This window comes from Pseudomonas sp. Cab53 (assembly GCF_018325965.1).
Classification (GTDB): Bacteria; Pseudomonadota; Gammaproteobacteria; order Pseudomonadales; family Pseudomonadaceae; genus Aquipseudomonas; species Aquipseudomonas chlororaphis_E.
Genome location: NZ_AP021902.1, coordinates 4847329 through 4904999, shown reverse-complemented (window position 1 = coordinate 4904999; position 57671 = coordinate 4847329). Strand labels below are relative to the sequence as shown.

The window sequence follows — 57671 nt, the reverse complement described above, 5'->3', positions numbered from 1 at the left end:
GCGCCACCAGCACGCAGCCGAACAGCCCGCCAAACAATGAAACAGCGCTCACGGCCAGCATCCATTCCATGCGCTGGCTGAGGTTCTGGAACAGCGCGTAGAACAGGATGCCCACCAGGGCGCAGAGAAAGAACAGCAGGTCGCTCAACTGGTCCATGGCGAATACGGCGCTGCTGTGGGCCGGCCGTACGCCATTGCGCGCCAGCAGGGCCATCAAGGTCAGTGGCCCGCCACTGCCGCCGGGTGTCGCGCACATGGCGAACTCGGTGGACATCACCACCCCCAGGCTCTTGAACCGGCCCAGGCGCCCCCGGTGCTCACCCAGCAACAGGCGCAGGCGCAGCGAGTTCAGGGCCCAGCACAGTATGATCATGCCGAGCATGATCAGCAGCAAGGACAAGGGAAAGCGCTGTACCCGTGCCCACATGTCCGTGCCGCCCACCAACAGCGGGACCAGCAAGGCCATGAGCAGCGCGGCGGCCAGCCAGAGCAGCCGCTTCATGCCGCGCTGCTGACCCGCAGGCCCTGGGTGGCCAGCCAGTCGACCTTGGTCATTGGCACGCGGCCTTCATTGAGCAGGCGTTCGAGGGTCTGCAGCCAGTAGTCTCGGGAAAACCGATGGCGCATGTCCACTGGGTGCAGGCCCAGGCGAATCACCGGTGCCTGGCGCCAGCGTTGTTCACACTGGTCGCTGAGGACTTTCGACAGCCCCCGGCGCCAGGCGCTGCGGGCGCTCCACACCAGCCCGGGAGCGTCGAGCGGAGTAAAGTCGGGCAGGCGATACAGGTGCTGGGTGTCGCTGGTGTAGCTCAGCGGTAACTGACGCAAGGCCCGGCGCGTGCCTTCGCTCATCAGCCAGGCCGGGGCGACGAAGCCTTCCAGCGGCCATTGGTAGCGTTCGAAGGTTTCGATGCCGGCGCGCAGGCGGGCGAGGGCGGCTTCTTCGCCCAGGCTGTAGAACTCGCCTTCATGGGTGTAGACCCGGCGCATGAACCAGTCCTTGGGGTGGCGAGCCGCCGGCCCATCATCGCAATGGTAATAGCCGTGCAACACCAGTTCGTCGCCGCGCTCCACGCGTCGGTCGAGCAGGCGTCGGAAGTCGGGGTGGTCCTGCAATGCATTGGTGTGGTGGAAATCCGGCACCACCAGCCAGGTCATCGGCACATCGCCCAGGGCGTCGACGGCTTCGACGAAGGGTTGGTAGTCGGGCCAGGTTTGCGGCGCTACGTCGTGCAGCACCAAAAGCACGCTGGGCGAGGTATTCATCGGCACGGTCCTCGCTTCAACCATTGGCCAGCAGTGGCATCTGCTCGCCGAGCACCGCGTAGTAATGCCCCAGCAGGTTGTTGACCACTGAATCCCAGGCGTAATAACGCTCCACGTGCCGGCGCGCCAGCACGCCACGGCGCTGGCAGCCCTCGGCGAACAGTTGCCGCACGGCGTTGGCCATGGCTTGTGGATTGTTCGGTGTGCACAGCAGGCCGCAGTTTTCATGGACGATTTCGGTGAAGGCGCCGGCTGCCACGGCCACCACGGGGATGCCGCTGGCCATCGCCTCGAGGATCACCAGGCCGAAGGTTTCCTGGTCGCCGGCATGCAACAGCGCGTCGGCGCTGGCCATGAGCCGCGCGACTTGCGGTGCCGGGCAGAACTCATCCACCACGGTGACGTTGTCCGGCACCAGCGCCGGCATCGATGAGCCCACCAGCAGCAGGTGATAGCGCTCGCCCAGGCGCTTCATGCACTTGAGCAGCACCGGCAGGTTTTTTTCCTTGGAGCCGCGACCGGCGAAGATCAGCAGGCGGGTGTCTTCGGCGATCCCCAGTTCCGCCCGCAGCTCCGGGTCACGGGCGGCGGGGGTGAAGGTTTGCAGATCCACGCCCAGGGGTTGCACGTGGACATTCCTGACCCCCAGCCCGGTCAGCTTGTCAGCCATGACCTGGCTGGGCGCCAGGACCCGGTCGAAGTTGCCATACAGCTTGCTGACATACGCTTCGATATTGGGGGTGAACCAGTTGCCCATGCGGTTGCTCACCAGCAGTGGCAGGTCGGAGTGATAGAAACCAATGACGGGCACGTCGAGCTGGCGGCGGGCATCCAGGGCGGCCCAGGCGGTGAGGTAGGGGTCGCCGACTTCGATCAGGTCCGGTTGCAGATCACGCAGGACATTGCGCCAGGGCGCCAGGCGCAGGGGGAAGCGGTAGCCCTTGCCGAAAGGCAGCGCCGGGGCCGGGACCTTGTAGACCCCGTCGTGCTCGCTCAAATGTGCGCCGGGAATCAGCAGGCTGTGGCGAATACCGGGCCGATCGCCCAGGCGCCGGTGCTTGGCATCCAGGTAAGTGCGCACGCCGCCGCTGGCAGGGGCGTAGAACATGGTTATGTCCGCTATATGCACGATGAACATCCCTCCGGTCTGTGTTCTCCTTTGTTGACCTTTATGAAGAATAGATGTTCGGTTGGGTTGCGGTGGGGCGGGGTGTCAGTGGAGTGCTGCTTGATTTGACAGGCCCTCATCGCGAGCGAGCTCCCACAGGGTTAGCGCAAATCCCCGTGGGAGCGAGCTTGCTCGCGATGAGGCCAGTTCAGGCGCTTTAGATCCTGAAACTGCCCACCAACTGCTTGAGCCGCGCCGCCTGCCGCTCCAGGTCGGCACAGGCGCGCAAGGTCGATTGCAGGTTCTCCACCCCTTCCTGGTTCAGCGTGTTGATCTCGGTGATGTCGACGTTGATCGATTCCACCACGGCCGTCTGCTCTTCCGTGGCGGTGGCCACGGACTGGTTCATGCCGTCGATTTCACCGATGCGCTGGGTCACGCTGTTCAGGCGCTCGCCGGCCAGGTTGGCGATCTCCACGCTTTCCTGGCTGTGGCGCTGGCTGTCGTTCATGGTCATGACCGAATCCCGGGCGCCGACCTGCAGTTCCTCGATCATGGTCTGCACTTGTTGTGCCGATTCCTGGGTGCGGTGGGCGAGGTTGCGCACCTCGTCCGCCACCACGGCAAACCCGCGTCCGGCTTCACCGGCCCGAGCGGCCTCGATCGCGGCGTTGAGGGCCAGCAGGTTGGTCTGCTGGGAAATGCTGGTGATCACCTCCAGGATCTGGCCAATGTTCACGGTTTTGCTGTTCAACGTCTCGACGTTGTTGCTCGACGTGCTCAGCAGCTCGGAAAGGCGATTCATCGCGGCAATGCTGCGGTCTACCACGTGCTGGCCGTCCTCGGCCAGGCCACGGGCGTCGCTGGCCTGATGGGACGCCTGGGCGGCATTGCGGGCGATCTCCTGGGCGGCGGCGCCCAGTTGGTTGATCGCGGCGGCCACGCTGTTGGTGCGGCTCGATTGTTCGTCGGAGTTGACCATTGACGAGTTCGACGCGCTCACCACGCGCAGGGCGACTTCATTGACGTGTTCGGTGGCGGAGGACACTTCGCGGATCGAACCGTGGATGCGCTCGACGAAACGGTTGAAGGCGATGCCCAGAATGCCGAATTCGTCCTGGTTCTGGATCGTCAGGCGCTTGGTCAGGTCGCCTTCACCGTCGGCGATGTCTTCCATGGCCCGGGTCATGGTGTGCAGCGGCTGGATCAGCAGGCGGATCAGCATGCTCAACAGCGCGATGATGAAGATCACGGCAATGATCGTCGCCACGACTGCCGAGGTACGGAAATCGCTCAGCATCGCGTAGGCCAGGTCTTTATCCACCGAGACCCCGACGTACCAGTTCACCGAAGGCAGGCCCTTGATCGGCACGAAAGTGACAATGCGCGAGTGGCCGTCCACCTCGACTTCGGTGATCTGTTCGCTGATTTTCGGCGTGTTGCCTGGGTAGGCTTCGGCCAGGGTTTTCATGACCAGGGCCTTGTCCGGGTGCACCAGGATCTTGCCATCGGCGCTGACCAGGTAAGCATAGCCCATGCCATCGAAGTCCACGGTCTTGAGGTTGTCGACAATGGCTTGCAGGCTCAGGTCGCCGCCCACGACGCCGACGGTCTGTGTGGCGTTCCGGGCAGCACTGGCAATGGAGATGATCAGCCCGCCACTGGCGGCGTCGATGTACGGTTCGGTCAGGGTCGAGGTGCTGCTGCTCTGCGCGCCCTTGTACCAGGGGCGTACGCGAGGGTCGAAGCCGTCGGGCATCTTCGCGTCGGGGCGAATGATGAAGCTGCCCTGGGCGTCGCCCAGGTAGGAAGCCATGAAGGTTGCGGTCAGTGCTTTCTGCTCCAGCAGCCGGGTGACGCTGGCGGAGTCCGGGCTGGCGGAAATGTTCTGGGCCAGGTTTTCGATGAGCAGGATCCGCCCGCTGAGCCAGGTCTGGATGTTGCTCGCGGTGACCTCGGCCATTTCATGCAGGTAGCCGTCGAGGTCGTCGCGGATGGCATTGCGTTGCAGGTAATCGTTGTATGACGTGAAGGAGGCGAAGGCGGCAACGACGATCAGGGCGGCGGCAAGGAGGATTTTATGGCTGAAACGCAGGTTTTTCTTCATGGTTCGAGGTTCCGCTGAATCTTATGGCTCTGGGCGTGCTTTTATATGGAAAGTTCGCTAAATATCGCCGTATTGAAAAAAGCTGATATTTCCATCTCCCTGGGAATTATCCGACCTTGTTTTCAGTAGGGTCTGTCATTTGGTATCGGCCAAGCAGGGCCACAGATTAACCACAGGTGACGAAATGCCTGACTCACTCAAGCTTGTTATCGGCGCCGACCCGACCGGCCAACCCCTCTCCCAGGCGATGCGCCTGGCGAACCGCCACGGCTTGGTGGCGGGCGCCACCGGCACCGGCAAGACCGTGACCTTGCAGCGCCTGGCCGAAGCGTTCAGCGATGCGGGTGTGGCGGTGTTCGCGGCGGACATCAAGGGCGACCTGTGCGGCCTCGGCGCTGCCGGCAACCCCCAGGGCAAAGTGGCCGAGCGGATCGCCGGCATGCCTTGGCTCGGCCACACGCCCCAGGCCTATCCGGTGACGTTGTGGGACATCCACGGCCAATCCGGTCATCCACTGCGCACCACCTTGAGTGAAATGGGCCCGTTGCTGATCGGCAGCCTGCTGGAGCTCACCGACAGCCAGCAGTCGGCGCTGTACGCCGCGTTCAAGGTGGCTGACCGTGAAGGGCTGTTGCTACTTGACCTCAAGGACCTCAAGGCGTTGCTCAACCACCTCAGGGACAACCCCGAGTTGCTGGGGGACGACGCGGCGCTGATGACCACCGGTTCCAGCCAGGCCTTGCTAAGACGCTTGTCCAGCCTGGAGCAGCAAGGTGCGGAAGCGTTGTTCGGCGAGCCGGCCTTGCAGCTCGAAGACATCTTGCAACCGGCCAGCGATGGCCGGGGACGCATCCACCTGCTGGACGCCAGTCGGCTGGTCCATGAGGCGCCGAAAGTCTACGCGACCTTCCTGCTGTGGCTGCTGGCCGAGTTGTTCGAACAGTTGCCCGAGCGCGGCGATGCGGACAAACCGCTATTGGCGCTGTTTTTCGACGAGGCGCACCTGTTGTTCGCCGGCACGCCCAAGGCCTTGCAGGAGCGCCTGGAACAAGTGGTGCGGCTGATCCGTTCCAAGGGTGTCGGGGTGTATTTCGTGACCCAGTCGCCGGGCGATTTACCAGACGATGTACTGGCGCAATTGGGCTTGCGTATCCAGCACGGCTTGCGGGCTTTCACCGCCAAGGAGCAGAAATCCCTGCGGGCGGTGGCGGACGGTTTTCGCCCGAACCCGCAGTTCGATGCCTTGGCGGTGCTGACCGAGCTGGGCATCGGCGAAGCCCTGGTGGGCACCCTGCAGGAAAAAGGTACGCCGGAAATGGTCCAGCGCGTGCTGGTGGCACCACCGCAATCGCGCATCGGGCCGTTGAGCGAGGCCGAGCGCGCCGCGTTGATCGCCCGCTCGCCACTGCAAGGGCGCTATGACAAGCCCATTGATCGCGAGTCGGCCTATGAAGTGTTGATGGGGCGTAAAGGGCTGGAACCTGAGGCCGAGGCCGCGCCGGACAAACCGGCGGCTGAACAGCCGAGCCTTGCCGACAGGGCCGGGGAGTTCCTCGGCACGGCAGCGGGGCAGGCGCTCAAGTCGGCAATGCGTCAGGCGGCCAACCAGTTGGGCCGTCAACTGGTGCGCGGGTTGATGGGCTCATTGCTGGGCGGCAGCAAGCGCCGCCGGTAGTCAGGACCGAGTCGCGCCCTTCGCCAGCAGGGGAATTTTGCCGACACAGGATTTCTGCTCGACGCAATCCCTGTGGGAGCGGGCTTGCTCGCGAAGGCGCTGGGTCAGCCACTTATTCTTAAATGACAGACCGCTTTCGCGGGCAAGCCCGCTCCCACAGAAGGGCCGAGGTGAGCACAATTTTTGTGGCCGCTGAAAAACGCTTGTGGGAGCGAGCTTGCTCGCGAAGGCGCTGGGTCAGCCACTTATTCTTAAATGACAGACCGCTATCGCGGGCAAGCCCGCTCCCACAGAAGGGCCGAGGTGAACACAATTTTTGTGGCTGCTGAAAAACGCTTGTGGGAGCGAGCTTGCTCGCGAAGGCGTTGGGTCAGCCACTTATTCTTAAATGACAGACCGCTATCGCGGGCAAGCCCGCTCCCACAGAAGGGCCGAGGTGAACACAATTTTTGTGGCCGCTGAAGAACGCTTGTGGGAGCGGGCTTGCTCGCGAAGGCGTTGGGTCAGCCACTTATTCTTAAATGACAGACCGCTATCGCGGGCAAGCCCACTCCCACAGAAGAGCCGAGGTGAACACAATTTTTGTGGCCGCTGAAAAACGCTTGTGGGAGCGAGCTTGCTCGCGAAGGCGTTGGGTCAGCCACTTATTCTTAAATGACAGACCGCTTTCGCGGGCAAGCCCACTCCCACAGAAGAGCCGAGGTGAACACAATTTTTGTGGCCGCTGAAAAACGCTTGTGGGAGCGAGCTTGCTCGCGAAGGCGATCGACTGGACGAAGCAACGTCTCAAGTCTTGGGGCGCGCGTGCGCCGCCAGGCGCTCCAGCGCCGCCCGCAGGTTGGGATCGCTGATGCCCTCGGCCGTGGACTGGATGGTCGCGGCGGCATCCTGGGACAGGTCCAGCGTGTGCCCCTTGGCACCGACCTGCACGGTAGGCGGCTGGACCTTGAACTGGATCCGCACCAGGCCGGCGAACTCTTCGAACGCCTGCAACTGGCGCAGCAGGCGTTTTTGCTGGTAGCGCAGGCGCGTGGCCCAGTGGCCGTCGGTGACAATCAGCAACAAACTGCCTTCGCGCCAGGACGCCACGTGACAATGCTCGCGAGCGGCAGGTTGCAGTTGGCTGTCCAGCAGCCGCTGCAGGTGGCCCAGGCGCCTGGCATGGCCGAAGATGGCTTTCAGCGGCTTGGCTTCGCGCAGCAGGATGGCGGGCGCCTTGGCGGTAAGGGGGCGAAAGGCCATGAATGAATACCGCAAGTGACAGAGGCGCCATGGTAACAGAAAGCATCGCAGGCGCCTGGGCCCTGTGGTCTGGGGCGTTTTGCCTGGGCAATCAACGCTTAACTTCTGCGTTTTGTGGGTTGAAGTTCGCGCAAAAGCCCTTATTTTAAGCAAGCCCCGTCACAGCGCTGTGCCAGCATCGTGGAATAACGCCACTTTCCTCTCCATCGTTTCCGGGTAGAATGCTCGTTCGCATGCGGCCATGAGGGCTGCACGGGCGACTCACGGGGCCGCCCTCCATCCCTTTAGTGTGGAAGATCCTGCCGATATGTTTGCGCCTTTGTTAAAGAAACTCTTTGGAAGCAAGAACGAGCGTGAAGTCAAGCGCATGCTCAAGACGGTACAGACTGTCAATGCCTTCGAAGAGCAAATGGTGGCCCTTTCGGACGATCAGTTACGCGCCAAGACTGCCGAATTCAAGGACCGCATCGCCAAGGGAGAAACCCTCGACCAGCTCCTGCCCGAAGCCTTTGCGGTTGCCCGCGAAGCCGGTAAGCGGGTCATGGGCATGCGTCACTTCGACGTCCAGTTGATCGGCGGCATGACCTTGCACGAAGGCAAGATCGCCGAAATGCGCACCGGTGAGGGCAAGACCCTCGTGGCAACCCTGGGCGTCTACCTCAACGCATTGTCCGGCAAGGGCGTGCACGTGGTGACGGTCAACGACTACCTGGCCCGCCGCGACGCCAACTGGATGCGTCCGCTCTATGAATTCCTCGGCCTGACCGTCGGCGTCGTCACGCCGTTCCAGCCGCCGGAAGAGAAGCGTGCCGCCTACGCCGCCGATATCACCTACGGCACCAACAACGAATTCGGTTTCGATTACCTGCGCGACAACATGGCGTTCAGCATGGAAGAAAAATTCCAGCGTGAACTCAATTTCGCCGTGATCGACGAAGTCGACTCCATCCTCATCGACGAAGCCCGTACCCCGCTGATCATTTCCGGTCAGGCCGAGGACAGCTCCAAGCTGTACACCGAGATCAACAAACTGATCCCGCAGCTCAAGTTGCACGTCGAGGAGGTCGAGGGCCAGGTCACCCAGGCCGGTCACTACACCATCGACGAGAAGACCCGCCAGGTCGAACTCAACGAAGCCGGTCACCAGTTCATCGAAGACATGCTGACCCGCGTCGGCTTGCTGGCCGAGGGCGAGAGCCTGTACTCGGCGCATAACCTGGGCCTGCTGACCCACGTCTATGCCGGCCTGCGCGCCCACAAGCTGTTCCATCGCAACGTCGAATACATCGTGCAGGACGGCCAGGTCGTGCTGGTGGACGAGCACACCGGCCGTACCATGCCGGGCCGTCGCCTGTCCGAGGGCCTGCACCAGGCCATCGAAGCCAAGGAAGGCCTGAACATCCAGGCCGAGAGCCAGACCCTGGCCTCGACCACCTTCCAGAACTACTTCCGCCTGTACAACAAGCTGTCCGGCATGACCGGTACCGCTGACACCGAAGCGTTCGAGTTCCACCAGATCTACGGCCTGCAAGTGGTGGTGATCCCGACCAACAAGCCGCTGGCCCGTAAGGACTACAACGACCTGGTGTTCCTGACCGCCGAAGAGAAGTACGCGGCGATCATCAACGACATCAAGGAAGGCATGGCCCAGGGCCGTCCTATCCTGGTGGGTACCGCCACCATCGAGACGTCCGAGCACATGTCCGCCTTGCTGAACAAGGAAGGCATCGAGCACAAGGTCCTCAACGCCAAGTTCCACGAGAAGGAAGCCGAGATCATTGCCCAGGCCGGTCGCCCAGGTGCATTGACCATCGCCACCAACATGGCCGGTCGGGGTACCGACATCCTGCTGGGCGGCAACTGGGAAGTGGAAGTCGCCTCCCTGGAAAACCCGACCCCGAGCAGATCGCGCAGATCAAGGCCGACTGGCAGAAGCGTCACCAGCAGGTGCTCGAGTCCGGTGGCTTGCAGGTGATCGCCTCCGAGCGTCACGAGTCGCGCCGTATCGACAACCAACTGCGTGGTCGTGCCGGTCGCCAGGGCGACGCCGGCTCCAGCCGTTTCTACCTGTCCCTGGAAGACAGCCTGATGCGCATCTTCGCCTCTGATCGGGTGAAGAACTTCATGAAGGCCCTGGGCATGCAGCCGGGCGAGGCGATCGAGCACCGCATGGTGACCAACGCCATCGAGAAGGCCCAGCGCAAGGTCGAAGGCCGCAACTTCGATATCCGCAAGCAATTGCTGGAGTTCGACGACGTCAACAACGAGCAGCGCAAAGTGATCTATCACATGCGTAACAGCTTGTTGGCCGCCGACAACATCGGTGACACCATCGCCGATTTCCGCCAGGAAGTGCTCAACGCGACCGTCAGCGCCCACATCCCGCCGCAATCGCTGCCGGAGCAGTGGGACATCGCTGGCCTGGAAGCGGCCTTGCGCAGTGACTTCGGCGTGTCGTTGCCGATCCAGCAGTGGCTCGACGAAGACGATCACCTGTACGAAGAGACCCTGCGCGAGAAGCTGCTCGCCGAACTGATCGCCGCGTACAACGAGAAGGAAGACCAGGCCGGTGCCGAAGCGCTGCGCTCCTTCGAGAAGCAGATCGTGCTGCGGGTCCTGGACGACTTGTGGAAAGACCACCTGTCGACCATGGACCACCTGCGCCACGGCATCCATTTGCGCGGTTACGCCCAGAAGAACCCGAAGCAGGAGTACAAGCGCGAGTCCTATACGCTGTTCTCCGACCTGCTGGATTCGATCAAGCGCGACTCGATCCGTGTGCTGTCCCACGTTCAAGTCCGCCGCGAAGACCCGGCCGAGGAAGAGGCGCGCCTGCGTCAGGAAGCCGAGGCCCTGGCCGCGCGCATGCAGTTCGAACACGCCGAAGCCCCTGGCCTGGACGTTGTCGCCGAAGAGGGCGTCGACGTGGATGTTGCCCTGGCGACCGCGCCAGTGCGCAACGAGCAGAAGCTGGGCCGTAACGAACTGTGCTACTGCGGTTCGGGCAAAAAATACAAGCATTGTCACGGGCAGATCCAGTAACACCCGTTTCCAACGCTGAACGACCTGCGCCGCGACCGGTTTCCGACCGTCGCGGCGTTTTGCCATTTGATTCAGACATACATTTTATTTAAGGAGCGCATTCATGGCTGTTGGTCTTGGTCCGTTGCCAACGTTGCACCCGGTTGCCGGTTTTGAACTCGGTATCGCTTCGGCGGGCATCAAGCGCCCCGGGCGCAAGGATGTCGTGGTGATGCGTTGCGCCGAGGGCTCGACGGTTGCCGGTGTCTTCACCCTCAACGCCTTCTGCGCCGCTCCGGTCATCCTGGCCAAGCAACGCGTGCAGGGGCCGGTGCGCTACCTGTTGACCAACACCGGCAATGCCAACGCCGGTACCGGCGCGCCAGGCCTGGCCGCCGCCGAGCGCACCTGCGCCAAGCTGGCGGAGTTGACGGGCGTGGACGCCAGCCAGGTGCTGCCGTATTCCACCGGTGTGATAGGCGAGCCGCTGCCGGTCGAGAAGATCGAAGGCGCGCTGCAGGCCGCCCTCGATGACCTGTCGGAAAACAACTGGGCCGCTGCCGCCACTGGCATCATGACCACCGACACCCTGCCCAAGGGCGCGAGCCGCCAGTTCGAGCATGACGGCGTGACCGTCACCGTGACGGGCATCAGCAAGGGCGCCGGCATGATTCGCCCGAACATGGCGACCATGCTCGGCTACATCGCCACCGACGCCAATGTCTCCCGGCAAGTGCTGCAAGACCTGATGCTCGACGGCGCCAACAAGTCGTTCAACCGCATCACCATCGACGGTGACACGTCCACCAACGATTGCTGCATGCTGATCGCCACCGGCAAGGCCAACCTGCCGCCGATCACTGAAGCCAGCGGCCCGCTGTTCGCCGCGCTCAAGCAAGCCGTGTTCGAGGTGTGCATGGAAGTGGCCCAGGCCATTGTCCGTGACGGCGAAGGCGCGACCAAGTTCGTGACCGTGCAGGTCAATGGCGGTGGCAATCACCAGGAGTGCCTGGATGTTGGCTACACCGTGGCCCACTCGCCGCTGATCAAGACCGCGCTGTTCGCGTCCGACCCGAACTGGGGCCGCATCCTCGCCGCCGTCGGCCGTGCCGGCGTGCCAGACCTGGATGTGAGCAAGATCGACGTGTTCCTCGGCGACGTCTGCATCGCCAGCCAGGGCGCTCGTGCCGCGAGCTACACCGAGGCCCAGGGGGCGGCGGTGATGCAGCAGGAAGAGATCACCATCCGCATCGAGTTGGGCCGTGGTGAGTGCAGCGAGACGATCTGGACCACCGACCTGTCCCACGAGTATGTGAAGATCAACGCCGAGTACCGGACTTAACATCGAGCCGTCCTCTTCGCGAGCGAGCCCGCGCCCACAGGCGTTTACGGGATGCCGTTGTGGGAGCGGGCTTGCTCGCGAAGGCGGCCCGATAGACAACAGCCAATTTCTGTACCCCTAAGAACGGATTCCAGACATGAGCCTGCACCTGATCATCGGCGACAAGAAAATCTCTTCCTGGTCCCTGCGTGCCTGGTTGGCGTTGACGCTGACTGGCGCGAAGTACACTGAAGAACTGGTCAGGCTCTATCAACCCGACACGCGGCAGAAGTTGCTCAAGTATTCGGCCACCGCCAAGGTCCCGCTGCTCAAGACCGAATCGGGCGTCATTGCCGATTCCCTGGCGATCGCCGAGTACCTGGCCGAGCAGTTCCCCGAGGCGGGCCTCTGGCCCAGGGATGTAGCGGCCCGGGCCCAGGCGCGGTCGGCGTGTGCGCAAATGCACAGCGGTTTCTTCGCCCTTCGCACCCACATGCCGTTTGACCTGGCCCATGATGCGCCGTTGTCGCCCATGCCGGCCGATGTCCAGGCGGAAATCGAACGGATGCTGGCGCTGTGGGCCGAATGCCGGGCTGCGGCGACCGACACCGGGCCTTACCTGTTCGGCACCTTGGGCCTGGCGGATGCGTTTTTCCTGCCGGTTGCCGTGCGCCTGCGCACCTACCAGGTGGAACTGCCGGCGATCGATGCGGCCTATGTTGAAACCCTTTACCAATGGCCGGCCTTCAAGACCTGGCAACAGACCGGCCTGGAGGAAGCAGCGCGGTGAAACGAGTACACGTAGCGGCGGCGGTCATTCGCGACGCCGACGGCAGGATCCTGATCGCCCGTCGGGCCGACACCCAGCACCAGGGTGGCCTGTGGGAGTTTCCCGGCGGCAAGGTCGAGGCGGATGAGTCCGTCGAGGCGGCCCTTGCCCGTGAGCTTCATGAAGAGCTGGGCATTGTGGTCGGCGCCGCCCGGCCGCTGATCAAGGTGCGCCACGATTACCCGGACAAACAGGTGTTGCTGGACGTCTGGGAAGTCTCGGCGTTCACCGGCGAACCCCACGGTGCCGAAGGACAGCCATTGGCCTGGGTGACGGCTCGCGAGCTGACGGGCTATGAATTTCCGGCGGCCAATCAGCCGATCGTGGCCGCCGCCCGTTTGCCTGGCGAATACCTGATCACCCCCGACGGCCTGGAAACACCGGCCTTGTTGCGCGGCCTGCAGAAGGCGATTGCCGGTGGGATCAAGCTGGTCCAGCTGCGCGCGCCCAATGGCTACGACCCGCAATACCGCGACCTGGCGGTGGATGCGGTGGGGCTGTGCGCCGGCAAGGCGCAATTGATGCTCAAGGGCCCGTTCGAATGGCTGGGGGATTTCCCGTCCGCTGGCTGGCACATCACCGCCGCGCAGTTGCGCAAGCATGCGGCGGCCGGTCGTCCGTTCGGCAAGGATCGCTGGCTGGCGGCTTCCTGCCATAACGCCGAGGAGTTGTCCCTGGCGCAGCAGATGGACGTGGACTTCGTGACGCTCTCGCCTGTCCAGCCGACCCAGACCCACCCCGAGGCCCAGCCGTTGGGTTGGAAGGAGGCGGCCCGGCTGATCGAGGGCTTCAACAAGCCGGTCTATCTGTTGGGTGGGGTCGGCCCCGCTGAACGGCAGCAGGCCTGGGAAGCCGGGGCTCAGGGTGTGGCGGGGATTCGGGCGTTCTGGCCTGGGGCATGATTTTTGTGGTTTGGCTGCTGGCCCCTTCGCGGGCAAGCCCGCTCCCACATTGGATCTGCGTCAGACATAAAGTCAGAGGGCACAACCGATCACCTTGTGGGAGCGGGCTTGCCCGCGAAGGCGGCCTGACCGGCGATACATCTCTTTTGATCACCCTCCAGGCTTGGCCGCCGCCTCCCACAGCACCTCTGCTACCCCTTGCCGCCGGGCGATGATTCGCGCCGCCACGAACAACAGGTCCGACAACCGATTGATATAAGCCAGCCCCGGCCCCGCCAGCGGTTCCACGGCGTTCAACTGCTGGCAACGACGCTCGGCACCGCGGGCCAGGCTGCGGCAGATGTGGGCCTGGGCAATCAGCGTCGAGCCACCGGGCAGGATGAAGTTTTCCAACGGTCCCAATTCCTCGTTCCAGACATCGATCGCCGTTTCCAGTCGCTCGACTTCCGCCGCATTCAACGCCTGATAGGCCGGCATCGCCAGTTCGCCGCCCAGGTCGAACAGCCGGTGCTGACAGGGTGCCAGCACGTCACTGACTTCCTTCAGCGCCGGGTAGTGCGTGGTTTCGGCGGCAAGTCCAGCCAATAGCAACCCCAGTTGGCTGTTCAGGGTATCCACTTCGCCGATGGCCTCGACCCGTGGGTGGTCCTTCGCCACGCGGCGACCATCGCCCAACCCGGTTTCACCGGTGTCGCCGGTGCGGGTGTAAATCTTCGACAGGCGAAAGCCCATGCTCAGCGCTCCAGTTGTATGTTTTCCTGCTGGGTGAGGGACGTGCCGGCCAAGGGCAGGCGCAAGGTGAAGCAGGTGCCCTGGCCCGGTGCCGATTGCACTTCCATCTGGCCCTTGTGGTTGTTGGTGATGATGAAGTACGACACGGATAGCCCAAGGCCCGTGCCCTGGCCGATTTCCTTGGTGGTGAAGAACGGCTCGAAGGTGCGCTTGCGCACGTTCTCACTCATGCCGATGCCGTTGTCCTCGACCTGGATCTCGGCCCACGGCGGGTTCAGCCGCGTGCGCAGGATGATACGCCCCGGCTCGCTGTCGTCCTGGCGTTGGTGTATCGCCTGGGCGGCGTTTTTCAACAGGTTGAGCAGCACCTGTTCCAGCTCGTTGGCGGTGCCGGGGACAGGGCCCAGGTTCGGGTCGAACTGACGGATGATCGCCTGGCCCTTGAAGTCGAAACCGATCGCCAGGTCGAAGTCGTTGCCGGCGATTTCCACTGCCTGGTCGATCAGCGCGGGCAGGTCGCAAGGCGCCATCTGCCGCGTGCTGCGGCGGCTGAAACTGAGCATGTGGGTGACGATCTTCGCGGCCCGGGCGCCGGCCTGCTGGATGCCGTCCAGCAACTGCGGGATCTCCCGGCCTTCCAGGTAGCGATTGACCACCTGCAGCTCGATGCCCAGTTGCTCGGCCTGTTCGAGGTTCTTCGGCAGGTCCGGCGACAGGCGTCGGCGGATGTTCTGCACATTGTGCAGGATCGCCCCCAAGGGGTTGTTGATTTCGTGGGCCATGCCCGCCGCGAGGCCGCCGACCGAGAGCATCTTCTCCGATTGCACCATCATTTCCTCCAGCGACAGGCGCTGGGTGATGTCGTCGATGCGGATCACCACCCCGCGGCCGGCGCCGCCCATCAGCGGATAGAAGGTCAGGGCGTAGTGGCGAGCCTCGTCGTCCTTGGTCCAGGTGACGCGCTCGATCTTGGCCACGGTGTGCTGCTCGACGGTCTGCTTGAGTTGGGGCAGGTAGGGCTTGAGCGGTTCGAAGGCGAGGAAGATCGGTTGGTTCAGGGCTTCATCCAGGCGCGTGCCGGAAAGGGCGCTGGCCTCCTGGTTCCACTGGGTGACGTAGAGCTGTTCGTCGAGGGCGATCAGCGCCGACGGCATGGAGTCGATGATGCTGTTGAGGTAGTTCTGGAAGCCGGTGAGCTTCTTCTCGATCTTGCTGCGCACCTGGACTTCCAGCTCCAGCTTGCGGTTGGTGTGACGAGTTTCTTCCGCCAGGCCCTGGGCCTGGTCGTAGGCGGCCTGGGAATCGTCCCGGGCGCGCTTGAGTTGTTGCTCCCGGGCTTCGATCCGCGACAGCATGGTGTTGAACGCCTCGGCCAGGCTGCCGATTTCATCGTGGTTGCCCCGGGCGGCGCGCAGGGCATAGTTTTCCTCGCGGGTGACCTGGCGTGACAGCTCTTCGAGTTGGTGGATCGGCTGGGTAATCAGGCGCTTGATCTGCTGGGCGATGACCAGCCACAGCAGCACGCTGAAGATCAGGATGCCCAGGCTGGCGGTCAGCGTGCCGGTGTAGAACGCGGTCGGCAGTTCGCTGCTGGCCACCAGGAGCAGATGGCCGGGCTCCATGCCGGGACGGGGCAGGGTGATGACCTGGTTGCTGCGAAACTCACCGGCCTGCCAGGCCTGCATCTTGCGAAAGTGGTCCGGCAGCTTGAGCTTTTCGCCTTGTTGCAGTTGTGCCAGGCGTTCGCCCTGGCCGTCGTACAGGGCCGCCGCCCGAAGCGGTGCGTAGCTGTTGAGTTCGTCGAGCAGGCGCTTGGCGCTCTGCGGCGACTGCACGGCATCGGAGATCAGGCTCGGGTTTGCCACCAGCCGGCCAATGGTCTGCAAGGCCTGGGGCGCCATGCTTTCCTGGGAGATGTAGTAGGCGGCACTGATAAAGGTCAGGTTGGCCACCAGCAGGACAGTGGTCAACAACACCAACAGGGCGGCCAGTAGCTTCTGGCCGACCGGGAGGTTCTCAAGGCGCTGGCGCAATGGCATCAGACTGGTCGCTAAAAAGGAACACGAGGGCCAGCGTAGCCGCTGCTCAGTCGCTGGGCAATCCGAGGTTGTCCAAGTGGACAATCAGTCGCTGGCGCAGTTGTTCCAGGTGCGGTACCGCCAACCGGTGCCGCTGGGCCACCTTGCAGGCGTGGCCGAGCAGGTAGCTGATCTCGGTGCGGCGCCGGTTACTGACATCCTGGTACATCGAGGAGTAGTTGGCAGCGGTGGCCTGGATCACCCGCTCGACCTCCGGTTGCAGGTCTTCGGCGGCGGCGGGCTGGCCGCAGTGTTCGAGCAGATCGGTGAGTTCCGCGCACAGGGTGGCGACTTCGCAGTGGTGGCTTTGCAAGCCGCCGTTCTTGCAGTGGTGCAGCACCGTCAGTGGATTGATCGCACAGTTGAGCGCCAGTTTGCGCCAGAGGCGGGTGAGGATATCGGCGCTCCATTCGTGGGGAATGCCTGCGGCCACCAGGTCGTCCAGCCAGAACGGGGCCACCGGATGCGCCGGATCGCCGAGCCAGGTGTAGCCATGGCCGGCGAACACCACGCGCCAGTCACCGTCGCGAAACGCCCCTTCGGTACTGGAGGCACTGATGCAACGGGCCAGGGGCACGCGGTTGGCCACTGCGTCCTGGCTGCCGAGGCCGTTCTGCAGCAGGATCAGTTCCGAGTCGGCATCCAGGCGGTGGGCCACCGAGCTGACGGCGGCCTCGGCGTCATAGGCCTTGCAGGCCAGCAACAGGCGCTTGATCGGCTCGTGGTGGTCCGCCGTTTCGCCGGGGACCGGGTAACACTGCGCCTGGCCCTGTTCCACCAGCGTCAGCCCGCCGGCGGCTTGATAGGCTTGCAGGCGGTCTGCATTGCGCAGTACCAACCTCACTGACAGGCCGGCCCGGGCCAGGCGCGCGGCCCACAACGTGCCGAGGCTGCCGGCCCCCAGGACATGCCAGGTGGTGGGCATCAGTTTTTTACTCGGTTTGGCGCAGGCATCCGGGAGCTCGCAGTGTCAGTGGGGAAAGACCCGTTATAATGAGCCCGATTTTAACCACAAGCCAAGCGCGCGCCTTTGTTACCGGCGCGCCTTTTTATTGGAGAACACTACATGCCGTCATTCGACGTGGTATCCGAACTGGACAAACACGAAGTCACCAACGCCGTTGAAAACGCCGTCAAGGAACTCGACCGTCGCTATGACCTCAAGGGCAAGGGCAGTTTCGAGTTCAAGGAAAAGGACCTGACCGTCAACCTGACCGCCGAAGCCGATTTCCAGCTCGAGGCGATGATCGAGATCCTCAAGCTCGCGCTGGTCAAGCGCAAGATCGACGTACAGTGCCTCGAGGTCAAGGACGCTTTCGCCTCGGGCAAGCTGATGAAGCAAGAAGCGGTGCTCAAGGAAGGCATCGACAAGGAACTGGCGAAGAAGATCGTTGCCCACATCAAGGACGCCAAGCTCAAGGTACAGGCCGCCATCCAGGGCGAGCAGGTGCGGGTGACCGGCAAAAAGCGTGACGACTTGCAAGAGGCCATTGCGGCACTGCGCGGCAAGGAATTCGGCATGCCGTTGCAATTCAATAACTTCCGCGACTGATATTTCAGTTGCATGGAGACCCTGTGGCGAGGGAGCTCGCTCCCGCTGGCTGCGTAGCAGCCCCTTATCGGTGAGCGCTACGCACCCAAGCGCGAGCATCCTCTCTTACCACAATGCCGCGTGTAACAGGAAAAGGAGACAACGATGGACTTGAACGCTGAAGTGGACCACCTGGTCAAGGCTTCCCAGGCCTGGATCCCGATGATCATGGAGTACGGCAGCCGGGTGCTGCTGGCGATCATCACCCTGGCCATCGGCTGGTGGCTGATCAACAAGGTTACGCAGAAACTGGGCGCGCTGCTGGCCCTGCGCAACGCGGACCTGGCGCTGCAAGGGTTCATCAGTACCCTGGCGAACATCATTTTGAAAGTGCTGCTGATCGTCAGCGTCGCGTCGATGATCGGCGTGGAAACCACCTCGTTCGTCGCCGCCATCGGTGCGGCTGGCCTGGCGATTGGCCTGGCGTTGCAGGGCAGCCTGGCGAATTTCGCCGGTGGCGTGCTGATCCTGCTGTTCCGTCCGTTCCGCATCGGTGACTGGATCGAGGCCCAGGGCGTTGCCGGTACGGTCGATGCGATCCAGATCTTCCACACCGTACTGCGCACCGGCGACAACAAGACGGTCATCGTGCCCAACGGCAACCTGTCGAACGGCATCATCACCAACACCAACCGCCAGCCGACCCGCAAAGTGGTATTCGACGTGGGTGTGGATTACCAGGCGGATCTGCAGAAGGCCCGGCAGGTGTTGCTGGACCTGGCGAAGGATGAGCGCGTGTTGGCTGATCCGGCGCCTGAAGCAGTGATTTCCACCTTGGGTGACAGTTCGATCACAGTGTCGTTGCGGATCTGGGTGAAGACGGCCGATTACTGGAGCGTGATGTTCATGTTGAATGAACAGGCTCGGGACCGGTTGAAGGATGCGGGGATCGATATTCCGTTCCCACAGCGTGTGATTCGGGTGGTTCAGGAGTCTGTTTGACCTGTTGGTCAGACGTTCATGAATAGCCAACAATGAAAAAGGCCCATCCGAAGATGGGCCTTTTTTGATTACCGCGAACTAACTTTCGGCAATTACAGGACCGAGATCGGGTAGTCGACGATCAGGCGGAACTCGTTGATATCGCCCTCAGCCTGGTCGGTGTTGGCGCGGTGCCATGCTTGACGAACGCGGAACGACAGGTCCTTGGCAGGGCCGCTCTGAACCACGTACTTGGCTTCGACGTTGGTTTCGTGATGCTTGCCATCTTCACCATAGCCGTATTGGTTGTATGGGCTGGAGGCATCCATCTTGGTACCGTCGATATCCCAGCCTTTAACGTAACGGGCCATGAAGCTCAGGCCTGGTACGCCGTACTCAGCCATCTTCAGGTCGTAACGAACCTGAGCAGACTTCTCGTTAGGGGCGTTGAAGTCAGAGTACTGGATGGAGTTGGCGAGGAAGATCGAGTCGCCGCCACGGTTGTTGTCACCCACACCGACGTAGTCGAATGGAGTGTCGCCGTCCACTTTCTGGAAGGCCACGGTAACGGTGTGCGCTTTCAGGAACGAATACGCAGCTGCCAGCGAGAACGTGGTGTTGCTGATATCACCCGCTCTGGCGCTACCGGTATCGACGGTGCGGTAGATGTTACCATCCAGATTGAGCGACTGGTCGTTACCCATAGGGATGGTGTAGTTCACGTTGGCGTAGTACTGGTCCCAAATATCTTCGAATTTGGAGCCGTAGAGCGAAACGCTCAGATCGTCGGAGATGCCGTATTTGCCACCAACGTAATCCATGGTCTTGCCGGTAACGGCAATGCTGTCGCCGGATGCGTATGTAGCGTGCAGCTCACCGTCACTGTTCATCTCGTCCTGGCTGGAGGCCGAGTAGAAGTGACCTGCTTCCAGATCCAGGTTCTTGATTTCGCTGCTTTGCAGTTGGAAACCGGTAGCGGTTTGAGGCAACAGGCGGGAACCGCCGACAGCGAACACTGGGGAGGTGCTAGGCTGCATTTGACCGAATTTCAGTTCGGTTTTGGAGATACGCAGCTTGACGGCTGCACCGGCCTTACCAAAGTCGTCTTCGTTGTGGCCTTGGGAGTTGCGGCTCATGTTGCCCGAACCTGCCGTGCCGTCGCCGCCGTCCAGTTTGATGCCCAGATAACCGAATGCATCAACACCGACCCCTACCGTGCCTTGGGTGTAACCGGAGCTGAAGTTGCCCCAGAAACCCTGAGTCCAGTCTTTCTGGTCGTTTGAACCGTTTTTGCGGTCACGGTTGAAGTAATAGTTGCGCAGCAGCAAGTCGAACTTGGCGTCTTCGACAAAGCCCTTGGCTTCAGCTTGGTCACTTACGAAAGGTGCGGCCGTAGCCATTTGAGTACTGGCTGCTGCAGCAACGGCCAGTGCGATCATGCTCCACTTCATCACGCGCATCGTGATTTGCTCCTTTGGTTTTAGAAGAGTACTGCCGTCCCACCTGTTTTATTATCTGGGCGGCTCTTTCTTTTTGTGTCGGCGCAAACTTATATCACGCCGACCCTATTGGCGATACTTGCCCATACAACCTTTCAGCTTCTTTACGACCGTGTCGCCAATGGCTCGATCCATGTCGTATTTCGGCTGAACCAACGCAATCGGATTCACAACTTCTAAGGTTGTTTTTTCTCTCCGGCATTGGTGTAAAGAGTCCGTCATTACCGCGCTTGAAGCTCCTGAGGGCAGCCTTGCCACTTTAATTTATAGGTCTGCGGGTTTTCGCTTCCGGCGAAGCCCTTGGACGATGTGCGGATGAATGCAACAAGCATGCACAAACCCGAATTTCGTTTACATTTTTTTCACATTCTACCGGTTGACGCGGTGAAACCTCATGAAACCGGGCTCCAAAGGCCTTGTTTTAAATAGGGTTGACGGCTGCGCGGCCCTCGTGTTGAACGTCTTGAAACGGTGCGCGACAACCAAAAACGTTACCGGTTCACCCCATCGAGTGAGTAAATCCCGGATGCTTCGTGCACTGAGCGTAGACCCACTGTGCTGTTTTGGTGCAAAAAATTTTCAAGCTGTACGAAAATCTGACAGCTCCGGTGCATTTGCCAGGCCCTGGGACGCTGCTGTCGGACTGCACCCTGGACCCTGCGCCGTGTTGGTGCAACGCCCGCCCTCGTTCATACCGGTTCTTGAAAGAGCGGTGAACAAGAAGGCGATGCAGGCGTGTCGAACGAGTGCCCCGTGAACCCTCCGGCATTCGCAGGTATGCTGCCGGTCTGTGTCCGGCGCGGCCTGTGCCCGGAAACCGGACCGATCAACCATCAGGAGTGCGCGCGGTGTTTGCCTTAGATCCACGACTGCAACAAGACACATTGCCGATCGGCGATTTCCCGCTGTGTCGGTTGCTCTTGTCCAATGATTCCAACTATCCGTGGTTCATACTCGTACCGCGGCGGGAAAATATCAGCGAATTATTTCAATTGGATGACATGGACCAGCAGCAACTGTGGAAAGAAACCACGGCCCTGGCCGAAACGCTCAAGGACTCGTTCGACGCCGATAAGCTGAACGTCGCGACGCTGGGTAACGTTGTCAGTCAATTGCACATGCATGTCATCGTACGCAAACGCGATGATGCCGCGTGGCCGGCACCGGTCTGGGGCAAACACCCGGCACAGCCTTATAATGACGTGCAAGTGAAGGCCATTCGCGAACGCTTGCGCGTGGCATTGACCGATGATTTCAAGTTTCTGGAGGGCTGAAACCATGAACCTTGAAGACCGTGTAACCGATCTGGAAAGTCGCCTGGCGTTTCAGGATGACACCATCCAGGCATTGAATGATGTGTTGGTGGAGCAGCAGCGCGTGGTCGAGCGGCTGCAGTTGCAGATGGCGGCGTTGCTCAAGCGCCAGGAAGAGATGGCTGGGCAGTTCGAATCCTTCGAAGAAGAGGCCCCGCCTCCTCATTACTGACCGGCACCGAGTGCCAGGCCCAAAAAAACCGCGAGCAGCCAGGCTGCATCGCGGTTTTTTTACGGCATGATCAGCGGCGCGGCAGCGCGGCGATCACGTCTTCGGCCTGCAGGCCCTTGTCGCGGTTCATCACGGAAAACTCTACGCGCTGGCCTTCCACCAGGACGCGATGGCCTTCGCCACGGATGGCCCGGAAATGCACGAAAATGTCATCGCCGGAATCGCGGGAGATAAAGCCGAAGCCTTTGGAAGTGTTGAACCACTTCACGGTGCCGGTATCGCGGTTGGACATGTCGTAGTTCTGCGAGGCTGCAGCGGGCGACGACTTCTTGTAGAAGCTGACGCCCAGGTGCACGGCCACGGCCAGCAACGCACAGCCAAGGCTGAACGCAATGGCCGGTTGGCCGGCGATTTCCGGCATGGGGGCCAGCAACGCCAGGGTTTGCAGGGCGACGGCCAGTACCAGCAGGACGCTGACGAGGTTTTGCAGTTGATGACGGGGGCCTTTATTCCAGTAAGGAATGACGGGCGCGAGGGTCAGGTTGAGCAGGCCGAAAAAGGCCAGGTACAGTGCATCGGGATGTTGCAGGTAAGGTGTGGCTTCGGAACCCAGGCTAGGGATGAAGGACAGCAGCAAGGCAGCTGCGCCCATTAGCAAGTGGACGATTTTCAACATTTTAATTGGCTCACGGTTAAGACAGATCACAAGGAAGAGCGGGTCGAGGACGGTTCGCTTCGGAAAAATGGAGAGGCGTTGGACACGTATTCGAACCAGCCTATGCGCCACGTCCTGGAAAATAGGCGTAGCGACACACTGCCTATTTAACAGTAAAGCCTTGGCCTTCTCAAACGCGTCGCGGACCCATACCGCGCTGTTCGTCGGCCAGCCACCCGGTGGACGCTTGCAGGGGCCAGGCGAGCGCCGTTGAAGGGGCCCGTGTGTCGGAACCGCCCGGCGTCCCGGCTTGTCGGTTCAGGAGGGCCGGCGATCTGTCGCAGGCTGCCGGCGGCAAAAACCACTACAGTGGAGGAGCCGCTGTCTCATTCATCACCGTCAGGAGATCAATCAACATGGCCATTGATATCGGTATCAGTGAAGAAGACCGCAAGTCCATCGTCGACGGGCTTTCACGCCTGCTTTCGGACACTTATGTGCTCTACCTCAAGACCCACAATTTCCACTGGAACGTCACCGGGCCGATGTTTCGCACCCTGCACCTGATGTTCGAGGAGCAATACAATGAACTGGCGCTGGCGGTGGACCTGATCGCCGAGCGCATCCGGGCCCTCGGTTTCCCGGCGCCGGGTGCCTACTCGGTGTACGCGCGCTTGTCTTCCATCAAGGAAGAAGAGGGCGTGCCCGGTGCCGAGGATATGATCCGGCAACTGGTGGAAGGGCAGGAAGCGGTGACGCGTACCGCCCGTGGCATCTTTCCCCTCCTGGACAAGGTCAGCGACGAGCCCACCGCCGATCTGCTGACCCAGCGCATGCAGGTTCATGAAAAGACCGCATGGATGCTGCGCTCGCTGTTGGAAGATAAATAAGCCTGGCAGGGCTGCCGAGCCCTTGCTCTCCGGGAGCAGGGCGCCGGGATTTGTAGGCAGCGGGTAGGACGGCGTAATTCGTCGCCTGCCGGCTGTCGGCTTGTCCTACGTCGATGGCCATAAAGTCGTCTGGATCTGCCGATGCCGTTGAGCTTCCAATAAGCGCCACAGGTGGAGTGTTCCACCTGAAAGGTTCGTCTGGCAAAGGAGTGTCAACGGTATGATTCAAGGAAAAGAACCCGGCGAGGGCGCGCGCGGGCGCTGTCAGCCCATCCACGTCGATCCGTTCGTCAGGGGCTTCGACATGCAATTGGCTCGGCCCTGGGCCCGGTCCATCCGCCTGAATGGCTTTGCCACGTGTCTGCGTCTGGAGCAGGTCTATTGGGATATCCTCGCCGACATGGCCCGGCTCAACCGCTGTTCCATCAGCACCTTGCTGTCCCATGTGGACCGGGAGGTGCACTTGCGCCATGGTGGCGTGCGCAATTTCAGTGGCCTGGTGCGCGTGGTCTGCGTTGTGCACAGTCTGAAGGAAACCGGGCTGGAGGTCGTCGGACGGCACTGAGGCCCAGGCCAGTGCTTGAAACGGGCCGGGAGCGGCCTGTGCGGTCTTACGGCTGCACAGGCTGCATTTAATGGATATAATCTCGCCCTTTGCCGCAAAGCCCGCCTTTGCGCGAGTAACCTGATCGCCGAGACAACCCCATGCCGATGTACGACTATCAATGTGCTTCCTGTGGTCATCAGATGGAAGTCATTCAAAAGATCAGCGAGGCACCGCTGGTCGACTGCCCTGCCTGCCAGGCGCCAGAACTGAAAAAGATGCTGTCCATGCCTGGTTTCCGCCTCGGCGGTACGGGCTGGTATGAAACCGACTTCAAAACCGGCGCCAAGAAGAACCTGGCCGGTGGCGACAAAGCAGACTGAGTTGAATACGCGCGAGTTCTTGCATGGGCAGGGCCTCCAACCGAATGTCGAATTACGAGAAGTGAAACCACTACCATGATGCGCAGCCATTATTGCGGCCAACTGAACGAAAGCCTGGAAGGTCAGGAAGTTACTCTTTGCGGATGGGTTCATCGTCGCCGTGACCATGGCGGGGTGATTTTCCTCGATATCCGTGATCGTGAAGGCCTGGCCCAGGTGGTGTTCGATCCGGACCGCGCTGAAACCTTCGCCACCGCCGACCGCGTGCGCAGCGAATACGTGGTCAAGATCACCGGCAAGGTGCGCCTGCGTCCGGCCGGTGCTGGCAACGCCAACATGGCGTCCGGCATGATCGAAGTGCTGGGCCACGAGCTGGAAGTGCTCAACGAAGCGGAAACCCCACCGTTCCCGCTCAACGAATTTTCCGATGTGGGCGAAGAAACCCGCCTGCGCTACCGCTTCATCGACCTGCGCCGTCCGGAAATGGCCGAGAAGCTGCGCCTGCGTTCGCGCATGACCACCAGCATCCGTCGCTACCTGGACGAGAACGGTTTCCTCGACGTCGAGACGCCGATCCTGACCCGCGCCACGCCGGAAGGCGCCCGCGATTACCTGGTGCCGAGCCGCACCCACCCCGGCAGCTTCTTTGCCCTGCCGCAATCGCCGCAGTTGTTCAAGCAACTGCTGATGGTGGCCGGCTTCGACCGCTACTACCAGATCGCCAAGTGCTTCCGCGACGAAGACCTGCGTGCCGACCGTCAGCCTGAGTTCACTCAGATCGACATCGAGACCAGCTTCCTCGACGAAAAAGACATCATGGGCCTGACCGAAGGCATGATCCGCAACCTGTTCAAGGAAGTGCTGGGTCTGGAATTCGGCGACTTCCCGCACATGACCTGGGACGAGGCCATGCGCCGCTACGGTTCCGATAAGCCGGACCTGCGTATCCCGCTGGAACTGGTGGACGTGGCCGACCAGCTCAAGGACGTCGAATTCAAGGTCTTCAGCGGGCCGGCCAACGATCCGAAGTGCCGCGTTGCCGCCCTGCGCGTGCCGGGCGCCGCGAGCATGCCGCGCAGCAAGATCGACGACTACACCAAGTTCGTCGGCATCTACGGTGCCAAGGGCCTGGCGTACATCAAGGTCAACGAGCGCGCCAAGGGCGTCGAAGGCCTGCAATCGCCGATCGTCAAGAACATCCCTGAGGCCAACCTGAACGTGATCCTCGATCGCGTTGGCGCGGTCGATGGCGACATCGTGTTCTTCGGCGCCGACAAGGCCAAGATCGTCAGCGAAGCCCTGGGCGCATTGCGCATCAAGGTCGGTCACGATCTTGAGCTGCTGACCAGCGAGTGGGCGCCGCTGTGGGTCGTTGACTTCCCGATGTTCGAAGAAAACGAAGATGGCAGCTTCACCGCGCTGCATCACCCGTTCACCGCGCCGAAATGCACCCCGCAGGAGTTGGAGGCCAACCCGGCTACCGCGCTGTCGCGTGCCTACGACATGGTCCTGAACGGCACCGAGCTGGGTGGCGGTTCGATCCGTATCCACCGCAAGGAAATGCAACAGGCGGTGTTCCGCCTGCTGGGCATCGACGAAGCGGAACAGGAAGAGAAGTTCGGCTTCCTGCTCGACGCCCTGAAGTTCGGCGCACCGCCTCACGGTGGCCTGGCCTTCGGCCTGGATCGCCTGGTGATGCTGATGACCGGCGCCCAGTCGATCCGTGAAGTGATCGCTTTCCCGAAAACCCAGAGCGCGGCCGATGTCATGACCCAGGCTCCGGGTGTGGTGGATGCCAAGGCACTGCGCGAGCTGCACATCCGTCTGCGTGAACAGCCCAAGGCTGAGTAAGGCTGACACCTGAAGGCGCATCTTCGGATGCGCCTTTTCGTTGGTGTCGATATTTCTGCTTGCCTGCCGCTGCATCGGTGCAGGGCGGGCAACGTTTCAAGAAAAACCGGAGCGAGTTATGGCAGGTCATTCCAAGTGGGCGAACATCAAGCACCGCAAAGAACGTCAGGATGCCAAGAGGGGCAAGATCTTCACCAAGTGGATCCGTGAGCTGACGGTCGCGGCCCGCCAGGGTGGCGGCGATCCGGGTTCCAATCCGCGCCTGCGCCTGGCCCTGGACAAGGCACTGGGTGCCAACATGAGCCGCGACATCATCGACCGGGCCATCGCCCGTGGCGCCGGTGCGACCGAGGCCGACAACGTTGAAGAACTGACCTACGAAGGTTATGGCCCAGGCGGCGTGGCGGTCATGGTCGAATGCATGACCGACAACCGTAACCGTACCGCGGCGGCCGTGCGTCACGCCTTCAGCAAATGCGGTGGCAACCTGGGCACCGACGGTTCGGTGGCATACCTGTTCGAGCGCAAGGGGCAGATCAGCTTCGCGCCGGGCCTGGATGAAGACGCCTTGACCGAAGCCGCCCTGGAAGCCGACGCCGACGACGTGGTCAGCCATGAAGACGGATCGTTCGACGTGTTCACCTCGTTCGCCAGCTTCTATGCCGTGCGCAATGCCCTGGAAGCGGCCGGGTTCAAGCCGGCCGACGCGGAAATCGTCATGCAGCCGACCACCAGCGCCGAGCTGGACCTGGACGGCGCCGAGAAAGTGCTCAAGCTGATCGACATGCTCGAAGACCTGGATGACGTGCAGAATGTCTATTCCAATGCTGACATTCCAGAGTCGGTGGCAGAGCAACTGGGCTGACAGGTGTAATGCTGCTCACTTAAGGTTTGTTTGAAACCATTGTGGCGAGGGAGCTTGCTCCCGCTGGAGTGCGAAGCGCTCCCAAAAAAGGTCTGCTACGCAGCCCAGCGGGAGTAAGCTCCCTCGCCACGGGTTCACTGCAGGCCTTTGATGAGTTGTACCTTCTTGCCATCGCACTTTTTTTCGCAGGCGTTATGACTTTAATCCTTGGCATCGACCCCGGTTCACGCATCACCGGCTACGGCGTGGTTCGTGATACCGGGCGTGGCTGCGTGTACGTGGCTTCCGGTTGTATCCGCACGGGGGCGGGCGAGTTGCACGAGCGCCTGCAGATTGTTTATCGCGGCGTGCGGGAGGTCATCCAGACCTACGGGCCGGTCACCATGGGCATCGAAAAAGTGTTCATGGCCCGTAACGCCGATTCGGCCCTGAAGCTGGGCCAGGCCCGGGGCGCGGCCATTGTTGCCGGTGCCGAGGAAAGCCTGGAAATCGCCGAATACACCGCTACCCAGGTCAAGCAGGCGGTCGTCGGAACGGGCGCGGCGAACAAGGAACAGGTGCAAATGATGGTGATGCACCTGTTGAAACTGGTCAGCAAGCCGCAGATCGACGCCTCCGACGCCCTGGCCATCGCCATTTGCCATGCGCATACCCGCTCCAGCCTGCTGCCGCACGGCTTGGGCACTGCACGCAGTCGTGGCGGGCGCCTGCGTCTCTGATAGCATCAGCGCACTCATTCGTGAACCCGGGTAGGGTGCGCCGCGTCGTCGGCCCTTATGCCGGGCCGTTATTCGCCAGCCCACGGCTGGCCAACGCCCAAGGATCTGAAACGTGATTGGACGCTTGCGCGGCACCCTGGCTGAAAAACAGCCGCCGCACCTGATTCTGGATGTGAACGGGCTCGGTTATGAGCTCGAAGTGCCCATGACCACGCTGTATCGCCTGCCGTCGGTCGGCGAGCCGCTGACACTGCACACCCATTTGGTCGTGCGCGAGGATGCGCAGTTACTCTATGGCTTCATTGGCAAGCGCGAACGGGATTTCTTCCGTGAGCTGATCCGCCTCAATGGCGTCGGCCCGAAGTTGGCCCTGGCCTTGATGTCGAGCCTGGAGGTCGATGAACTGGTGCGCTGCGTGCAGTCCCAGGACACCTCGGCACTGACCAAGGTGCCCGGGGTTGGCAAGAAGACCGCCGAGCGCCTGCTGGTGGAACTCAAGGACCGCTTCAAGGCCTGGGAAACGGTGCCGGCCATGTTCGCCCTGGTGCCAAACCAGCCGGACGCGCCGGCCCCGGCGGTCAGCGCCGAGAACGATGCGGTTACCGCGCTGATTTCCCTGGGTTACAAGCCGCAGGAAGCCAGCAAGGCGATTTCCGCCATCAAGGAAAAAGGCCTGAGCACTGAAGACATGATCCGCCGTGCCCTGAAGGGAATGATCTAAGTGATTGAAGCTGACCGTCTGATCGCCGCCACGGGTGCGCCCCGTGACCGCGAGGAAATCCAGGACCGCGCGATTCGCCCCGTCAGCCTGGCCGACTACATTGGCCAACCGACCGTGCGCGAGCAGATGGAGTTGTTCATCCAGGCGGCCCGTGGGCGCAGCGAGTCGCTGGACCACACCTTGATCTTCGGCCCGCCGGGCCTGGGCAAGACCACCCTGGCCAACATCATTGCCCAGGAAATGGGGGTGTCGATCAAGAGTACCTCGGGGCCGGTCCTCGAGCGGCCGGGCGACCTGGCGGCGTTGCTGACCAATCTCGAACCCCATGACGTATTGTTCATCGACGAAATCCACCGTCTGTCGCCGATCGTCGAAGAAGTGCTGTACCCGGCCATGGAAGATTTCCAGCTCGACATCATGATCGGCGAAGGTCCGGCGGCGCGTTCCATCAAGCTGGATTTGCCGCCGTTCACCCTGGTGGGGGCGACCACCCGGGCCGGCATGCTGACCAACCCGCTGCGGGACCGTTTCGGCATCGTCCAGCGCCTGGAGTTCTACAGCAATGCCGACCTGGCGACGATTGTCAGCCGCTCGGCGGGCATCCTCGGATTGCCGCTGGACCCGGACGGCGCGTACGAAGTCGCCCGTCGGGCGCGAGGCACGCCGCGGATCGCCAATCGACTGCTGAGGCGGGTCCGGGACTTTGCCGAGGTCCGTGCCAAGGGCCACATCACCAAGCCGATTGCCGACCTGGCGTTGAACCTGCTGGACATTGACGAGCGTGGCTTCGACCATCAGGACCGGCGCTTGCTCCTGACCATGATCGAGAAGTTCGACGGTGGCCCGGTGGGCGTCGACAGCCTGGCCGCCGCCATCAGCGAAGAGCGTCACACCATCGAGGATGTGCTGGAGCCGTACCTGATCCAGCAGGGCTACATCATGCGTACCCCCGCGGGCGCGTGGTAACCCGCCATGCTTACCTGCACTTTGGCTTAAACATCCCGACACGAATGGGCGAGATGCCGGTAGTAGACGAATTCCTCGATGCCGTGGACGATTGAACGCGCTCGATAGGCTGACTTTTTTCCGGCTCGTGCTGTCCCAGACGACGTCTGGAGCGTCAATGCATTCGAGAATGAAAAAACAGTTGCCTGGCCGATTGGCAACCTGAGGAGTAAGCACTAGAGTATGCGCGCGCAAAACGGGCTGGAGTCGTTCGCACATCGCTGTCGCGTTTATTACGAGGACACCGATGCCGGCGGCATCGTTTACTACGTCAATTACCTCAAGTTTATGGAACGGGCTCGAACCGAACGGCTGCGGGAACTGGGTTTCGCCCAATCCGCGCTGGCAGGGGAGGACCTGTTATTCGTCGTGCATTCCAGCGAAGCGCGCTACCACGCGCCGGCGCGACTGGACGACGAGCTGGTGGTAAGTGCCGATGTCATCGAGTTGAACCGTGTCAGCCTGCGCTTCAAGCAGCAGGTCAGGCGGGCTACGGATAATGTGCTGCTCTGTGAAGGGCAGTTCCTGGTGGCCTGTGTGCGCACCCATAGTTTGAAACCCCGGGCCATTCCCGAAGCTCTACGTGCGGCCTTTGCCGGCGTGAGCGGCGCGGGTACACACTCAGAGCAGGAGATAAAGCGTGGAAGCTAACGTCGTCGACCATACCTCCATGTGGAGCCTGGTCAGCAATGCCAGCGTCGTGGTGCAACTGGTAATGCTGACCCTGGTAGCCGCATCGGTGACCTCATGGATCATGATTTTTCAGCGCAGCAACCTGCTGCGCGCCGGTCGCCGAGCCCTGGAGAGCTTTGAAGAGCGCTTCTGGTCGGGCATCGACCTGTCCAAGCTGTACCGCCAGGCGGGCAGCAACCCGGACCCGGACTCGGGCGTCGAGCAGATCTTTCGCGCCGGCTTCAAGGAGTTCTCCCGCTTGCGCCAGCAGCCGGGCGTCGACCCTGAAGCGGTGATGGAAGGCGTGGCCCGTGCCATGCGCGTGGCCATTTCCCGCGAGGAAGAGAAGCTCGAGCAGAGCCTGCCGTTCCTCGCCACCGTCGGTTCGGTCAGCCCGTACATCGGTCTGTTCGGCACCGTGTGGGGGATCATGAACTCCTTCCGAGGCCTGGCATCGGCCCAGCAAGCGACCCTGGCCACCGTGGCCCCGGGCATCGCCGAGGCCCTGGTTGCCACCGCCATCGGCCTGTTCGCGGCCATCCCGGCCGTCATTGCCTATAACCGCTTCGCTGCCCGCAGCGAAACGCTGATCGGCCGTTACTACACCTTCGCCGATGAGTTCCAGGCGATCCTGCACCGCAAAGTGCACACCAGCGAAGAATAAGCAGGTATTTCCCGATGGCTTTAATCGCTCGAGCCCGAAACAAGCGCAAGCCGGTTGCCGAGATGAACGTGGTGCCCTACATCGACGTGATGCTGGTGCTGCTGGTCATCTTCATGGTGACCGCGCCGATGCTCAACCAGGGCGTGAAGGTTGATCTGCCCAAGGTTTCCAGCGAAGCCTTGCCGCAGGACAACAACACCCAGGTCCTGACCATTTCGATCAAGGCTGACAAGACCTACTACTGGAACCTTGGCAGCGAAGTCGACACCGAGAAGCAGCAGGACCGGGCCATGACCCTGCCGCAGATGACCGATGCGGTGACCAAGATCATTCGTGTCGGCAATGACGCCGGCAAGCGTACGCAGGTCTTCATTCGCGGCGACAAGACCGTCGACTACGGTGCCGTGATGGGCGCCATGGGCGGTCTGCAGAAAGCCGGGGTCGGTAATGTTGGCTTGATCACCGAGGCCCCCTGATGCAGCAACAGCGAGAGCCGTCCGCCTCGGAAAGCTACTTCTGGCCCACTGTCCTGGCCGTCGGCCTGCACGTGCTGGTGTTCGGCATGCTGTTCGTCAGTTTTGCCATGACACCGGAGCTGCCACCGGCCAAGCCGATCGTGCAGGCGACGTTGTACCAGCTCAAGTCCAAAAGCCAGGCCACCACCCAGACCAACCAGAAGCTTGCGGGCGAGGCGAAGAAATCCGCCGCGCGCCAGACCGAAGTCGAGCAGATGGAGCAGAAAAAGGTCGAGCAGGAAGCGATCAAGGCCGCGGAACAAAAGAAAGAGGAAGCGGCTCAAAAGGCCGAGGAAGCCAAGAAGGCCGATGAGGCGAAGAAAGCGGACGAGGCGAAAAAGGCTGATGAAGCCAAGAAAGCCGACGACGCGAAGAAGGCGGCCGAGGCCAAGAAGGCAGAAGAGAAACAATTGGCTGATATAGCCAAGAAGAAGGCCGAGGAAGAAGCCAAGAAAGCCGCCGAAGAAGAGGCCAAGAAAGCGGCCGCTGAAGAAGCGAAGAAAAAGATTGTCGAGGACGCGAAGAAGAAAGCGGCCGAAGACGCCAAGAAGAAAGCCGAAGCTGAAGAGGCGAAGAAAAAGGTCGCCGAAGAAGCGAAGAAGAAAGCCGCCGCCGACGCCGCCAAGAAAAAGGCCCAGGACGCAGCGCGTAAATCTGCCGAAGACAAGAAGGCCCAGGCCTTGGCAGACCTGCTTTCCGACAAGCCGGAGCGCCAGCAGGCCTTGGCCGACGAGCAGGGCGATGAAGTCGCCGGCAGTTTCGATGATCTGATTCGTGCCCGGGCGGCAGAAGGTTGGGCCCGTCCACCTTCGGCGCGCAAAGGCATGACGGTAGTATTGCAAATCGGCATGTTGCCCGACGGTACGGTTACCTCGGTCAGCGTCGCCAAGTCCAGCGGTGACGGTCCGTTCGACGCTTCGGCGGTCGCGGCGGTCAAGAACATTGGACGACTGACGGAAATGCAAGGAATGAAACCGAGCGACTTTGCTCCCTATCGTTCGTTCAAGATGACATTCACACCTGAGGATCTAGCCTTGTGAGAAACATTCTTCGATCAATGCTTGTCGTTATCTGCTGCCTGGCAGGGATGGCGGTAGCAGAGGAAAAGAACATTCTGGTCACCAGCGGCAGCGACCGGGCGACCCCGATCGCCGTCGTACCGTTCGGCTGGCAGGGCGGTAGCGTCCTGCCGGACGACATGGCGGAGATCATCGGCAACGACCTGCGCAACTCGGGTTACTACGCGCCGATTCCGAAACAGAACATGATCAGCCTGCCGACCCAGGCCAGCGAAGTCATCTACCGTGACTGGAAGGCCCTGGGCGCCCAGTACATCATGGTGGGCAGCATTGTCCCGGCCGGCGGTCGCCTGCAGGTGCAGTACGCCCTGTTCAACGTCGCCACCGAGCAGCAAGTGCTGACCGGCAGCGTGTCGGGCGGCGTCGATCAATTGCGCGACATGGCGCACTACATCGCCGACCAGTCCTTCGAGAAACTCACCGGCATCAAGGGTGCGTTCTCCACGCGCATGCTCTACGTGACCGCCGAGCGCTTCTCCGAGAACAACACCCGTTACACCCTGCAGCGCTCCGACTATGACGGCGCCCGCGCGGTGACCCTGCTGCAATCGCGCGAGCCGATCCTGTCGCCGCGTTTTGCCCCCGATGGCAAGCGCATCGCCTATGTTTCGTTCGAGCAGAAGCGTCCTCGGATCTTCGTGCAGCACATCGACACCGGTCGTCGTGAGCAGATCACCAACTTCGAAGGCCTCAATGGCGCGCCGTCGTGGTCGCCGGACGGTTCGCGCCTGGCGTTCGTGCTGTCCAAGGACGGCAACCCTGACATCTACGTGATGAACCTGGCCTCGCGCTCGATCTCCCGCGTCACCAATGGCCCGGGCATCAACACCGAACCGTTCTGGGGCAAGGATGGCTCGACCATCTACTTCACCTCCGACCGCGGTGGCAAGCCTCAGATCTACAAGACCAGTGCTGGTGGCGGCGGTGCTGAACGCGTGACGTTCGTGGGTAACTACAACGCCAACCCTAAACTGTCGGCAGATGAAAAGACCCTGGTGATGATCCATCGCCAGGACGGTTTCACCAATTTCAAGGTGGCGGCCCAGGATTTGCAGCGCGGTAGCGTAAAAATCCTCACTGATAGCACTCTGGACGAGTCACCTACTGTTGCGCCCAACGGCACCATGGTAATCTACGCCACCCGCCAGCAGGGCCGGGGAGTCTTGATGCTCGTGTCCATTAATGGACGCGTGAGGCTCCCGCTTCCTACCGCACAAGGCGAAGTCAGAGAACCGTCCTGGTCCCCTTACCTGAACTGACGCGGCGCAATACGTTTTACTTAACACACTGGGGTTCATTAGGAGTTTCACGATGGAAATGCTGAAGTTTGGTAAATTTGCTGCGCTGGCTCTGGCCATGGCTGTAGCTGTAGGTTGCTCGTCCAAAGGCGGCGACAACGCCGGTGAAGGCGCTGTTGATCCAAACGCTGGTTACGGCGCTAACACTGGTGCAGTTGATGGCTCCCTGAGCGAAGAAGCTGCTCTGCGCGCAATCACCACCTTCTACTTCGAATACGACAGCTCGGACCTGAAGCCAGAAGCCATGCGCGCTCTGGACGTTCACGCCAAAGACCTGAAAGCAAACGGCGCTCGCGTTGTTCTGGAAGGCAACACCGACGAACGTGGTACTCGTGAGTACAACATGGCACTGGGCGAGCGTCGTGCGAAAGCCGTTCAACGCTACCTGGTACTGCAAGGTGTTTCCCCAGCTCAGCTGGAACTGGTTTCCTACGGCGAAGAGCGTCCAGTTGCTACCGGCAACGACGAGCAGTCCTGGGCTCAAAACCGTCGCGTCGAACTGCGTAAGTAATTCGTCATGCGAACGTGCCGTCGTGCTGTAACTGTTCTGGCTCTCAGTCTCGCGCCGCTTGCGGCGTGGGCTGCGGTTCCTGTGGTCGATAACGATGCCGGCTATAGCAATAGCGGGAGCAGTAATCCGCCTGCAGGTTACGGTACGAACGGCGCCTATGCCGGGGGAGGGGTTTCGGCCCCTGTCTCGGCACAGGGCGAGCTGTTCAACCAGCTCCAGCAAATGCAGGATCAACTGTCGCGCCAGCAAGGCGTGATCGAAGTTCTGCAGAATGATATTTCGCGCATGAAGCAGGAAAACCTGGAGCGATACCAGGATCTTGATCGGCGCATAGGAACCGGCGTTGCACCTGCCGCCACTCCTGAGAATTCTGGTACCGGTGGCGACTTGAACGCCCCCGGTGCAGCACCTGCCGCAGGCGCTGGGGCAGCCGCTCCGGCACCTGCCGCCAGCGGTGAACCGGCTGACCCGGCGAAGGAAAAGCTCTACTACGATGCCGCCTTCGACCTGATCAAGGCCAAGGATTTCGACAAGGCCAGCCAGGCCTTCGCCGCTTTCCTGCGCAAGTACCCCAACAGCCAGTACGCGGGCAATGCTCAATACTGGCTGGGCGAAGTGAACCTGGCCAAAGGCGACCTGCAAGGCGCTGGACAGGCGTTCGCCAAGGTCTCCCAGCTGTATCCCAAGCACGCCAAGGTGCCGGATTCGCTGTACAAGCTGGCTGACGTAGAGCGCCGCCTCGGTCACACCGACAAGGTCAAGGGCATCTTGCAGCAAGTGGTGGCCCAGTACCCGGGCACCTCCGCCGCCCAATTGGCTCAGCGCGATCTGCAGCGCATGTAAGCCGGTTTGAGCCCGTATTGAAGAAACCCGCGCCTGTCGCGGGTTTTTTCGTTAGAATTCACGCCCTTTTTCTGAAACACGCTTCCTGGGATCTACGCGTTGGCGGGGTTTCTTGAAGTGCCTGACGGAGGCGGACAGCCTGTTTAGCTGTTACGCCCGTGGCGACTATGCAAGACACATTGAGAATCACCGAAGTTTTTTACTCGTTACAGGGTGAAACGCGAACGGCCGGGCTGCCCACGGTATTTGTGCGCCTCACCGGTTGTCCGTTGCGTTGCCAATACTGTGACAGCGCCTACGCCTTCAGTGGCGGCACCTTGCGCACCCTCGACGACATCCTTGAGCAAGTCGCCGGCTACCGCCCGCGCTATGTCTGTGTCACGGGTGGCGAACCACTGGCACAACCCAATGCCATTCCTTTGCTCAAGCAATTGTGCGATGCCGGCTATGAAGTCTCGTTGGAGACCAGTGGCGCCCTGGATATCTCGGCCGTCGACCCGCGTGTCAGCCGCGTCGTGGATTTGAAAACCCCAGGTTCAAAGGAAGCGCATCGCAACCGTTATGAGAACATCGAACTGCTGACGCCCAACGACCAAGTCAAGTTCGTCATTTGCTCGCGGGAAGATTACGACTGGGCCGTGTCCAAGTTGATCCAGTATCGGCTTGACGAGCGGGCCGGGGAGGTTTTGGTGTCGCCCAGCCATCATGACTTGAATGCCCGTGACCTGGCGGATTGGGTGGTGGCGGATAACCTGCCGGTGCGCCTGCAATTGCAGTTGCACAAATATCTTTGGAACGACGAGCCGGGGCGCTGAGATGACTGAACAGACGAACATTACAGAAAAACGCGCGGTCATCCTGTTGTCCGGTGGCCTGGACTCGGCGACGGTCGTGGCCATGGCCCGGGCCGAAGGCTACCGCTGCTACACCATGAGCTTCGATTACGGCCAGCGTCACCGCGCCGAGCTTCAGGCCGCCGAGCGGGTTGCCCGGGACCTGGGGGTGGTAGAGCACAAGGTGATCGGCCTGAACCTCAACGGGATCGGCGGTTCGGCCCTGACCGACAGTTCCATCGACGTGCCCGAAGCGCCGAGCGAAGGGATCCCGGTGACGTATGTACCGGCCCGCAACACGGTGTTCCTGTCTCTCGCCCTGGGTTGGGCCGAGGTGCTGGGCGCCCGTGACATCTTCATCGGCGTCAATGCGGTGGATTATTCCGGCTACCCGGATTGTCGTCCGGAGTTCGTCGAAGCGTTCGAGCGCATGGCTAACCTGGCGACCAAGGCCGGCGTGGAAGGGCAGGGGTTCCGCATCCAGGCGCCTTTGCAGAACCTGAGCAAGGCCGACATCGTCAAGGCCGGCGTAAAGCTCGGCGTGGACTATGGACTGACCGTTTCCTGCTACCAGGCCGACGATCAGGGCCGTGCCTGCGGCAAATGCGACAGCTGCCGCCTGCGTGCCGAAGGCTTCGCGGCGGCGGGCGTGAGCGACCCAACACCTTATTTTTGATTTATTTCAAATTAGGTGTTGAATAGTCCTTAGAAATCAGTATTATACGCGCCACCACACAGCGGGTCGTTAGCTCAGTTGGTAGAGCAGTTGGCTTTTAACCAATTGGTCGTAGGTTCGAATCCCACACGACCCACCATTTTTAGCAGTTTTAAAAGTCTGGAAGGCCCACGAAAGTGAGGATTTCCAGATTTTTTTTTGCCTGAAATTAAGTGTCCCCCCCGCCCAAGGGCAGGGAGTCAGCCGTTCTGTCGTGGCGCAGTCGCCATGCTCACGACTGCCAGGGCCTTCAGCCCTTTTTCTCGCCCGACGCGGAGCGGTAAACGCCTGGAACCAGCGCTTCCCAAGCGAGCCAGCGTCCTGCCTGGATCTGCCATGAGGGCACCCGGCAAGCCCAATCTTTCTGTAATTTCCTGGCGAATACCGGTAACGGCGGTTTGCGCACAACCTTGCTATTGAGCGTGCTGATACAGAACTTCGAGTAGTTTTTCAGTTCTTTGAGTTCAAGTGACAGCATGTCTTTTGGGCACAGTAACAATACGTCCCCAAAGGAATACAACTGGAAGGCCTCGACTTCTATTTTTTGCGCAGCAACCTGACGTGTTTTCCACAGGGTCGCGCTCAGGTCTTGCAGTTTTATCTCTTCTGGCAAGGCGTATCGCTCCGCCGTTTGTTGGCGAACGGATAAGCCTTGTGCTGCGATGTAGGTGATCTGGCTCAGACTGCCCGGCGAGAGCATTGTGAAGGCGCAGAAGGCCAGGATCATTGCGATCAGGCCATTGAAGGTCCGCCGGTAGATATCCCCCTTGAAACAATAAAATACGACGACCGGTAACAGGGTGAAGATGAGTGTCAGCCAGGACAGGCCCGCCACGTAGGGGACGGTGTCAGGGGTTTCTTTCTCCATGTATGAACGTATCGTCAGCAGGATTGGAAAGGCGGCGAAGATCACGGTGACAAATATGAAGATCGAGACCAGGGTGACGAGCCAGAACGCTTTGCGAGCCCTTACCCACGACTGTAGCCGCTGCCATTTTTCTTTTAGCTGCAGCCACGTTGGCGTCGTCTTGTCTTTGAACGCCTGCCAATAGGTGAGCCATTTTTGCAGGCAGGCCTTCCTGGGGCGGGCAGGCTTATTTTTCTGCAGCTTTTTCTGCTTTATTTGTTGATGGGCTGCCAGGCGTTTCAAGCGGGCTCGCTCCAGCCTGGCTTGGACCAGTGTGCTTTTCCTGATGATTCTTTTGAACGGCGTGAGCGCGTACATGAGAAAGCACGCAACGAAGACGATCAGGAGTAACGCCACGAATATCATCCAGGTGTTCAATGTGGACAGAAAGAAAGTGGCGCCGATGAACGCGCTAAATCCCACAACCGTGGGGAACACCAGATAGAAAACAATCTTCGGTTGGTTGTCCTTCATGTTTGAAAAAAGCGAAACCGACCAGCCGAACATCCACGTTGTTGCCCCCAGGATGAACAGATACGACAGCATCAGCAGCAGGACGAGCACGACCCAGACCAACAGTGCAGACTTCACATCGATGGACGGCATGAACAGATCGATTCGTCCAATCGTCCGGGTATACAGGTACAACGTGATGAACCCTAGCCCTGTCGCGAGCAGGCCTAACGTGACGGTGATCTGGGTCCAATAGGAAAGAATGCGTTTGACGGTGTGCTTGAGCACTTCAGCGAAGGTTCTGTCAGGAATGACGGACAAGGCGTAGCTCCCTTACGAGGTAAAAATCCTGGCAGGTATAGTAACGTCAAGTCGCACCCGCTAAATCTTCAACCTATCAAGTCCTCCTACTGGAAACTCAGCGGATGTGCTGTCCGTAATGTTTCGGGTCCAGGCGCAATCCCATCACCATCATCAACGCCATGACCGCCGTGAGCGACCACCAGGCCCACTCAAAACTCCCCAGTTGGTCGCGGATCATCCCGGCAATCAATGGCGAGAGGCCGGCGATGAGATAGCCGACACCTTGCACGAACGCAGTAAGGCCACCGGCCCGGCGTGGGTTGTCCAGGTGGTCGAGGGATACGATCAGGCTCATGGGGAACAGGCCGCCGATACCCAGCCCCAGCAGGCAGGCCCAGAGCAGGCTGAAGCGTTCCGGACTGAGGATCAGGCCACAGAAGCCGCCGATGATCAGGGCCAGCAGGACGCTCAGGACCAAGCGTTTATCCCGGCTGCGGTTGGCAATCGCCGGGGTGACCAGGCCGGATAACACTTCCATTGCCGTGAGGAACCCCAGCAGCAGGCCAGCGTGCTGTTCGCTCCAGCCCTTTTCCACGTAGTACGGTGCCAGCCAGGCCAGCACGCAGGTGTAGGAAGCGGTGCCCAGGCCAAAGAAAATCGCCAGGAGCCAGGCCCGGGCGTTGCTGGAGAACGCTTCGTGATGCCGGGGCGCTGTTTCGGACAAGGGCGTGATGTTCGATCCCTGGGCGTACCAGCAGCCCAAGGCGACCAGCGCCAACAATGCCCAGATCGCCAGGCCGATGCGCCAACTGCCCGTTTGCGTCAGGACAAAGGGTGAAAACGATGCAGCAATCGCCGCCCCGCCCATGATGGCGGTGACGTACAAGCCCATGAACAGAGAGACGTTGTCGGCGAAGCGTGACTTGATCAGTGCCGGCATCACAGCCTGGATCAACGCGATCCCAAGCCCGGCCACGATCGCACTGGCGATCAACCCGGCGGCGCTGTCCAGATACAAGCGCGAGGCCGTGGCGATGCCAATGATCAACAGCGACAGCACGATGGTGCGGTGTTCACCAATGCGCAGGGCGATGCGCATGCCCAGGAACATCGCCAGGCCCATCGCCATGACGGGCAACATGGTCAGCAGCGAGGCGGTACTGAAACTCAAGGGAACCTCGCCGCGAATGGCCGATAACAACGGCCCGACCGCTGCCATCGAAGGCCTCAGGTTCAGCGCTACCAAAACGATGCTGACCATCAGCCAGATGGCGTGGGTGGTTGAGGTTCGAATGCTTTCCATAACAGGGCCTTGGCTGGATAAAGCCCCATTTAGGCCAGGGCACCTTGCGATGGGCAAACTGAAAACTGGTGAGGCTTATTTAATAATTAAATGCTGCTCGCTTTTGTGACGAGGGAGCAAGTTCTCTCGCCACGGATTCAGTAGGGCGCTAGTCGGTTATTCCATCTCCGGGCTCAGCGTCCCCAGCCACGCCACCAATCCCAGAATGATCACCGCCACAGCGAACTCCAGGACCATGCTGCGCCGTAGGGCATTCACCGCGACTTTGTGCTCGCCGCTCTGTCGAGCCCGCTCCAGCAGTGGGCTCAGGTGAAAGCGGTTCAACGCGGCGAACACCAGCATGGCGGCGAACAAGATGAGCTTGAGCGCCAGCAACTGACCGTAGGTACTGTCCAGCAGCCCTTCGACGCTTGGGCCGGCGATGAACAGATAATTCACCACCCCCGTCACGCTGATGACCGCCACGATCACCGCCCCGGCGGTTTCAAACCCGGTCAACGTCCGGGCCAGTACCGCCAGCTGCGGTTCGGCCTGGCGAAGCAGCAGGGCAAACGCGGCCAAGGCCCCGACCCAGCCTCCCGCCGCCCACAAGTGCAGGAAGTCGGTGCTGAAGTGCCAGTTGCGGCGTGTGCCTTCGTCCATTGCGCCGTGCCCCGCCCAGGCCAGCGTCGCCAAGGCCACGGCCCCACCGAGCATGACCAGGCCCAGGCTGGCAGTCGGCCAACGTTTATTGAGCGTCACGGCGACCCCGGCCAGCAGCAGCGCCGCTATCCGCAGTGTCCAACTCGAGCCGAAGTCGGTCTCCAACACCATCATTTCAATGTGCGGCCACAGTTCGGCCCAGTCTGAAACTCCGCTCATGGCCCAGGCCATGCACGCCATGGCGGCGAAGGAGAGCAGCACGCCCAACACCGCCGTGGTCACTAGCAGTGGTGTGAACGGCAACTGCGTGCCCGACACCCGCTCCTGGCCTCGCAGGCTATAGAGCCCGAACGCGGCCAGGCCGAACAGCAACATCAGATCCAAATACAGGGCAAAACGCAGGGCGATGTTGATCGAGTCGCTCATCAACTCACTTCACTTTGAACGTGACGTTACCGGTGATCGGGTGAGTGTCGGACGACACCGCGCGCCACTGGACCTGATAGGTGCCGGCGGTGAGAGGGCCATTTGGGACAATGACCATGGTTTTCGGGTCATCGCTGCCGGAGACCTTGGCTGGCATGGGCATGGGCGAATGCGCCGCCATGCCGGGCATCTCGGTCATCATTAGCTTGGCTCCGGAAAACTGGGTCATCAGGTTTTCGGAAAAGTGCAGCTCGATCCTTGGCGGTGCCGCACCTTCGGCGCCCTCGGCGGGGGTAGAGGACAGCAGTTTCGGGTGCGCCTGGGCCAGGCCACTGACCAACAGGCCGGTGGACAAGGCGACAGCAACAACAGCAGTTTTGATGAGTGACATGCAAGGACTCCTACAGCTCGGTTTTTTAGTTTTTTTGTGAAACAGGTCAATGGCTCAGAACCACATGCGCACGCCCAACACCAGACGGGCTTCGCTGTGGTCTTCGCCCTCTTCGCGAGCGTAGTCGGCGGTGTTGCCATAGACCCGATTCCAGGTAACACCCATGTAGGGCGCGAACTCGCGGCGTATTTCATAACGCAGCCGTACGCCGAGTTCGGTGTCCGACAGCCCTGAGCCGACACCGCGGGCGGGGTCGTTCTTGCCATAGAAGTTGACCTCGGCGGTGGGCTGCAGGATCAACCGATTGGTCAGCAAGATGTCGTAGTCACCTTCCAGTCGCGCCGCGCTCTGGCCACCTTCGCCGATGAACGCGGTGGCTTGGGCTTCGAAGTTGTACAACGCCATGCCTTGCACGCCGAAGGCGGCCCAGGTTTGCGCATCGCCCGGCTTGAAGTCCTGGCGTACGCCGGCCACCACGTCCCACCAAGGACTGATGGCGTGGCCCCACAGGGCCTGAAGTTCCGCCTCTTCGGTCTTGCCGTTGAGGCGTTCACCTTCGGAGCGCAGCCACAAACGGTCGATGTCGCCACCGATCCAGCCGGAGGCATCCCAGCTCAGGGCGCTGCCGTCATCGGCGTCTTGCCACTCCAGTTGGTCAATGAGGAAAAACGAATTGATTGCACTGTCATGCACCGCGTGTCCGCCGTGATCCTCGTAGACGGCGGCGCGATCGGCGGCTGTCAGTTCCGGGATCGGCGTGCGGCTGGTGGTCGGCGCTGATTGCATGGGTTCCATGCCCTGCATCGAGTCCATGCCTTGCATCGAATCCATACCTTGCATCTGGCTATGGTCCATCCCGTGCATCTGGCTGTGATCCATGCCTTGCATGTCGTTGCCCGCCGCCCAGGCCGAGGTGGCGCCGAGGGTCAGGCTGGCCATGAGTGCCAGGGGGTATTGAAAAACAGTGGTCATGCTCGGCTCCTCATTCCTGCACCCGAACTTCACGGAACATCCCCATCTCCATGTGGTACAGCAGGTGGCAGTGATACGCCCAACGCCCGAGGGCATCGGCGGTGACGCGGTAGCTGCGCCTGGCGCCCGGTGGTACGTCGAGGGTGTGCTTGCGCACCATGAACTGGCCGTTCTCGTCCTCCAGATCGCTCCACATGCCGTGCAGGTGGATGGGGTGGGTCATCATGGTGTCGTTGATCAGCACGATGCGCAGTCGCTCGCCGTACTTGAGCAGCAGCGGCGCGGCGTCGGAAAATTTCACGCCGTTGAATGACCAGGCGAATTTTTCCATGTGCCCGGTCAGGTGCAGCTCGATCGTACGGCCCGGTTCGCGGCCGTCGGGGTCGGGGAAGGTGCTGCGCAGGTCTGAGTAGGTCAGCACTTTGCGGCCGTTGTCGCGCAGCCCCATGCCGGGATCGTCGAGCTTGGGCTTGACGCTCATGGCCTGCATGTCTACCAGGGGTTGTCTTTCTCGGTGTCGGGGTGCGACAGCATGCCGTCCGTGCCTTGCATGGCACCGTGATCCATACCGGACATGTCGCCCATGCCCTGCATCTGGCTATGATCCATGCCCTGCATCTGGCTGTGGTCCATCCCGGCCATGCCCTGCATCGAGCCGTGGTCCATGCCGCCCATGCCCATATCGTCCATGGTCACCAATGGCCGCGGGTCCAGGGGCGGCACCGGTGCCGACAACCCGGCCCTGGCCGCGAGGGTGCCGCGGGCATAGCCGGTGCGGTCCATGGACTGGGCGAACAGGGTGTAGGCCTCTTGGGTCGGTTCGACGATGACGTCATAGGTTTCGGCCACGGCGATCCGAAACTCATCGACACTCACCGGTTTGACGTATTGGCCGTCGGACGCCACCACCGTCATCTTCAAGCCGGGAATGCGCACGTCGAAATAGCTCATGGCCGAGCCGTTGATAAAGCGCAGGCGAAGACGTTCGCCAGGCTTGAACAGGCCGGTCCAGTTCATGTCCGGCGCCTGGCCGTTCATGAGGTAGGTGTAGGTGGCACCGCTGACGTCGGCCAGGTCCGTGGGGTTCATCTTCATCTCGGCCCACATCTTGCGATCGGCCACAGTGCTGGCCCAGCCGTTCTTGCCCACATCGTCAATGAAGTCGCCGACGGTGCGTTTGTTGTAGTTGTAGTAGTCCGACTGTTTCTTGAGCTTGCGAAGGATGTTGCCGGGGTCTTCATCGGTCCAGTCGGTGAGCATCACCACATAGTCCCGTTCGTATTGGAAGGGCTCCGGTTCCCTGGCGTCGATCACCAGCGGGCCGTAGACCCCGGATTGCTCCTGGAAGCCTGAATGGCTGTGGTACCAGTAGGTGCCGTTTTGCCGGACCTTGAACTGATACACATACATGCCGTCGGGTTCGATACCCTTGAAACTCAACCCCGGAACGCCGTCCATGTTGGCTGGCAGCAGGATGCCGTGCCAGTGGATGGAGGTTGTATCCTTCAAGCGATTGCGCACCCGCAGGGTGACGGTGTCGCCTTCACGCCAGCGCAGCAGCGGGCCGGGAATGCCGCCGTTGATGGTCTGGGCGGTACGTGGGGTGCCGGTGAAGTTGACCGGGCTTTCGCCAATGAACAGATCGAACTCGGTGCCGCTCAGGACGTTGGGCTGGCCCGGGCCGGTGAGCGCCCAGACAGGCGCGCGCCACAAGCCCAAGCCGCCGAGGATGCCGCCGGCAGTCAGACCCTTTACGAAGGTGCGCCGGGAAGTTTTGGTTTGCATACGATGGAGGTCCGTCAGTCGATTCGCCACGTGCCCGGAGCAATCTCCTTGGCAGGTTTGAACGAAAAGATGACACAGGCGAGTGGGGCGAGTGATTACATTTCAGTCAGCTTGAGGGGAACACAAGTTGGCGGTCGATTTGAGCCGGCCATGTTTGGGGCTGCTTCGCAGCCCAGCGGGAGTAAGCTCCCTCGCCACGGTGGATCGCGTTCGGGGCTGGGGTTGGGCACAGGTCAGAATGATCTTTTGCATCGCCGGGATATTCTGTAGCCTTGCCGGCTTCACGCTGTCCCGTGCCTGATTGATACCCACTTTCCCGGCGGTACCCGAGTGGTCCGGAGCCGGGTGTATACTCGACTTTCGCGCTAAACGCGCTTGCAGGTCTTGCGAACATGACGCAAATTTCTGAACGCCTTCTGGTCCAGGCCCACCTTGACGCCAAGCAGCCCAAGCCGCTGTCCGCCGAACAGGAAGCCTGGTACCGCGCCGCCATCGCCGCCGAGCTCAAGGCTCAGGACGCGGTACTGGTCGCGCATTTCTACTGTGATCCGATCATCCAGGCCCTGGCCGAGGAAACCGGCGGCTGCGTGTCCGACTCCCTGGAGATGGCCCGCTTTGGCAATGCCCACCCGGCCAAGACCGTGGTCGTTGCCGGGGTCAAGTTCATGGGCGAGACCGCCAAGATCCTCAACCCGGAAAAACGCGTGTTGATGCCGACCCTGGAAGCCACCTGCTCCCTGGACCTGGGTTGCCCGGTGGACGAGTTCTCGGCGTTCTGCGACCAGCACCCGGAGCGCACGGTGGTGGTGTATGCCAACACCTCGGCGGCGGTCAAGGCCCGAGCTGACTGGGTGGTGACATCCAGCTGCGCGCTGGAGATCGTCGAGAGTCTGATGGACAACGGCGAGACGATCATCTGGGGCCCGGACAAGCACCTGGGGACCTACATCCAGCGCAAGACCGGAGCCGACATGCTGCTCTGGGACGGTGCCTGCATCGTCCACGAGGAGTTCAAGTCCAAGCAGTTGGAGGACATGAAGGCGCTGTATCCGGACGCTGCGATCCTGGTGCACCCGGAGTCGCCGACATCGGTGATCGAGCTGGCGGACGCAGTGGGTTCCACCAGTCAGTTGATCGCTGCGGCCCAGAGCCTGCCGAACAAGACGCTGATCGTCGCCACCGACCGCGGCATCTTCTACAAGATGCAGCAGCTGTGCCCGGACAAGGTCTTCATCGAGGCCCCAACCGCCGGTAACGGCGCGGCGTGCCGCAGTTGCGCGCATTGCCCGTGGATGGCGATGAACACCCTGGAGCGCACGCTCAAGAGCTTACAGGAAGGTGCCAACGAGATCTTCGTCGACCCGGCCCTGATTCCCCAGGCCATTCGCCCGCTCAAGCGCATGCTGGACTTTACTCAGGCCGCACGGATGAAATTGGCGGGGAACGCCTGAGCGGAGCTGTCTCCTATGGCGAGGGGGTTATCTGTGGCGAGGGGATTTATCTGTGGCGAGGGGATTTATCCCCGTTGGGGCGCGAAGCGCCCCTAAAGCCAGCCGATTCGGTACGCCAGGACAATCGAGTTGACTGTTTGGGGCTGCTTCGCAGCCCAGCGGGGATAAATCCCCTCGCCACAATGGGGCTCCCCTGACAAAGCGCCGCTGTTACCGGGTCTTCTTCGGAATCCGAACCAGTTGCGTGTCCGAGTAGATGTCATGCCAGCTGCGCTTGCGCTTGTCGAACAGCGCCCAGATGAAGCCCAGCCCCAGCGGCAGCCATGACGCAATCGACACCACGAAGCGCAACAGTGCCTGCCACAGGCTGATGGCCGTGCCATCGGCGTTCTGCACGCGAATGCACCATACCTGCATGCCCAGGGTCTGGCCGTTGTGGGTCCAGAACTTGGCGAAGAAACCGAACAATACGAACAGCAGCACGGTGGATAGCAACGGGTCACCGTCCAGCGTGCCGGCTTCGGTCAGGGCGCGCATCTTCTCTTCGCCGATGATTGCCATCTGGATCATCTTGTAGGCGCCACTGGTGACGATCAACAGCGCCGTGCACAGCAGGAAGTCATAGAACATCGCCGCCAGGCGACGGCCCAGGCCGACGGGAGGGAAGTCGCCCTGGGGATTGAGCAGGTGCTTGGGCATGGTGGCCTCGGAAAAAAAGAAGGCATTCTACGGAATTGCGCCCATAAAAAAGCCCCTGATATCAATCAGGGGCTTTTTCATTTCAGAAAATTAGCTTTCTGCTTGTACTTCGTCAGCCTGCATGCCTTTCTGGCCTTGCACCGCAACGAAAGTGACCTTCTGGCCTTCTTTCAGGGTCTTGAAGCCGTTGCCCTGGATCGCGCGAAAGTGCACGAACAGATCCGGACCGCTTTCAGGGGTGATAAAACCAAAACCCTTTTCGTCGTTGAACCACTTGACGGTACCGCTCTGACGATTCGACATTTTCTTATTTCCTTGACGCTAAAATTGATGACAGCCTCTTTCACATGAAAGAGTACTGGGGCTGGGTTGCAGGAAAGTAAGAGACGTCGAGCGGGATGTAGCGAACTTCATAAGCTACTGCCCAGGTCACGATTCCAAGCGACCCATGCAAACACAGTGGCCAAACTCTACGCCAACCACCAACAAAAAAACAACCCCCCCTGAGGGGCCCGTATTTGCTCACGTTGCTGGCATTTAAGCGCTTCGCTGGCGTGGGCTTATTCGAAAGGCGAGTTGGGTACTTCTTGACTGTTATAAGCAAGATGCCCGCGACAATTAGATGCACCTTTTTATGGCGATTGCGTTACACATTAGTGCACGTATAACGCAATCGCGTTACTTATAGAAACAGTCAATCATCCGCGATAGTAGCGTTGTGCAACAAATGGCATTTTGCTTACAAGCAAAGGCACCTTTTTCCCACGAACAATGGCCCAGACAGGCGTCTCCAGCGCGACATAGGCACTGTCCAGGTAACCCATGGCCAACGGGCCGCCCAAGGTCGGGCCGAAACCGCCGCTGCATACGGTTCCGATCGTCTCGCCCGCCTCGTTGACGATCTCAGCGCCTTCGCGCACCGGTGTGCGTTCCTGGGGCAGCAGGCCCACGCGTTTACGCTTCACTGTGCCCTGTTGTTGGGCAAACACGGTCTCAGCGCCGGGGAAGCCACCGGCACGGGCGCCATCGGCACGTCGAACCTTGGAAATGGCCCACAGCAGGCTCGCCTCGATCGGGGTGGTCTCGGTGTTCATGTCATGGCCGTAAAGGCACAGGCCGGCTTCCAGGCGCAGGGAGTCACGGGCGCCGAGGCCGATGGCGGCGACTTCCGGCTCGGCCAGCAGGGCGCGGGCCAGGGTTTCCACGTCGGCGGCGGGTACGGAGATCTCGAAGCCGTCTTCACCGGTGTAGCCGGAACGGCTGACGAAGCACTCCACGCCCAGCAACGTGACACGCTGAAATTGCATGAAGGTCATCTTCGCCACGTCTGGCGCCAGGCGTGCGAGCACGGTGACGGCGGCGGGGCCTTGCAGAGCGAGCAAGGCGCGCGCTTCGAACAAAGGCTCGATGGTGCATTGGTTGCCGATATGGTTGCGCAGGTGGGCCAGGTCCTGGTCCTTGCAGGCCGCGTTGACCACCAGGAACAGTTCGTCGTTGCCCAGGTTGGCCACCATCAGGTCGTCGAGGATCCCACCTTGCTCGTTGGTGAACATGGCGTAGCGCTGCATGCCCACCGGCAGGTCGATGATGTCCACCGGCACCAGGGTCTCCAGGGCCTTGGCGGCACCCGCGCCGCTCAGGCGGATCTGGCCCATGTGGGACACGTCGAACAACCCGGCCTGGTCGCGGGTGTGCTGGTGTTCTTTCATCACGCCCAACGGGTACTGGACCGGCATGTCGTAGCCGGCGAACGGCACCATACGGGCGCCGAGTTCGAGGTGCAGCGCGTGCAGCGGGGTCTTGCGCAGTGGTTCGGTGGACATATCAGCTCCTGGAAGAGGTAGAGGGCAGGGAAGCACGCGTCAGCATTCGATGATGTTGACCGCCAGACCGCCGCGGGCGGTCTCCTTGTATTTGCTTTTCATGTCGGCGCCGGTCTGGCGCATGGTGCGGATGACCTTGTCGAGGGAGACGAAGTGGTGCCCGTCGCCGCGCATCGCCATGCGCACCGCGTTGATGGCTTTCACCGAGCCCATGGCGTTGCGCTCGATGCACGGCACCTGCACCAGGCCACCGATGGGGTCGCAGGTCAGGCCGAGGTTGTGTTCCATGCCGATTTCGGCGGCGTTTTCCACCTGCTGCACGGTGCCGCCCAGCACTTCGCAGAGCGCCCCGGCGGCCATGGAGCAGGCGACGCCGACTTCACCCTGGCAACCGACTTCGGCCCCGGAGATGGATGCGTTTTCCTTGTACAGGATGCCGATGGCGGCGGCGGTCAGCAGGAATCGCACCACGCCGTCTTCGTTGGCACCCGGAATGAAGCGCATGTAGTAATGCAGCACGGCCGGGATGATCCCCGCCGCACCGTTGGTGGGTGCAGTGACCACGCGTCCGCCGTAGGCGTTTTCTTCGTTGACCGCCAGGGCGTACAGGTTGACCCAGTCCAGCACCGACAGTGGGTCGCGCAGGGACGCTTCCGGGTTCTTGCACAGTTGACGGTGCAACGCCGCTGCCCGCCGCTTGACCTTCAACCCGCCGGGCAGGATCCCTTCGTTGCGACAACCGGCCGCCACGCAATCCTGCATCACTTGCCAGATCTTCAGCAGGCCGGCGCGGGTTTCGGCTTCGGGGCGCCAGGCACTTTCGTTGGTCAACATGACCTGGCTGATGGACAGGCCATAGGTGCTGCAATGGCCCAGCAGGTCCTTGGCACTCTTGAACGGGAAGGTCAGGGGCGTGGCGTCCTCGACGATCCGGTCGGCGCCGGCGGCGCCTTCGTCGACGACAAAACCGCCGCCGATCGAATAGTACTCGCGGCTGCGCACTTGCAACCCGGCGGCGTCGAACGCGCGGAAGATCATGCCGTTGGGGTGGAAGGCCAGCGGCTTGCGAATCATTGCCAGGTGCAGCTTTTCATTGAATTCGATGGGGTGTTGGCCGAGCAGATTCAGGCGTCCGTTGCTGCGGATGTCCTGCAGGCGGGCGGTGACGGTCTCGGTGTCCACGGTGTCCGGGTGCTCACCTTCCAGGCCCAGCAGCACGGCCTTGTCGCTGCCGTGGCCCTTGCCGGTGGCGCCGAGGGAACCATAGAGCTCGACCTTGACGCTGGTGATGTTTTCAAGCAAATCATCACGGCGCAGCCCCTCGACAAAACGGGCAGCGGCACGCATGGGGCCGACCGTATGGGAGCTCGAAGGGCCGATACCGATCTTGAACAGGTCGAACACGCTTAACGACATAGGGGGCTCCTGGGGGAGCAGCTACGAGCTTCAAGCTACAGGCTGCAAGTTAAAAGCCGAGTGGCTCTTACTTGCAGCTTGCGGCTTGTCACTTGTCGCTGCTTCTTAAGCGTAGCTTTCGATCGACGGGCAAGCGCACACCAGGTTGCGGTCGCCGAACACGTTGTCGACCCGGCCCACGGGCGGCCAGTATTTGCCTTCGATCAACGAGGCCACCGGGTACACCGCTTGCTCGCGGCTGTAGGGGTGGGTCCACTCGCCGACGAGCTCCGCCGCGGTGTGCGGGGCGTTCTTCAGCGGGTTGTCGTCCTTGTCCAGGCTGCCATTTTCCACGGCGCGGATTTCTTCGCGGATGCAGATCATGGCGTCGCAGAAGCGGTCCAGCTCTTCCTTGGATTCGCTTTCGGTCGGTTCGATCATCAGCGTGCCGGCCACCGGGAACGACATGGTCGGGGCGTGGAAGCCGAAGTCGATCAGGCGCTTGGCCACGTCATCGACGCTGATGCCGCTGCTGTCCTTGAGCGGGCGCAGGTCGAGGATGCATTCGTGGGCCACCAGGCCGTTGCTGCCGGTGTAGAGCACCGGGTAGTGTTCTTCCAGGCGGCGGGCAATGTAGTTGGCGTTGAGGATCGCCAGCTGCGAAGCGCGCTTGAGGCCGGCGCCACCCATCATGCGAATGTACATCCAGGTGATCGGCAGGATGCTCGCGCTGCCGAACGGCGCCGCGCACACCGCGCCTTCCTTGCGGTCCATGTTCGCGTGGCCCGGCAGGAACGGCGCCAGGTGCGACTTGACGCCGATCGGGCCGACACCTGGGCCGCCACCGCCGTGAGGAATACAGAAGGTCTTGTGCAGGTTGAGGTGCGACACGTCGCCACCGAACTTGCCCGGTGCACAAAGGCCGACCATGGCGTTCATGTTGGCGCCGTCGATGTACACCTGGCCGCCGTTGTCATGGATGATGCCGCAGATTTCGCGGATGCCTTCCTCGAACACGCCGTGGGTGGACGGGTACGTGATCATCAGCGCGGCCAGGTGTTCGCGGTGTTCGATGGCCTTGGCGCGCAGGTCTTCGATGTCGACGTTGCCACGGGCATCGCACGCGGTGACCACCACGCGCATGCCCGCCATGTTGGCAGTGGCCGGGTTGGTGCCGTGGGCCGAGGATGGGATCAGGCAGATGTCGCGGCGCTCTTCGCCACGGCTCTGGTGATAGGCCCGGATCGCCAGCAGGCCGGCGTACTCACCCTGGGAACCGGCGTTGGGTTGCAGCGACACCGCGTCGTAACCGGTGGCGGCGCACAGCATGGCTTCCAGTTCATCGGTCAGTTGCTGGTAACCGGCACTCTGCTCGGCCGGGGCGAACGGATGCAGGGCGCCGAACTCGGCCCAGGTCACCGGGATCATCTCGCTGGCGGCGTTGAGTTTCATGGTGCAGGAACCCAGGGGGATCATGGTGCGATCCAGGGCCAGGTCCCTGTCGGCGAGCTTGCGCAGGTAGCGCATCAGCTCGGTTTCGGAATGGTAGCGGTTGAACACTGGGTGGCTGAGGATCGGCGACTGGCGCACCAGCTCGGCCGGGATGCGGCTTTGCACCGAGGCGGCCAGGGCGGCGAAGTCCGGCAGGGCCTTGCCGTCGGCCAACAGGTTCCACAGTGCTTCGACGTCCGCCTGGCTGGTGGTTTCGTCCAGGGACAGGCCCAGGCGCTGCGCGTCGACCACACGCAGGTTGATGCGCTGTGCGCGGGCCTTGTCGTGCAGGGCTGCGGTTTGCACGCCGGTGCGCAAGGTCAGGGTGTCGAAGAAGCTCTCTTGCTCGACGCTCAGCCCTAGCGCGCCCAGGCCTTTGGCGAGGATTGCGGTCAGGTGGTGGATGCGATTGGCAATTTGCACCAGGCCCTTGGGACCGTGGTACACGGCGTACATGCTGGCGATGTTGGCCAGCAGCACCTGGGCGGTGCAGATGTTGCTCGTGGCTTTCTCGCGGCGGATGTGTTGTTCGCGAGTCTGCATCGCCAGGCGCAGGGCCGGCTTGCCGAAACGGTCCACGGAAACGCCGACCAGACGGCCCGGCATGTCGCGCTTGAAAGCGTCCTTGGTGGAGAAATAGGCCGCGTGTGGGCCACCGAAGCCCAGTGGCACGCCAAAGCGCTGGGCGCTGCCGATGGCGACGTCGGCGCCGAATTCACCCGGCGGGGTCAGCAAGGTCAGGGCCAGCAGGTCGGCCGCGACGGCGACCAAGGCGTTGCTGGCGTGGAAACGCTCGGTCAGGGCGCGGTAGTCGAACACGTCACCGTTGCTGGCCGGGTATTGCAACAGCGCGCCGAAGAATTGGCTGGTGTCGCTCAGTTCGCGTTCGTCGCCGACCACCACGTCGATGCCCAGGGGCTCGGCACGGGTGCGCAACACGTCGAGGGTTTGCGGATGGCTGTGTACGGAAGCGAAGAAGGCGTTGCTGCCCTTGTTCTTGCTCAGGCGCTTGCAGAAGGTCATCGCTTCGGCGGCGGCAGTGGCTTCGTCCAGCAGGGAAGCGTTGGCGATCGGCAGGCCGGTGAGGTCGCTGATCAGGGTCTGGAAGTTCAGCAGTGCTTCGAGGCGGCCCTGGGAGATTTCTGGCTGGTACGGGGTGTAGGCGGTGTACCAGGCCGGGTTTTCCAGCAGGTTGCGCAGGATCGGTGCCGGCGTGTGGCAGTTGTAGTAGCCCTGGCCGATGTAGGTCTTGAACAGTTGGTTCTTGCTGGCGATGGCCTTGATCGACGCCAGTGCGTCGGCTTCGCTCTGGCCGTCCCCCATGTCCAGCACGCTGGTGCCCTTGATGCTTTCAGGGATCACGCTGGCGCTCAGGGCTTGCAGGGAGTCGTAGCCCAGGCGCTCTAGCATGGCTTGCTCGTCGCTGGCCCGTGGGCCGATGTGACGGGCGATGAATTCGTTGGCGGTGCCCAGATTAACGGTCATGTGGCGCTCCTCAGGCTTGGGCGTTGGCTTTGATCAGGCGGTCGTAGGCATCCTGATCCAACAGTTGGCCAACTTCAGCGGGATTGGCCGGCGTGAAGCGGAAAAACCAGCCTTCGCCCAGCGGATCTTCGTTGACCAGTTCCGGATTGCTTTCCAGGGCCGGGTTGACTTCCAGCACGTCACCGTCCAATGGCATGTAGACACCGCTGGCGGCCTTCACCGATTCCACGGTCGAGGCTTCAGCCCCCTTGGCGTAGGTTTGCAGTTCCGGTAACTGAACATAGACCACATCGCCCAAGGCGTTCTGGGCAAACGCGGTGATGCCGACTGTAACGCTGCCGTCGGCTTCGGTGCGCAGCCATTCGTGATCTTCAGTGAAACGCAACTCGCTCATGGAAACTCCTGGGGCCAGATTCGTCTGGTGGACGCGAAGAAAGGCGCGGGACTTGGCCCGGCCGAATGGCTATACCCATAGCAAGAATGCGGCCAATGTTTAAAAGGGCTTATGGATCAATGATTTGAGGGGGATTGAGGCGGCGTTGAGCGGTGACGCTGTAGCGAAATCGCTACAGCTGCATGCCTGGATAAAATCATTGCCGGATCAAAGCCTTATCCAGCGCAGCTTACCGCTTGATGTAGCGATATCGTTCCACTGTAGCGCTTTCAGTACAGGTAGAGGTCGCTTTTGGCGCAATTTCGACCACGACTCAGAACCCTGTGGGAGCGGGCTTGTTCGCGAAGACGGTGTGCCAGCCAGGTTGACGTCGACTGACACACCGCTTTCGCGGGCAAGCCCGCTCCCACAGGGACCGAGTCAAGCTAGGGCTTGTTGGAAATCCCGTACTTGCGCAACCGGTGGGCGATCGCGGTGTGGGAGGTTTGCAAGCGGCTGGCGAGCTGGCGGGTCGAAGGGTAGTTGATGTAGAGGCTTTCGAGCAGGTGTTTCTCGAAGGCTTCCATGGCTTGTTCCAGGCTCTCGACCTCCACGTCGCCCTGGCGCGCGACAGAGGTGCCGGCGATGTCCAGGTCGCCAATGTCCACCAGGCTGCTTTCGCAGATGGCGGCGGCGCGGAAGATCACGTTCTGCAATTGCCGCACGTTGCCCGGCCAGCGATTGCCCAGCAGCGCCGGGTACGTGCCGGGGGCGAGGCGGCAGACCGGGCGTTGGATCTGGGCACAGGCCTGCTGCATGAAGTAACGGGCCAGCAGCAGGATGTCCTGGCCGCGCTCTCGCAGCGGCGGGACTTCGACGTTGAGCACGTTGAGGCGATAGAACAGGTCCTCGCGGAACGAGCCTTCACTGACCATTTTTTCCAGGTTGCGGTGAGTGGCGCTGAGGATCCGCACGTTGACCTTGATCTCGCGATCGCCCCCCACCCGGCGAAAGCTGCCATCGTTGAGGAACCGCAGCAACTTGGCTTGCAGGTACGGTGACATCTCGCCGATTTCGTCGAGAAACACCGTGCCCTGGTTCGCCAGTTCCATCAGCCCCGGCTTGCCGCCCCGTTGCGCCCCGGTGAAGGCTCCGGGGGCATAGCCGAACAGTTCGCTCTCGGCCAGGTTCTCCGGCAACGCGGCGCAGTTCAGGGCCAGGAATGGAGCACTGTGACGGGCGCTGATGGCGTGGCAGGCGCGGGCCACCAGTTCCTTGCCGGTTCCGGTTTCGCCCTGGATCAGCAACGGTGCGTCGAGGGCCGCGACCCGTTGGGCCCGGGCCTTGAGGGTGCGGATTGCCGGGGATTCGCCGAGCAATGCGTCGAAACCTTCGGCGTGGTCGTGATGCAGCGCCGACAAGCGTTCGCCGATGCGGTTCGGCGGATAGAGCGTCAGCAGGGCGCCGGCGTCGGTGATAGGGGTGGCGTCCAACAGCAGGGTCTGGCCATTGAGGGTGATTTCCCGCAGTGGCAGGCGAAAACCGTTCTCCAGCAACGTGCTGAGCAGCGCCTCGTCGCCGAACAGCTCGGTCACGCTTTCCCCCGCCGGCTCCCGACCGTACAGGGCAATCAGCGCGGGGTTGGCCAGCAGCACATTGCCGGCGCTGTCCAGGGCCAGCACCGGGTCGGTCATGGCCGCCAGCAGGGCATCGAGCTGCAAGTGCCGGCGCTGGCCCGGCAGGATGTCCACCACCGTCACCGCCTGCACGCCCCGCACGCTGAACAAGGCGTCACGCAATTCGTCCAGCACTTGCGGGCTGAGGGTCGGTGCGTCGATGTAGACGTTGGGCGGCACCATCTCCACGGCATCCAGGTTGAGATTGCGCCCACCGAGCAAGGCCAGGACTTCCTGGGTGATGCCGACGCGGTCGATGAAACTGACGTGGATACGCATGGGGCGGCTTAGGGTTCTGGCGTATGGAGGGTGGCAAGTATGCCTTGGGGCGGGCGGTTGGTGGAATCCTGCCGCGGCACTTGAGGCGTACCGGGCCCCTGTGGGAGCGGGCTTGCTCGCGAAAGCGGCGTATCAGTCAACCTATGTTTTGCGGATACGACGCCTTCGCGAGCAAGCCCGCTCCCACAACGTGTTCGGTGAGGCTGACACGGCTTACAACCCCACATCCCACTCCGGCGTCTCGGGAAATTTCTGCACCAGGAAATCCAGCAGGCTGCGCAGTGCCGAGGGCATGTGCTTGCGTGAGGCGTAGACCGCGTACATGTTCATTTGCCGCGGCTCGGCATGGGGCACCAGGCGTACCAGCTCGCCGCGCCTGATGTGGGGGCCGGCCTGATAGCTGGGCAGCATGGCCACGCCGGCGCCTGCCATGGCCGCCTGCAACAGGGTGGTGGCTTCGTTGCTGCTGATATTGCCCTGCACCGGCACCGAGACCTGCTCGCCGTCCTGCTCGAAATGCCAGAGGCTCTTGCCCACGTAGGCGTGGGTCAGGCAGTTGTGCTGGCTCAGGTCCTCGACCCGCTGGGGTGTCGGGTGTTCCTGCAAGTAACCGGGCGAGGCGCAGATCACCGAGCGGCACACCGTAAGGCGGCGGGCGATCAGGTTCGGGTCCAGGTCGTTGCTCATGCGGATCGCCAGGTCGATGCGCTCGTCCACCAGGTTCACGGTGCGATCGAGCATCTGCAGGTCGACGCTCACCCCGGGGTAGCGCTTGACGTACTCGGCCATGGCCTTGGTCAGTTGGGCCTGGCCAAAGGAGGTGCTGGTGCTGATGCGCAGCAGGCCCCGTGGTGCGTCGTCCGGCTTGCTGACAGCCGCTTGCAGGTCGCCGGACAGCTCCAGCATCTGCCGGCAGCGCGGCAGGATTTCCGTGCCGGCGGCTGTCAGGCTCAGCTTGCGGGTGGTGCGGTGCATCAGTCGGGCGCCGACCCAGTCTTCCAGCTCCGCCAGATACCGCGACACCACCGGTCGCGACAGGTCCAGGTGCTCGGCCGCCGCCGACTGGCTGCCCAGGTCCACCACGGTGACGAACACCTGCATTGCTTGAAGACGATCCATGATTTGCCCGTTTTCAGAAACAAACTATGTTGAATCATCGCATTTTTTAGGACGAGTCAGACTACTAAGCTTCGTCTCAATGCCTACGGGCTTTTGGACAACGGAGTACAGCATGACCGGATTCACCCCACTCAAGCGCCTGTTGCTGGCGACCGCATCCCTGGCGTTCGCGGCCCATAGCTGGGCGGCCGACTTGACACTCGATGTCTACAACCCTGGCGCCGCGGCGGTCTTTCCGGTGTCCTCGGTGTTGGTCAGTGGCGAGCACGACGCCATCCTGGTCGACGCCCAGTTCGGTAAATCCCAGGCCGAGCAGGTCGTGGAAAAAATCCGCGCCAGCGGAAAGCGACTGACCACGATTTACATCAGCCACGGCGATCCCGACTACTATTTTGGTTTGCAGACCCTGACGGCCGCTTTCCCCGAGGCCAAGGTGCTGGCCACCCAGCCGACCGTCGAACACATCAAGCACACGATGGACGGCAAGCTGAAATATTGGGGGCCGATCCTGAAGGCTGATGCACCCGACAACGCCATCGTGCCCCAGGTGCTCAAGGGCGACAGCCTGACCCTGGAGGGCAAGCGCTTGCAGGTCATCGGCCTGGATGGCCCGCAACCGGAGCGCAGTTTCGTCTGGATTCCATCGATCAAGGCCGTGGTCGGGGGCGTGGTGGTGGCCGAGAACATCCATGTCTGGATGGCCGACACCCAGACGCCGCAGTCCCATCAGGATTGGCTGGCGACCCTGGACAGCATCGAGAAGCTGCAGCCGCGCAGCGTGATCCCCGGCCATTACCTGGGCGAGAGCACCCGCTCCGTGGCGTCGGTCAAGTTCACCGCCGGCTACATCAAGGCTTTCGACGAAGAAACCGCTCGCGCCAAAGACGCCGCCGCCCTGATCGCCGCCATGAAACAACGCTACCCGGACCTGGGCGAAGACAGCTCGCTCGAGCTCAGTGCCAAGGTGGCCAAGGGGGAAATGAAGTGGTGAGTGCCTGACGGCCGATGACACCTTTGCCGCAATCAATCAGCTTGGCTGCCTCGCCACAAGGGGTTGCATGCCCGGTATCTATGAGTAATCACTGGAGAACATCATGAGCAAGATCGCAATCATCGGCGCCACCGGTCGTGCTGGCAGCCAACTGTTGGAAGAAGCCTTGCGCCGTGGCCACAGCGTGACAGCCATTGCCCGCAACACGGCAAGCATCGGTGACAGGCCTGGCGTGGTCAGCCAATCCCTGGATGTGTTGGACAGCGAAGCGCTGACCGCCGCCGTTGCCGGTCACGATGCCGTGATCAGTGCCGCGCACTTTGCCACCGTACCGGCCGACAAGATCATCGCGCCGTTGAAAGCGGCGGGGGTCAAGCGCCTGCTGGTGGTGGGTGGGGCCGGCTCGCTGCTGCTGCCGGACAACAGCCGGGTGATCGACAGCGATGGTTTCCCCGAGGAATACCTCGCCGAAGCCACGGCCGGAGCCTTGTTCCTGGACGTGCTGCGCCAAGAGCAGGACCTGGACTGGACGTTCCTTTCGCCTTCGGCGGAGTTCGTCGAGACCGAGCGCACCGGGCACTTTCGCCTTGGCAAGGATCACTTGCTGTTCGACGAGGCAGGCCGCAGTTGGATCAGTTTCGCCGACTACGCCATCGCGATGATCGACGAAGTGCAGACGCCGCAGTTTTCGCGGACGCGGTTCACCGTCGGTTATTGATTCGCCGCTCCCACAAGGGATCTATGGTGAACACACATCCTGTGCTCGCCAACGATCAATGTGTGGGAGCGGGCTTGCCCGCGAAGAGGCCGGGCCTGTCCAACAGATGCGTCGACTGATCCCCCGGCTTTCGCGAGCAAGCTCGCTCCCACAGGGGAGATAAGGCACGCTTGTGCCCTCAGCCGTGAACCCTTACCCAGACGCTGACCAGCACCGTGGCGGCCATCAGCCACGCCACCGCCGCCACCGCCAGGGATGCTTCCAGGCGCATCCGGTCGACCATGACATACAGGGTCGCCAGGTACACGAAATACGGAATGATCGACCACATGCCAAACACGATGGTGGTCTTCAGGTCGTCCACCGAGCGGCCCTTGCCGACGATGTAGTGGGCGATCAAGGCAAAGGTGGGAAACAGCGGCACCAGCCCGGCGATGTAGTAATTGCGG

At 61.7% G+C, this 57671-nt stretch carries 51 protein-coding genes, 1 tRNA gene and 3 pseudogenes (2 of these 55 only partly in view); 30 read left to right on the top strand and 25 right to left on the bottom strand.

Annotated features, from left to right (window positions below; all coding sequences use genetic code 11):
- The 4 genes from KI241_RS21420 to KI241_RS21405 all read right to left on the bottom strand — a co-directional run.
- Positions 1-502 carry the 5' portion of a lysylphosphatidylglycerol synthase transmembrane domain-containing protein gene (locus KI241_RS21420; protein ID WP_123578469.1) on the bottom strand. The gene continues 494 nt to the left of window position 1, outside the view, so the window shows 502 of its 996 coding nt (coding positions 1-502); it begins with the start codon at positions 500-502; the stop codon falls past the left edge of the window.
- Positions 499-1266, bottom strand: coding sequence for a DUF2334 domain-containing protein (locus tag KI241_RS21415; protein WP_212802970.1), 768 nt, complete (start codon positions 1264-1266; stop codon positions 499-501). The genes KI241_RS21420 and KI241_RS21415 overlap by 4 nt, the downstream gene beginning before the upstream one ends.
- A gap of 16 nt (positions 1267-1282) precedes the next feature.
- Positions 1283-2404: a glycosyltransferase family 1 protein gene (locus KI241_RS21410; RefSeq protein ID WP_212802969.1), complete on the bottom strand. Its 1122-nt coding sequence runs from the start codon at positions 2402-2404 to the stop codon at positions 1283-1285.
- A 187-nt stretch (positions 2405-2591) separates the two neighbouring features.
- Positions 2592-4481, bottom strand: coding sequence for a methyl-accepting chemotaxis protein (locus tag KI241_RS21405; protein ID WP_123578467.1), 1890 nt, complete (start codon positions 4479-4481; stop codon positions 2592-2594).
- Between the two features lie 184 nt (positions 4482-4665).
- Here KI241_RS21405 and KI241_RS21400 point away from each other — a divergent pair, with 184 nt between their 5' ends.
- Positions 4666-6156, top strand: a complete 1491-nt coding sequence (locus KI241_RS21400; RefSeq protein ID WP_212802968.1) for a helicase HerA-like domain-containing protein — start codon at positions 4666-4668, stop codon at positions 6154-6156.
- A 786-nt stretch (positions 6157-6942) separates the two neighbouring features.
- On the opposite strand, the gene KI241_RS21395 is transcribed toward KI241_RS21400, so the two are convergent.
- Positions 6943-7398 (bottom strand): DciA family protein, encoded by a 456-nt coding sequence (locus tag KI241_RS21395; protein WP_042731596.1) that lies wholly within the window; start codon positions 7396-7398, stop codon positions 6943-6945.
- Between the two features lie 307 nt (positions 7399-7705).
- Here KI241_RS21395 and secA point away from each other — a divergent pair.
- The 4 genes and pseudogenes from secA to KI241_RS21375 all read left to right on the top strand — a co-directional run bounded on the left by secA (position 7706) and on the right by KI241_RS21375 (position 13471).
- Positions 7706-10440: pseudogene (gene secA / locus KI241_RS21390) on the top strand (preprotein translocase subunit SecA).
- Positions 10441-10543: 103 nt separating this feature from the next.
- The gene (argJ, locus tag KI241_RS21385) at positions 10544-11761 is read left to right on the top strand and encodes a bifunctional glutamate N-acetyltransferase/amino-acid acetyltransferase ArgJ (RefSeq protein WP_042731598.1); all 1218 of its coding nucleotides are present in this window, start codon (positions 10544-10546) and stop codon (positions 11759-11761) included.
- A 136-nt stretch (positions 11762-11897) separates the two neighbouring features.
- Positions 11898-12530, top strand: a complete 633-nt coding sequence (locus tag KI241_RS21380; protein ID WP_123578465.1) for a glutathione S-transferase family protein — start codon at positions 11898-11900, stop codon at positions 12528-12530.
- Positions 12527-13471 carry a Nudix family hydrolase gene (locus KI241_RS21375; protein ID WP_123578464.1) on the top strand — a complete coding sequence of 315 codons (945 nt, stop codon included), beginning with the start codon at positions 12527-12529 and terminating at the stop codon, positions 13469-13471. The genes KI241_RS21380 and KI241_RS21375 overlap by 4 nt, the downstream gene beginning before the upstream one ends.
- A 150-nt stretch (positions 13472-13621) precedes the next feature.
- Here the strand turns inward: KI241_RS21375 and KI241_RS21370 are convergent, their stop codons facing one another.
- The 3 genes from KI241_RS21370 to KI241_RS21360 are packed head-to-tail and all read right to left on the bottom strand — an operon-like array spanning position 13622 to position 17206.
- Entirely contained in the window at positions 13622-14203 is a 582-nt protein-coding gene (locus tag KI241_RS21370; RefSeq protein ID WP_053145809.1) for a cob(I)yrinic acid a,c-diamide adenosyltransferase, read from the bottom strand.
- A 2-nt stretch (positions 14204-14205) separates the two neighbouring features.
- Positions 14206-16242, bottom strand: coding sequence for a HAMP domain-containing sensor histidine kinase (locus tag KI241_RS21365; protein ID WP_047736654.1), 2037 nt, complete (start codon positions 16240-16242; stop codon positions 14206-14208).
- A 46-nt stretch (positions 16243-16288) separates the two neighbouring features.
- Positions 16289-17206 carry a putative 2-dehydropantoate 2-reductase gene (locus KI241_RS21360; RefSeq protein WP_123578463.1) on the bottom strand — a complete coding sequence of 306 codons (918 nt, stop codon included), beginning with the start codon at positions 17204-17206 and terminating at the stop codon, positions 16289-16291.
- Between the two features lie 141 nt (positions 17207-17347).
- Here KI241_RS21360 and KI241_RS21355 point away from each other — a divergent pair, with 141 nt between their 5' ends.
- On the top strand, positions 17348-17833 hold the full coding sequence (locus KI241_RS21355) for a YajQ family cyclic di-GMP-binding protein (protein WP_042728748.1): 486 nt from the start codon (positions 17348-17350) through the stop codon (positions 17831-17833).
- A 144-nt stretch (positions 17834-17977) separates the two neighbouring features.
- A complete protein-coding gene (locus KI241_RS21350; protein WP_042728749.1) occupies positions 17978-18814 on the top strand; it encodes a mechanosensitive ion channel family protein in 837 nt (278 codons plus the stop codon).
- A 92-nt stretch (positions 18815-18906) separates the two neighbouring features.
- Here the strand turns inward: KI241_RS21350 and KI241_RS21345 are convergent, their stop codons facing one another.
- Positions 18907-20253, bottom strand: coding sequence for an OprD family porin (locus KI241_RS21345; RefSeq protein ID WP_047736650.1), 1347 nt, complete (start codon positions 20251-20253; stop codon positions 18907-18909).
- Positions 20254-21140: 887 nt separating this feature from the next.
- Between KI241_RS21345 and KI241_RS21340 the strand changes: the two genes are divergently transcribed.
- Positions 21141-21566, top strand: coding sequence for an HIT domain-containing protein (locus KI241_RS21340; RefSeq protein WP_042728751.1), 426 nt, complete (start codon positions 21141-21143; stop codon positions 21564-21566).
- A gap of 4 nt (positions 21567-21570) precedes the next feature.
- The gene (locus KI241_RS21335) at positions 21571-21777 is read left to right on the top strand and encodes a SlyX family protein (RefSeq protein ID WP_042728752.1); all 207 of its coding nucleotides are present in this window, start codon (positions 21571-21573) and stop codon (positions 21775-21777) included.
- A 70-nt stretch (positions 21778-21847) separates the two neighbouring features.
- Here the strand turns inward: KI241_RS21335 and KI241_RS28025 are convergent, their stop codons facing one another.
- The gene (locus KI241_RS28025) at positions 21848-22453 is read right to left on the bottom strand and encodes a cold-shock protein (protein WP_042728753.1); all 606 of its coding nucleotides are present in this window, start codon (positions 22451-22453) and stop codon (positions 21848-21850) included.
- A 395-nt stretch (positions 22454-22848) separates the two neighbouring features.
- Here KI241_RS28025 and KI241_RS21325 point away from each other — a divergent pair, with 395 nt between their 5' ends.
- The 18 genes and pseudogenes from KI241_RS21325 to KI241_RS21240 all read left to right on the top strand — a co-directional run bounded on the left by KI241_RS21325 (position 22849) and on the right by KI241_RS21240 (position 36640).
- Positions 22849-23322, top strand: coding sequence for a Dps family protein (locus tag KI241_RS21325; protein WP_030140806.1), 474 nt, complete (start codon positions 22849-22851; stop codon positions 23320-23322).
- 220 nt (positions 23323-23542) lie between these two features.
- On the top strand, positions 23543-23887 hold the full coding sequence (locus KI241_RS21320; RefSeq protein ID WP_042728754.1) for a ribbon-helix-helix domain-containing protein: 345 nt from the start codon (positions 23543-23545) through the stop codon (positions 23885-23887).
- A 140-nt stretch (positions 23888-24027) separates the two neighbouring features.
- Entirely contained in the window at positions 24028-24249 is a 222-nt protein-coding gene (locus KI241_RS21315; protein ID WP_042728755.1) for a zinc ribbon domain-containing protein, read from the top strand.
- A 75-nt stretch (positions 24250-24324) separates the two neighbouring features.
- Entirely contained in the window at positions 24325-26100 is a 1776-nt protein-coding gene (gene aspS, locus KI241_RS21310; RefSeq protein ID WP_042728756.1) for an aspartate--tRNA ligase, read from the top strand.
- Between the two features lie 118 nt (positions 26101-26218).
- Positions 26219-26965: a YebC/PmpR family DNA-binding transcriptional regulator gene (locus KI241_RS21305; RefSeq protein ID WP_014339920.1), complete on the top strand. Its 747-nt coding sequence runs from the start codon at positions 26219-26221 to the stop codon at positions 26963-26965.
- A gap of 194 nt (positions 26966-27159) precedes the next feature.
- Positions 27160-27684: a crossover junction endodeoxyribonuclease RuvC gene (ruvC, locus tag KI241_RS21300; RefSeq protein ID WP_024776477.1), complete on the top strand. Its 525-nt coding sequence runs from the start codon at positions 27160-27162 to the stop codon at positions 27682-27684.
- A 112-nt stretch (positions 27685-27796) separates the two neighbouring features.
- A complete protein-coding gene (ruvA, locus tag KI241_RS21295; protein ID WP_042728757.1) occupies positions 27797-28405 on the top strand; it encodes a Holliday junction branch migration protein RuvA in 609 nt (202 codons plus the stop codon).
- A pseudogene (ruvB, locus tag KI241_RS21290) lies at positions 28406-29466 on the top strand (Holliday junction branch migration DNA helicase RuvB).
- A 127-nt stretch (positions 29467-29593) separates the two neighbouring features.
- Positions 29594-30061 (top strand): tol-pal system-associated acyl-CoA thioesterase, encoded by a 468-nt coding sequence (ybgC, locus tag KI241_RS21285; protein ID WP_003205037.1) that lies wholly within the window; start codon positions 29594-29596, stop codon positions 30059-30061.
- Positions 30051-30746: a protein TolQ gene (gene tolQ, locus KI241_RS21280; protein WP_042728759.1), complete on the top strand. Its 696-nt coding sequence runs from the start codon at positions 30051-30053 to the stop codon at positions 30744-30746. Before ybgC ends, tolQ begins: the two co-directional genes overlap by 11 nt.
- Positions 30747-30769: 23 nt before the next feature.
- Positions 30770-31222 (top strand): protein TolR, encoded by a 453-nt coding sequence (tolR, locus tag KI241_RS21275; RefSeq protein ID WP_161796096.1) that lies wholly within the window; start codon positions 30770-30772, stop codon positions 31220-31222.
- The gene (gene tolA / locus KI241_RS21270; protein WP_042728760.1) at positions 31222-32301 is read left to right on the top strand and encodes a cell envelope integrity protein TolA; all 1080 of its coding nucleotides are present in this window, start codon (positions 31222-31224) and stop codon (positions 32299-32301) included. Before tolR ends, tolA begins: the two co-directional genes overlap by 1 nt.
- A 17-nt stretch (positions 32302-32318) precedes the next feature.
- Positions 32319-33599, top strand: coding sequence for a Tol-Pal system beta propeller repeat protein TolB (gene tolB / locus KI241_RS21265; protein ID WP_172679705.1), 1281 nt, complete (start codon positions 32319-32321; stop codon positions 33597-33599).
- Between the two features lie 52 nt (positions 33600-33651).
- A complete protein-coding gene (gene pal / locus KI241_RS21260; RefSeq protein ID WP_003178634.1) occupies positions 33652-34149 on the top strand; it encodes a peptidoglycan-associated lipoprotein Pal in 498 nt (165 codons plus the stop codon).
- A 6-nt stretch (positions 34150-34155) separates the two neighbouring features.
- On the top strand, positions 34156-34992 hold the full coding sequence (gene ybgF / locus KI241_RS21255) for a tol-pal system protein YbgF (RefSeq protein ID WP_123578462.1): 837 nt from the start codon (positions 34156-34158) through the stop codon (positions 34990-34992).
- Positions 34993-35159: 167 nt separating this feature from the next.
- Positions 35160-35807, top strand: coding sequence for a 7-carboxy-7-deazaguanine synthase QueE (queE, locus tag KI241_RS21250; RefSeq protein ID WP_042728763.1), 648 nt, complete (start codon positions 35160-35162; stop codon positions 35805-35807).
- Between the two features lie 19 nt (positions 35808-35826).
- On the top strand, positions 35827-36501 hold the full coding sequence (gene queC, locus KI241_RS21245) for a 7-cyano-7-deazaguanine synthase QueC (RefSeq protein WP_185057645.1): 675 nt from the start codon (positions 35827-35829) through the stop codon (positions 36499-36501).
- 63 nt (positions 36502-36564) lie between these two features.
- Positions 36565-36640 (top strand) — tRNA-Lys (locus tag KI241_RS21240).
- 150 nt (positions 36641-36790) lie between these two features.
- Here the strand turns inward: KI241_RS21240 and KI241_RS21235 are convergent.
- The 6 genes and pseudogenes from KI241_RS21235 to KI241_RS21210 form a co-directional block, all read right to left on the bottom strand.
- Entirely contained in the window at positions 36791-38221 is a 1431-nt protein-coding gene (locus KI241_RS21235; protein ID WP_212802967.1) for a hypothetical protein, read from the bottom strand.
- A gap of 97 nt (positions 38222-38318) precedes the next feature.
- Positions 38319-39506, bottom strand: a complete 1188-nt coding sequence (locus KI241_RS21230) for a cyanate transporter (RefSeq protein WP_212802966.1) — start codon at positions 39504-39506, stop codon at positions 38319-38321.
- Positions 39507-39662: 156 nt separating this feature from the next.
- Complete coding sequence (gene copD, locus KI241_RS21225; protein WP_212802965.1) at positions 39663-40574, bottom strand: copper homeostasis membrane protein CopD; 912 nt, start codon at positions 40572-40574, stop codon at positions 39663-39665.
- Between the two features lie 4 nt (positions 40575-40578).
- Entirely contained in the window at positions 40579-40965 is a 387-nt protein-coding gene (gene copC / locus KI241_RS21220; RefSeq protein WP_042728768.1) for a copper homeostasis periplasmic binding protein CopC, read from the bottom strand.
- Between the two features lie 54 nt (positions 40966-41019).
- On the bottom strand, positions 41020-41937 hold the full coding sequence (locus KI241_RS21215; protein WP_212802964.1) for a copper resistance protein B: 918 nt from the start codon (positions 41935-41937) through the stop codon (positions 41020-41022).
- 10 nt (positions 41938-41947) lie between these two features.
- Positions 41948-43722, bottom strand: a pseudogene (locus tag KI241_RS21210) (copper resistance system multicopper oxidase).
- A 392-nt stretch (positions 43723-44114) separates the two neighbouring features.
- Between KI241_RS21210 and nadA the strand changes: the two are divergent.
- Positions 44115-45173, top strand: a complete 1059-nt coding sequence (gene nadA, locus KI241_RS21205) for a quinolinate synthase NadA (RefSeq protein ID WP_047736635.1) — start codon at positions 44115-44117, stop codon at positions 45171-45173.
- Between the two features lie 210 nt (positions 45174-45383).
- On the opposite strand, the gene KI241_RS21200 is transcribed toward nadA, so the two are convergent.
- The 8 genes from KI241_RS21200 to KI241_RS21165 form a co-directional block, all read right to left on the bottom strand.
- On the bottom strand, positions 45384-45872 hold the full coding sequence (locus KI241_RS21200) for an RDD family protein (protein ID WP_123578455.1): 489 nt from the start codon (positions 45870-45872) through the stop codon (positions 45384-45386).
- A gap of 90 nt (positions 45873-45962) precedes the next feature.
- On the bottom strand, positions 45963-46175 hold the full coding sequence (locus KI241_RS21195) for a cold-shock protein (protein WP_042728773.1): 213 nt from the start codon (positions 46173-46175) through the stop codon (positions 45963-45965).
- Between the two features lie 395 nt (positions 46176-46570).
- On the bottom strand, positions 46571-47695 hold the full coding sequence (gene gcvT / locus KI241_RS21190; RefSeq protein WP_123578454.1) for a glycine cleavage system aminomethyltransferase GcvT: 1125 nt from the start codon (positions 47693-47695) through the stop codon (positions 46571-46573).
- A gap of 39 nt (positions 47696-47734) precedes the next feature.
- The gene (locus KI241_RS21185; RefSeq protein WP_212802963.1) at positions 47735-49111 is read right to left on the bottom strand and encodes an L-serine ammonia-lyase; all 1377 of its coding nucleotides are present in this window, start codon (positions 49109-49111) and stop codon (positions 47735-47737) included.
- A gap of 105 nt (positions 49112-49216) precedes the next feature.
- Positions 49217-52066, bottom strand: a complete 2850-nt coding sequence (gene gcvP, locus KI241_RS21180; protein ID WP_212802962.1) for an aminomethyl-transferring glycine dehydrogenase — start codon at positions 52064-52066, stop codon at positions 49217-49219.
- 10 nt (positions 52067-52076) lie between these two features.
- Positions 52077-52460, bottom strand: a complete 384-nt coding sequence (gcvH, locus tag KI241_RS21175) for a glycine cleavage system protein GcvH (RefSeq protein WP_042731001.1) — start codon at positions 52458-52460, stop codon at positions 52077-52079.
- A 425-nt stretch (positions 52461-52885) separates the two neighbouring features.
- Positions 52886-54394: a sigma-54-dependent transcriptional regulator gene (locus KI241_RS21170; protein ID WP_212802961.1), complete on the bottom strand. Its 1509-nt coding sequence runs from the start codon at positions 54392-54394 to the stop codon at positions 52886-52888.
- A 213-nt stretch (positions 54395-54607) separates the two neighbouring features.
- Positions 54608-55513: a LysR family transcriptional regulator gene (locus KI241_RS21165; RefSeq protein WP_047736622.1), complete on the bottom strand. Its 906-nt coding sequence runs from the start codon at positions 55511-55513 to the stop codon at positions 54608-54610.
- A 112-nt stretch (positions 55514-55625) separates the two neighbouring features.
- Between KI241_RS21165 and KI241_RS21160 the strand changes: the two genes are divergently transcribed.
- Positions 55626-56504, top strand: a complete 879-nt coding sequence (locus KI241_RS21160; RefSeq protein ID WP_047736620.1) for an MBL fold metallo-hydrolase — start codon at positions 55626-55628, stop codon at positions 56502-56504.
- A 103-nt stretch (positions 56505-56607) separates the two neighbouring features.
- The gene (locus KI241_RS21155) at positions 56608-57222 is read left to right on the top strand and encodes an NAD(P)-dependent oxidoreductase (protein ID WP_042731005.1); all 615 of its coding nucleotides are present in this window, start codon (positions 56608-56610) and stop codon (positions 57220-57222) included.
- Positions 57223-57400: 178 nt separating this feature from the next.
- Here the strand turns inward: KI241_RS21155 and KI241_RS21150 are convergent, their stop codons facing one another.
- Positions 57401-57671, bottom strand: partial view of a GlpM family protein gene (locus KI241_RS21150; protein ID WP_170862026.1) — the 3' portion only. Its footprint extends 59 nt past the window's final position; only the last 271 of its 330 coding nucleotides appear in the window; its start codon lies off the right edge, out of view — the gene reads right to left on this strand; its stop codon occupies positions 57401-57403.

Coding starts and splice junctions, on each gene's coding strand:
- ybgC (WP_003205037.1), top strand. CDS start 29,594: ATGCGCGCGCAAAACGGGCTGGAGTCGTTCGCACATCGCTGTCGCGTT.
- KI241_RS21165 (WP_047736622.1), bottom strand. CDS start 55,513: ATGGATCGTCTTCAAGCAATGCAGGTGTTCGTCACCGTGGTGGACCTG.
- gcvT (WP_123578454.1), bottom strand. CDS start 47,695: ATGTCCACCGAACCACTGCGCAAGACCCCGCTGCACGCGCTGCACCTC.
- KI241_RS21320 (WP_042728754.1), top strand. CDS start 23,543: ATGATTCAAGGAAAAGAACCCGGCGAGGGCGCGCGCGGGCGCTGTCAG.
- KI241_RS21415 (WP_212802970.1), bottom strand. CDS start 1,266: ATGAATACCTCGCCCAGCGTGCTTTTGGTGCTGCACGACGTAGCGCCG.
- KI241_RS21160 (WP_047736620.1), top strand. CDS start 55,626: ATGACCGGATTCACCCCACTCAAGCGCCTGTTGCTGGCGACCGCATCC.
- KI241_RS21405 (WP_123578467.1), bottom strand. CDS start 4,481: ATGAAGAAAAACCTGCGTTTCAGCCATAAAATCCTCCTTGCCGCCGCC.
- KI241_RS21185 (WP_212802963.1), bottom strand. CDS start 49,111: ATGTCGTTAAGCGTGTTCGACCTGTTCAAGATCGGTATCGGCCCTTCG.
- tolB (WP_172679705.1), top strand. CDS start 32,319: ATGCTTGTCGTTATCTGCTGCCTGGCAGGGATGGCGGTAGCAGAGGAA.
- KI241_RS21355 (WP_042728748.1), top strand. CDS start 17,348: ATGCCGTCATTCGACGTGGTATCCGAACTGGACAAACACGAAGTCACC.
- queE (WP_042728763.1), top strand. CDS start 35,160: ATGCAAGACACATTGAGAATCACCGAAGTTTTTTACTCGTTACAGGGT.
- KI241_RS21365 (WP_047736654.1), bottom strand. CDS start 16,242: ATGCCATTGCGCCAGCGCCTTGAGAACCTCCCGGTCGGCCAGAAGCTA.
- nadA (WP_047736635.1), top strand. CDS start 44,115: ATGACGCAAATTTCTGAACGCCTTCTGGTCCAGGCCCACCTTGACGCC.
- tolA (WP_042728760.1), top strand. CDS start 31,222: ATGCAGCAACAGCGAGAGCCGTCCGCCTCGGAAAGCTACTTCTGGCCC.
- argJ (WP_042731598.1), top strand. CDS start 10,544: ATGGCTGTTGGTCTTGGTCCGTTGCCAACGTTGCACCCGGTTGCCGGT.
- KI241_RS21170 (WP_212802961.1), bottom strand. CDS start 54,394: ATGCGTATCCACGTCAGTTTCATCGACCGCGTCGGCATCACCCAGGAA.
- KI241_RS21325 (WP_030140806.1), top strand. CDS start 22,849: ATGGCCATTGATATCGGTATCAGTGAAGAAGACCGCAAGTCCATCGTC.
- ybgF (WP_123578462.1), top strand. CDS start 34,156: ATGCGAACGTGCCGTCGTGCTGTAACTGTTCTGGCTCTCAGTCTCGCG.
- KI241_RS21230 (WP_212802966.1), bottom strand. CDS start 39,506: ATGGAAAGCATTCGAACCTCAACCACCCACGCCATCTGGCTGATGGTC.
- copC (WP_042728768.1), bottom strand. CDS start 40,965: ATGTCACTCATCAAAACTGCTGTTGTTGCTGTCGCCTTGTCCACCGGC.
- KI241_RS21345 (WP_047736650.1), bottom strand. CDS start 20,253: ATGCGCGTGATGAAGTGGAGCATGATCGCACTGGCCGTTGCTGCAGCA.
- KI241_RS21410 (WP_212802969.1), bottom strand. CDS start 2,404: ATGTTCATCGTGCATATAGCGGACATAACCATGTTCTACGCCCCTGCC.
- KI241_RS21380 (WP_123578465.1), top strand. CDS start 11,898: ATGAGCCTGCACCTGATCATCGGCGACAAGAAAATCTCTTCCTGGTCC.
- copD (WP_212802965.1), bottom strand. CDS start 40,574: ATGAGCGACTCGATCAACATCGCCCTGCGTTTTGCCCTGTATTTGGAT.
- KI241_RS21360 (WP_123578463.1), bottom strand. CDS start 17,206: ATGCCCACCACCTGGCATGTCCTGGGGGCCGGCAGCCTCGGCACGTTG.
- KI241_RS21370 (WP_053145809.1), bottom strand. CDS start 14,203: ATGGGCTTTCGCCTGTCGAAGATTTACACCCGCACCGGCGACACCGGT.
- KI241_RS21395 (WP_042731596.1), bottom strand. CDS start 7,398: ATGGCCTTTCGCCCCCTTACCGCCAAGGCGCCCGCCATCCTGCTGCGC.
- ruvC (WP_024776477.1), top strand. CDS start 27,160: ATGACTTTAATCCTTGGCATCGACCCCGGTTCACGCATCACCGGCTAC.
- KI241_RS21155 (WP_042731005.1), top strand. CDS start 56,608: ATGAGCAAGATCGCAATCATCGGCGCCACCGGTCGTGCTGGCAGCCAA.
- KI241_RS21335 (WP_042728752.1), top strand. CDS start 21,571: ATGAACCTTGAAGACCGTGTAACCGATCTGGAAAGTCGCCTGGCGTTT.
- KI241_RS21215 (WP_212802964.1), bottom strand. CDS start 41,937: ATGACCACTGTTTTTCAATACCCCCTGGCACTCATGGCCAGCCTGACC.
- KI241_RS21400 (WP_212802968.1), top strand. CDS start 4,666: ATGCCTGACTCACTCAAGCTTGTTATCGGCGCCGACCCGACCGGCCAA.
- pal (WP_003178634.1), top strand. CDS start 33,652: ATGGAAATGCTGAAGTTTGGTAAATTTGCTGCGCTGGCTCTGGCCATG.
- gcvH (WP_042731001.1), bottom strand. CDS start 52,460: ATGAGCGAGTTGCGTTTCACTGAAGATCACGAATGGCTGCGCACCGAA.
- gcvP (WP_212802962.1), bottom strand. CDS start 52,066: ATGACCGTTAATCTGGGCACCGCCAACGAATTCATCGCCCGTCACATC.
- KI241_RS21195 (WP_042728773.1), bottom strand. CDS start 46,175: ATGTCGAATCGTCAGAGCGGTACCGTCAAGTGGTTCAACGACGAAAAG.
- aspS (WP_042728756.1), top strand. CDS start 24,325: ATGATGCGCAGCCATTATTGCGGCCAACTGAACGAAAGCCTGGAAGGT.
- KI241_RS21315 (WP_042728755.1), top strand. CDS start 24,028: ATGCCGATGTACGACTATCAATGTGCTTCCTGTGGTCATCAGATGGAA.
- KI241_RS21200 (WP_123578455.1), bottom strand. CDS start 45,872: ATGCCCAAGCACCTGCTCAATCCCCAGGGCGACTTCCCTCCCGTCGGC.
- KI241_RS28025 (WP_042728753.1), bottom strand. CDS start 22,453: ATGTTGAAAATCGTCCACTTGCTAATGGGCGCAGCTGCCTTGCTGCTG.
- KI241_RS21350 (WP_042728749.1), top strand. CDS start 17,978: ATGGACTTGAACGCTGAAGTGGACCACCTGGTCAAGGCTTCCCAGGCC.
- KI241_RS21305 (WP_014339920.1), top strand. CDS start 26,219: ATGGCAGGTCATTCCAAGTGGGCGAACATCAAGCACCGCAAAGAACGT.